Raw genomic sequence first — 56493 nt, forward strand, 5'->3', positions numbered from 1 at the left:
TCCACGTGCGGCCCCTGGGCTACGTGGTGCTCGCCCTCAGCCTGGTGGCCGCCTTCCTGGTGGACCGCGGCCTGGGTCGTGACCTGCTGCTCATCGGGGTCGGCATCAGCATCGTCAGCACCACCTCGATGGAGGCCGACGTCTCCTGGCCGCGGTTCATCGCGATCGGCACGGCGCTGACCCTCGCGGTGCTCGTCCCGTTCCTCATCGACCGCTTCGTGTACCGGCGCAAGGCCATCCGCTTCCCGTGGCGCACCGGCCAGCGGTGGCCCACGATCGAGAAGGCGTACATCCTCGCGGTTCCGCTGCTGGGCTGGGCGATCCTGCCGTTCTACTTCATCCGGTCGGGCGCCTACCAGAACTGGCCGCAGATCACCGAGACCGACGAGCTGGCCCGCTTCTTCGTCGGGGTGAACGGCGTCGGCACCTGGGACGAGCTGTTCTTCATCTGCACCTGCTTCGCCCTCCTCCTGCGCCACTTCCCGGCCTGGCAGGCGAACCTCCTGCAGGCGGCGATCTTCGTCTCGTTCCTGTGGGAGCTGGGGTACCGGTCGTGGGGCCCGCTGCTGACGATCCCGTTCGCGCTGCTGCAGGGCCTGATCTTCACCCGTACGGGTTCGCTGACCCTGGTGCTGATCGTGCACCTGCTGTTCGACGCGATCGTGTTCATGGCGATCGTGCACGCCAACGTGCCGTCGCTCTTCGCGATCTTCTTCTACTGATGCAGCGCACACCCCGGCTCAGCGCTGCGAGGCGGCCTCGGCCATCAGCCGACGTGCGGCCACGCCGATCACCGCGCTGTACGTCGGGTAGGCGAACTCGACCTTCGCCAGGGTCGCGACGTCGACCCCCGCCGCCATCGACGTGGTGACCGCCTGGATGACCTCGACCGCGTTCTCGCCCACCGCGTGCGCCCCGAGCAGGAGCTCACGCCGCCGGTCGGCGATCAGCTTGAGGAAGCCACGGGGGCGGTCGTCGATGATCGGACGCTCCATGGTGTCGTAGGGCACGAGGGCCACGATGCAGTGCCGGTCCCGGTCACGGGCCTCGTCCTCGGTGAGCCCCACGCCGGCGTAGTCGGGGTCGGTGAAGCCACCCGAGGGCAGCAGGCTGTGCGGGGTGCGCAGGGTTGCTCCCAGCACCGCGTTGCGGGCCGCCGCCTCGGCCTCGAAGTGCGCGGCCTGCACCAGCATCGCCTGCCCGTTGGCGTCGCCCGCGGCGAAGATGTGGGGGACGTCGGTGCGCAGGTACTCGTCGACCGGGATCGCGTTGCGCTCGGCGCTCACCCCGGCCGCCTCGAGCCCGAGGCCCTCGAGCGCCGCGGGCCAGCCGGTCGCCATGACCACGGCGTCCACCACCTCGTGGTGCTGGCGTCCACCCACCTGCCAGGTCAGGCGGATGCCGTCTTCCTGGCCCTCGAGGGAGACGACCGTCTCGACCCCGGTCACCACACGCACCCCCTGCTCGGCGAAGGCCCTCCCGACGTGCTCGGACACCGACGCGTCGGCCTGGGCCAGGATCCGCGGTGCGACCTCGAGCAGGGTCACCTCGCTGCCGAAGGCGTTGAACACCGTGACCAGCTGGGCACCGGTGTTCCCCGCGCCGATGATCGCGACCCGGCGCGGGATCGTCGGGAGGTCCAGCACCTCCTCGGGCACGGTCGCGAGCTCGGCCCCCGGCACCGGGAGCCTGCGCGACCTGCCGCCGACGCACAGGATCACCGACGCCGCGTGCACCCTCGTCCCGGTGCCCTCGATCTCCACCTCGTGCGGACCGACGAACCGCGCCCTGCCCTCGATCAGGGTCACCCCGGCCGCGGCGAGCCGGTCGGGCTCGTCCTTGACCTCGAGCACCCGCTCGACGGTCGAGCGCACACGGGCCACGGTGGTGGGCCAGTCGATGGTCTGCTCACCGACGGTGATGCCGTACACGTCGGCGGTGCGCACCTCGCGCATCAGCCGGGCCGTCTTGGCCAGCACCCGGGTGGGGACGCAGCCGGTGTTGACGCACGTGCCGCCCGTGCGTCGGGCCTCGACGACGGCCACGCTCGCCCCGAGCTCGGCGGCACGCAGGGCGGCCGAGGTACCCGCAGGTCCCGCGCCGATGACCAGGACGTCGTAGGTGTCGCTCACGCACCCACTCTCGCCGCTGCGGACGACGTCCGCGACCGCCCGGCACCTCTGGACCCTGTGCGTCTAGGTCCGAGGTCCGATGCGCCCACCCTCGACGCGATCCTACGGTGGAAGAGAGGTTCCAGCGTCGGCGCGGACGCTCGGCGAGGCAACGGGCGTCCCGTGCATCCTTCGCTGCGCTTGTGATCAAACCAACGGAGGTTTGACGTGCGCGACATGTCCGCGAGCGACCGGGTGACCATCACGGTCGACAACCGCGAGATCCAGGTGAACGACGGCCTGACGATCCTTCAGGCCCTCTCGATGGAGGGCATCGAGGTGCCCTCCCTGTGCCACGACATCCGCCTCAAGCGGTCCAACGGCAGCTGCGGGCTGTGCGTCGTCGAGGTCGGCGAGGACTCCCCGCGTGACGTCAAGGCGTGCCTGACCCCCGTCCAGGCCGGCATGGTCGTCGCGACCCGCACCCCCCGGCTCGAGGCCTACCGCAAGGTGCGGCTCGAGCAGCTGCTGTGCGACCACAACGCCGACTGCGTGGCGCCGTGCGTCCAGACCTGCCCGGCCACCATCGACATCCAGACCTACCTGGCCCACGTGGCCGACGGCAACTACGAGGCCGCGGTGCGTGTGATCAAGGACCGCAACCCCTTCCCGTCGGTGTGCGGCCGGGTGTGCCCCCACCCCTGCGAGGCCGAGTGCCGCCGCAACCTGGTCGACGAGCCCGTCGCGATCAACCACGTCAAGCGGTTCGCCGCCGACTGGGACATGGCACGTGAGCACCCGTGGGTCCCCCGGGTGGGTGAGCCGACGGGCAAGCGGATCGCGATCGTCGGCGCAGGGCCGTCCGGCCTGTCCGCGGCGTACTACAGCGCCATCGCGGGCCACGCGGTCACGGTCTTCGACAAGCAGAACCACGCGGGCGGGATGATGCGCTACGGCATCCCCGAGTACCGGCTGCCCAAGGCGACGCTCGAGCAGGAGATCGGGATCATCGAGGCCCTGGGCGTCACGATCGTCACCGGCAAGGCCCTCGGCACCCACCTGCACCTCGAGGACCTGCAGCGGGACTTCGACTCGGTCTACCTGGCGATCGGCTCGTGGCGCGCGACCCCGATGCAGATCGACGGCGAGAACCTCGAAGGGGTCTCTCTGGGCATCCAGTACCTCGAGCAGGCCACCAAGGACCTCGTGCCGACCGGAGACCGCGTCGTCGTCGTCGGGGGCGGGAACACCGCGATCGACTGCGCCCGCACGGCGCTGCGCAAGGGCGCCTCGCAGGTGACCCTGGTCTACCGGCGCACCCGCGAGGAGATGCCCGCCCAGTCCGTCGAGGTCGACGAGGCCCTGATCGAGGGGGTCGAGATGCTGTTCCTCGCCTCCCCCACCCGGATCACCGCGACCGGCGACCTCAAGCAGCTGCACTGCACCCGGATGGAGCTCGGCGAGCCGGACCGCTCGGGCCGCCGCCGCCCGGTCGTGGTCGAGGGCAGCGACTTCGTCATCGAGGCCCACACGATCATCGGCGCGATCGGCCAGAGCACCGACACGAGCTTCCTCTACAACGACCTGCCGGTGCGCCTGAACACCTGGGGCGACGTCGACATCGACGGCTTCACCATGCAGACCTCCGAGCCGACCGTCTTCGCCGGGGGCGACTGCGTGACCGGCCCGGCCACCGTGATCCAGGCCGTGGCTGCCGGACGGCGCGCCGCCATGGCCATGGACGAGCTGCTCACCCGGGGGTACGTGCGCGCCGGCACCGAGGACTACGCGTGCAGCCGCGGGAGCCTCGAGGACCTGCCGCGCCACGAGTTCGAGAGCCTGCCCCACCTGTCCCGGGCGAGCATGCCGACGCTGGCCCCGGCCGACCGGACGCACAGCTTCGTCGAGGTCGAGACCGGCCTCACCGAGGCGCAGGCCCGGGCCGAGGCGGCCCGCTGCCTCACCTGCGGGTGCTCCAAGCAGGACACCTGCGCGCTGCGCCAGGAGGCCACCGCGCACAGCGTCGAGTTCGCCCTCCCGCTGCACGTGCGGCCCTACTCCCCGGTGGTCGCCGACCACCCGTTCATCATCCGCGACAACAACAAGTGCATCTCGTGCGGACGGTGCGTGGCCGCCTGCGCCGAGATCGAGGGCCCCGGCGTGCTGGCCTTCCAGTTCCACGAGGGGCGCCTGACCGTCGGGACGCACAACGACCTCCCGCTCGGGCTGACCGACTGCGTCTCGTGCGGGCAGTGCGTGCGGGCCTGCCCGTGCGGCGCGCTCGACTACGTCCGCGAGCGCGGGGACGTGTTCACCGCGATCAACGACCCGGCCAAGACCGTGGTCGGGTTCGTCGCCCCCGCGGTGCGCAGCGTGATCGCCGCCGAGTACGGGATCCCGTTCGACGAGGCCTCGGCGTTCATCGCCGGGATGATGCGCAAGATCGGCTTCGACAAGGTCTTCGACTTCGCGTTCGCCGCCGACCTCACGATCATGGAGGAGACCACCGAGTTCCTCGGCCGGGTCACCTCGGGCGGCGTCATGCCGCACTTCACGTCGTGCTGCCCGGGCTGGGTGAACCTCGTCGAACGCCGCTGGCCCGCGATGATCCCCCACCTGTCGAGCTGCCGTTCGCCCCAGCAGATGATGGGCGCCACGGTCAAGAACCACTTCGCCCAGCAGGCGGGCATCGGCCTCGACGAGCTGTACGTGGTGTCGATCGTGCCGTGCCTGGCCAAGAAGTACGAGGCCGCGCGCCCCGAGTTCGCCCCCGAGGGGGTGCGGGACGTCGACGCTGTGCTGACCACCACCGAGTTCCTGGAGATGATCGCGATGCTGCGGCTCGAGCCGCAGGACATCACCCCCTCGGAGTTCGACGCCCCCTACGCGCGGGTCAGCGGCGCCGGGGTGCTGTTCGGCGCCTCGGGCGGCGTCGCCGAGGCCTCGCTGCGCATGGCGGTCGAGAAGCTGACCGGTGAGCCGCTCGTCGACCGGCTCGAGTTCGAGGACGTCCGCGGCTTCGAGGGCATCAAGGAGGCCAGCGTCACCGCGGGTGGCACCACCGTGCGGGTCGCGGTGATCTCCGGGCTGAACAACGTCGAGCCGCTCGTGAAGCGGATCATCGCCGGTGAGGACATCGGCTACGACCTGGTCGAGGTCATGGCCTGCCCGGGCGGGTGCATCAACGGCGCCGGGCACCCCGTGCCCGAGCGGGTCGGGGAGATGGCCGACCGGCAGAAGGTGCTGGTCCAGATCGACCGGTCCTCGCGCTACCGCAAGTCCCAGGAGAACCCCGACATCCTGCGCCTGTACGACGAGTTCTACGGCGAGCCCGGCTCCGAGGTCGCCCACGACCTGCTCCACACGGGGTACGCGCCGTTCCGCACCTGATCACCGCGACGAGGGAGGCCCACCATGAAGCACGTCGCGACCCTGGCCACGGGCCTCCTCCTGGTCGGTGGCCTGCTGGGCGGGTGCAGCCAGGCGGTGCCCGCCGAGCCGTCCCCCGCCGCGCCCGCGGTGACCGCCACCCCCGACGCGCAGGCCGAGGCGGCCGCCGAGCGGACCACCGTGCGGATCGCCTCGCTCAAGGGGCCCACCACGATGGGCCTGGTCAAGCTCATGGACGACGCCGAGCAGGGTCGGGGCGCCCAGGACTACCAGGTGTCGATGTTCGGCACCCCCGACGAGGTCGTGGTGCGGGTCGTGCAGGGCGAGGTCGACGTCGCCCTGGTGCCGGCGAACCTGGCCGCGGTGCTCCACGCGCGCACCCGGGACTCCGACGGCGCGCAGGTGGCCGTGGCCGCGATCAACACCTTGGGGATGCTCGAGGTGCTCGAGAACGGCAACACCGTGCGCAGCATCGCCGACCTCGCCGGGCGGACGGTGTACAGCACCGGCAAGGGCGCCTCACCCGAGCACGTCCTGAACTACCTGCTGGTCGCCAACGGCCTCGACCCGGCCTCCGACCTGACGATCGAGTACCGCAGCGAGTCCACCGAGGTCGCGGCACTGCTCGCCGGCCAGCCCGGGGCCGTGGGCGTGCTGCCCCAGCCCTACGCCACGGTGCTCACCACCCAGCAGACGTCCGTCCGGACCGCCCTGCGCCTGGCCGAGGAGTGGGCCGCGGTCTCGACCGACTCCCAGATGGTCACCGGCGTGGTGGTGGTCCGCACCACGTTCGCCGAGGAGCACCCCGAGGCCTTCGAGGACTTCCTGGACGACTACCGCGCCTCGACCACCTTCACCAACACCGAGCCCGCCCTCGCCGCGCCGCTGATCGTCGAGGCCGGGATCGCCCCCTCGGCCGAGGTCGCCGAGGCGGCGATCCCCGCGTGCAACATCACCTACATCGAGGGTGAGGAGATGCGGGCCGTGCTGGGCGGCTACCTCGAGGTGCTCTTCGACGCCGACCCGGCCTCGACCGGCGGAAGCCTGCCGGGAGATGACTTCTACCACCGCCGCTGAGGCGGCTCGCCGGGACGCGCGGTGGAGGGCTGCGCGCCCGGTGCTCGCGGTCGTCTTCTGGGTGGGCTGCTGGCAGGTGGCCGCCACCGCGCTGGACCAGCAGATCCTGCTGGTGCCACCGGGCGAGGTGGTCGTCCGCCTCGTCGAGCTGGGCGGCACGGCGGACTTCTGGGCGACCGTGTGGCACTCCTTCGCCCGCATCGTCTCGGGGTTCGGTGCTGCGACGATCGTCGGGGTGCTGCTCGCGGCCCTCGCCGCGACGTCGCGGGTCGTGGACGCCCTGGTCACGCCACTGGCCACGGCGATCCGCACCACACCGGTGGTGTCCTTCATCATCCTGGTGCTGATGTGGTCGGGCAGCGGTCGGCTGGCGTTCCTGATCAGCTTCATGATGGTCGCGCCGATCATCTACACGAACGTCCTGGAGGGGATCCACCGTCGCGACCGCGCGCTGCTCGAGGTCGCCGAGGTTTTCGGCATCCCGCTGGTGCGGCGCATCCCCGCGATCGACGTCCCGGCCGTCCTGCCCTACCTGGTCGCCGGGTGCCGGGTGGGTGTCGGCCTGGCCTGGAAGAGCGGGATCGCCGCGGAGGTGATCGGCCTGCCGCAGGGCAGCATCGGCGAGCGTCTGTACCAGGCGAAGATCTTCCTGAGCACCGCGGACGTGTTCGCCTGGACCCTGGTGGTGATCGCGCTCAGCTTCGCGGTCGAGAAGGCGGTGCTGGTGCTGCTCGGACGCTCCCAGCGGAGCCCGTCACGGGTGGGCTCACGATGATCAGCCTGCGCGGGGTGACGCTGCGGCTCGGCGGGCGGGTCGTGCTCGACGGTCTGGACCTCGACCTGGCCGAGGGGCAGGTCACCGCGCTGATGGGCCCCAACGGCTCGGGGAAGACGACGCTGGCCCGGGTGCTGCTGGGGTTGACCGTCCCGGACAGCGGCCAGGTGCTGGGCCTGGACGGTGTGCGGCGTGCCGCCGTCTTCCAGGAGGACCGGCTGTGCGAGCAGCTGAGCGCCGTCGGCAACGTGCGGCTCGTCCTGCCCCGGGGCACCCGCGTCGCGGACGTGCGGGGCGAGCTGCGCCGCGCGGGCCTGGACGAGGACTCCCTCGCCAAGCCGGTCCGTGACCTCTCGGGCGGGCAGCGTCGCAAGGTCGCCGTCGTGCGGGCGCTGGCCCCCGAGGCCGACCTGGTCGTGCTCGACGAGCCCTTCACCGGCCTCGACGTCGACGGCGGGCCCGTGGTGATGACCTACGCACGGGCTCGGTGCACCGGGCGGACGACCCTCTTGATCACCCACGACCGGGCCGAGGCCGACCTGTTCGGGGCCCGGGTGGTCGAGCTCGCCCCGCACCCGACCGGCTGAGCCGGACGATCAAGGAACCCCCGCTCAGATCCTGCCCGGCTGCCCCCACGACGTACTGTTGCGCTTCAGCGTTGCCGCCCGGATGCCGATGAGTGCACCAGGCGGCGCGCGATCGAGGCCGCTCGGACACCTCGCCCCGAGCGGCGAGCACCGACGGGACGCCCATGCGTCGACGGCGCACCGAAGCGCCCCCATCCTGGTACGGAGAACCCGATGCACCTGCTCGCCAGAGCCGCCCGACCCCTGCGCGTCGCCGCGCTCGTCCTCTCGCTGGTGCTGATGGGCTCCGTGGCCTCCCCCGTGCAGGCCGTGCCGTCCGGGCCCAGCGCACCGGCTCCAGCACCCGACCCGATCGACGCCTACGCGACCTATCGGGCCCAGAGCACGTGCGACCCGACCGTCAAGCCCGGTGCGCAGTACCTGCTGGACCTGGTACGGAGCCACTACGGGGTGGGCCGGGCCTCTCCCATCACCCGCGCGTGCTCGGTCGGCGGTGCGAGCGAGCACAAGGAGGGCCGGGCGATCGACTGGGGGGTCAACGTCAACAACCCCACCGAGAAGGCAGCAGGCGACCATTTCGTCGGCTGGCTGACGGCCGTCGGCCCGGACGGGAAGGTCGGCTACAACGCCCGCCGACTGGGGGTGATGTACGTCATCTGGAACGGGCGCATCTGGAGCAACTCGAGCTCCAACGCCGCCTGGCGTGCCTACACCGGGTCGAGCCCGCACACCGACCACGTCCACGTGTCGCTGAGCTGGAACGGCGCCTACCAGCGCACCTCGTGGTGGACCGGGGTGGCCGTACCCAGCGAGTTCGCGATCACCCAGTACGTCACGGCGGTCTACCGCGACCTGTTCCAGCGCTCCCCCGACGCCGAGGGCCTGCGCACCTGGACACGGGCGCTGAACACCGGCACGCCACGTGTGGCCGTCGCCAACGCGATCACCGCATCGACCGAGTACCGCTCCGGGCTCATCCGCGGCGCCTACCGCGACTTCTTGGGGCGCACCCCCGACCCGAAGGGCATGACCGACTGGCTCTCGGCGATGGCAGGAGGGTTGACCATCCAGCGGATGGAAGCCGGGTTCCTGGCCTCACCGGAGTATTTCGCGCAGGCAGGCAACGACGACGCCCGGTGGGTGAGCCGCCTGTACAACCACGTCTTGAACCGGCAGCCGGGGCCGGCTGAGGTCGACCACTGGGTCGCGGCGCTCGCCCAGGGGCAGACCCGCGACGGTGTCGCGATCGGTTTCGTGCTCTCCACGGAACGGCTCACCACGGTGGTCGACGGCTACTACCGCCATCTGCTGGGTCGCGGCCTCGACCCGACCGGGCGACAGACCTGGGTGGGTGCGATCCAGGCCGGCGGGCGGACCGAAGCGATCATCGGCGGGATCATCTCGAGCGACGAGTACTTCGCGAGGGCCGAGCGCTCGAAGCGTTAGGTGTCCGCTCGAACGATCCCCGCCGTCAGGGAGTGGCGACCGGCCACGGCCCGCCGACGGCGTGCCACGTCCCCTGGTCGACGGTGTGGACGGCCTGCACCCCGTGCAGCGCGTAGTCCGACCATCGCAGGGGCGGCGACCCGTCGGTGAGGTCGGGGTCGGTCCCGCAGCCGCGCAGCGCGGTCTGCCACGCGATGCCGAACTCGACCACACCGCGCGGCACGGCCTGTGACCGCGGTGAGCGCCCCCCGGTCCAGGGATCGCTGCGCTGGAGCCCGACGACCCGACCCGTGCTGGTGTCCACGGCGACGAAGCGGGGCAGGTCGGCGCCCCGCAGGTCGGGCAGCGCGTCGGGTGACCTGAGACGCGTGGTGACCGTGACCGCACCATCGGGCGCGACGACGACGGCCTCGAGCAGGTCCAGGCTCAGGGGCCGGTCGCTCACCCAGCCGAGCTCCTCGAGGGTCCGCCCGCACGTCGCCTGGCCCAGCACCGGGACCGGGCCGTCGTCGTCGGCGGGCTGCGGTCCCGCGCCGCGCAGCACCGAGACGCCCGTCACGCCGACGGCGAGGACGACCGCCGCCGCGGCGAGCAGTCGGGTGGCGGTGCGCAGCGCCCGACGGCGACGCCCCGCCCTCGCCAGGTGGGCGGTCTCGTCGGGCAGCCACGACTCCGCGGCGTCGTCGGGGATGCGGCGGGCCAGGGCACGCAGCGCGGCGCCGAGGTCCGCGGTCACCGCTCGCCGGCCTCTGGCAGCACCTGCTGGTACTCGACGGTGCTCAAACCGCCCGACCGGTCGTCCGCCCCGTCCTCGACCAGGCTGGTCGCCTCACCGAGGGCGTTCTCGACGTCTCCCCGGTCCAGGCCGAGCAGGTCGGCGATCTGCGGCACGGGCAGGCCCTCGCCGAACCGCAGCACCGTGCAGACCCGCTGGGTCGGGGACATCCGCGCCAGCGCGGCCTCGACGCCACCCGGGACCGGCGAGACCGGCGCACCTCGTCCGGCCGACGCCCGGTCCGGCCGACGCCGTCGGGTGCCCGCCAGGACGGCCGTGACCATCACCCGACGGACCTCGGCCTCGGCGGTCCGGACCGCGAGGTCGCGGCGTGGCGCCGCGACGACGGCCACCAGGGCCCGCCGCACGAGGTCCTCCGCGGCGTCCCGGTCGCCGCACAGCAGGTAGCCCAGGCGGATCAGCGCCGTCCCGTGCTCACGGATCAGCCGGTCGAGCACGATCTCCTCGGCAGCCACGACGTCCCACCTCCTCGCCGGCCCCTGCACCTCGGTGCCGCGACGCCCGCGAGGGCGTGCGCCGTCCTGCTGACAGCCTGACGCCTGACCCGCCGTCGAGGAACCCCACCCGACGGGCGGGCCGGTGGGTAGCCTCAGCGCCATGGTGCTCGAGCGGCGTGCGCGCGCGGTGGTCGTGGGTCTCCTCGCCGTCGCCGTCGGCGGGGGCGCCGCGATCCTCTTCGCACGGGGCCCGGCGACCTGTCCCGCGATCGGGTACGGGAACCTCGCGGCCATCGAGCTCGAGGTGCCCGAGGGGACCGACGCCGTCGCCGCGTGCCTCGGCCCGGGCTGCACCCCACGACCGGTGCCGACCGCCGCGGACGGCACCTGGTCGGTCCCCCAGGAGGACCCCTACCTCCAGTCCCCTGACGCGGCGGGGAGCGTCACCCACGTGACCGTGCAGGCGCAGGCGCGCGGCACGGTCGTGGTCGACGGCGTCCTCGAGGTCGAGCGGCAGGCGGTGAACCGGTGGGCGCGGTGCCCGGGACCGTTCAGGTACCTGCCGGTGCAGGTCGGCTGACGCGGTCGGTCGCGCGACCTCGCGCGGGCACGTCCACGGTGAGGCGCAGCACCTCACCCGTGCGCCGGAACACCCGGTCGCTGAGGTCGGCGTCGAGCCGGTCGCCGCACAGCACGCGGGTGCCGTCGGCCAGGTCCACCACCATGCCGAGCGCCGCGCCCTCGACACCGGTGCCGACCGACGCTCCGTCCGGGGACGGGACGCGACGGTAGACGACCGGCACCTGGCAGAAGGTGTAGGCCAGTGAGCCTGCGGGCAGGTCCAGGGTGTGCTCGTCGCCGTGGACGTCGAGGTGGTGGAAGGTCCGCGGACGGTCGGTCCACTCCTGCTCGCGCAGCAGCACCGGACGGATCACCACGGTGCCGTCCTCGACCCGCAGCCCGAGCTCGCCCAGCCGGGTCAGCACCTCCTCCTTGACCTGGCCGGTCATCCCGGGCTGACGCGCGCCCCGACCACCGGGGGTGTGCGAGTACGGGTCGACCGGGAAGGCCCCGTACACCTGCGGCGGCTTGCAGTACCCGAGACCTCGACGCACGTCCTCGTAGGCGTCCGCGAGCCGGCAGACCAGCGAGGGGTCGGCGCCCTCGGCCACGGCCCGCTCGTGGGTCTCCTGCACGGCCAGCAGCAGCTTCGAGACCATGTGCCAGTAGATGCTGCCGAGCCCCTCGAAGGCGAAGAACGAGCCCGACCTGCCGGTGAACTCCGCGTGCCGGAAGGTCTCCTCGAAGATCGCCAGGAGCTCGTCACGGTCCTGCTCGACCGCCTCGGGGTCCACGTCCCCCGCGACCACGTCGGCCGGCAGCGCGTCCAGTGCGGCCACGACGTCCCGCGCGTTGCGGATGCCCGGCGCGAAGCGGTAGTCGCCGTTCAGGTCCCGCTGGACCACCGACCTGTCCCCGGCGCGCACGAGCTCGGCCAGCAGCGGGCAGGCCTCGGCCCTCGCCGCGGGCACCCGGTTGTGGTCCAGGAACCGGGGCAGCACCTTGTCGGGGTAGAGCAGGTAGCTGTGCTGGTCAGCGCGGTACAGCGCGCTGCGGCGCAGGGCCGCGAGCAGGTCGAGCGACTCCTGCGGACCCAGCAGCCCGCTGGAGAGCACCGCGACCTGACCCTCGAGCATCTCCTGCAGGCGCCCGATGCCGGCCGTCGCGTCCCCCAGGTCGAGCAGGTTGTAGGAGTGGAACAGGGAGTCCTCGCGGCGGTTGAGCCGCAGGGCCTGGTCGACGTAGCGCTGTGCCAGGTCGAGCAGGTCGCCGACGTCCCGCGCACCGACCGTCACGCGGTGGCCGGCGAACCCGGCGTAGACCCGTGAGCGGTAGGCCGTCCCGGCCGCACCGAGCTCGTCCATCACGGTGCGGCGCAGGGGGTCGGAGAAGCCCGAGGTCGTCCCGTCGACGTGCCGCGCCAGGATGCGCCGCACGTCGTGCAGCAGGTCTCCCAGCTCGGTGGTGAGGGTGAGGTCGGTGCCCAGCAGGTCACGCAGGGTGTCGAGGTAGCGCCGCACGTAGGCGAGGGTGACCACCGACAGGCCGCGGCCGACGAGCGCGTTGTTCGCGTCGTTCCACTCGGGGCGCTGGGTGTTCATCCAGATCCCCCCCTCGGGGACCAGGTTGACCAGCTTGGCCAGCAGGAGGAGCAGGAGCTTCTCGCCCAGCGTGACCCGCACCAGGTCGCCGTCGGGGCCGTGCACGAGCCGTCCGTCCGCACCTTCGTCCAGCACCCGTCGGGCGATCGCCGCGTCGGCCTCACGGTCGAACACGATGGTCGAGGCCGGGTCGGCGACGGTCCGCGCGTACGACGCGATCCGGTAGGGCACGTCGGCGTGGGTGAACATCGCGGTGTCGACCAGGTCCTGCAGCCGTCCCGGGTGGAACCGTCGCGAGGCCTCGAGGAGCTTGAGCAGGTACACGACCTGGTGGTCGCTCCAGTACCCGATGTTCGCCCAGGGGTTCTCGGGCTCGGGGACCTCCCAGTCGACGCCCTCGCGGGAGATCCGGTACGGGTTGTAGCCGTCGGCGGTGGTCGCGTCGACGAAGACGGCGGTCATCTGCTCGAGGTACTCGGGGAAGGACCAGGCCAGCGCCTCCCAGTTCTGGAAGATGTCCCGCCAGTTGCCCTGGTAGCCGACGATCGTGCGCCCGTCGGCGTCGTGCAGGGCGATGCGGAACCTGTTCCAGGGCCTGCTCGGGTCGCCGTGGCGGCGGCTGAAGGTCAGCGGCAGGTACTCGGTCGCCAGGCGCCACAGGTCCACGTCCCCGTGCTCGCGGGCGCGGGCGACCAGGGCGCCGACGCTCAGCCGGGCCGGCAGGGCGCGCAGCAGGTCGGCGCAGCGGGCCGCGGTCGCGGGGCTGCGCTGCTCGACGAAACGGCGCACGTCGGCGGCCTCGGCCGTGTAGCCGTCGACCGGGACTCCCCCGCGCATCGCGTTGAAGAGGACGTTCGCCCCGTGGTGGGCGGCCGCGAGCTCGTCACCGGTGAGCTGCGTGGCGTCGGCGGTCGCGACCAGACGCTCGAGCTCGGTGCGGGTGCGCTCGACGTCGACGGCGAGCCGGCCCGCGAGCGCCGTAGGGTCGGTGAGCTCGTGACGCAGCGCGACGACGTCCGCCGCGCTCTGGTCGACGTCGGCCACGGCGTGCCAGTCCCGGCTCTGACCAGGGGCGAGGGCGAACGTCGCGCGGACCAGGTATGCGCCGCGCTCGCCACGGACCTCGTCCTCGGGCTCGACCGGGCGTCCGGCCACGAACGCGGGCAGCTGGCGGCTCGACAGCAGGTGCTGGACCTGGCCCAGGCCCACGTGCCACGCGACGTTGGCGTGCAGCGACTCGCTCGGCTCGGCGAGGTCGGTGAGGCGTGAGCTCAGCGACAGGATCCCCAGGCCTGTCCCGGGGTCGAGCTCGGTCCGCTTGTAGGCGTCGAGCAGGGTGCTCAGCTCGTTCTGGACCTGCACGGTCGCGCCGGCGGGCAGCAGGTTCTGGAAGCCGTCCAGGACCTCGACCTCGATCGGGTGGTCGGCGGTCGAGGTGAGCACCCCGCTGCGGACCACGCCGTACCGCGCGCTGGTCCGCCAGGTCACCCGCAGCCGCAGCCCGAGGTCGGGACGGGTCTCCTCGAAGACGAGCGTGGTGCCGAGGTGGTCCTTGGCGAGGGAGCGCTCGACGGCGGGGTCCCCGTGCCGGGTCTCGGCGAACGGGTGCCAGCACACGATGCCGCCGTCGGCCGTCCGCACGCGCACCACGGTGAGCCCACCGGTGTGCCCGGCGCTCTCGGTGACCTTGTCCTCGGTGTAGTAGGGGAAGAGCGCCCGTTCGGCCTCCTGCCGCCCTGCGGTCACCCCGCCGGTGCTCGAGATGAACACCCACAGGTCGCTGGCCCCGACCAGGGTCATGAAGAAGGGCGGCATCTGGTCGTAGGCGCTGATCCGGTAGAACCGGCGACCGTCCAGCTCGACCGGCTCACCGGTGACGGGCCGGGTGGCGCCGTCCGGAGGGACGGTGCGGCGTTCGGTGGCGACTGCCTGCGCGGACATGGCGTGCTCCTTCGCGGACCGGCGAGGCAGGCCGGCGACTGGAGCGCCGGTCCGTGGGTCCGCCGTCGGTGCCGGTCGAGAGAGCGCTCTCTCACAGAGTGCCACGTCCGGCTCGAGGCAGCAACGACCCGGCGAGCCAGACTCGCGGGTCGGACCGGACCGGTCGGCAGGTACCGCTCTGCCGGTACCGCTCAGCCGAGGACCGTCACAGCCGACCCGCAGCCGGCCCGGTGGCGACCGGCCGGGCCGCGTCTCGCACCCAGTGCGACCACGACCCGGGGTAGAGGCCGACGTCGACCCCTGCCTCGTGGCCCGCGAGCACCAGCTGCGCGGCGGTCACCCCTGACCCGCAGTACGCGGTGACCGGTCCCTGACGACCACCGACCAACGGCGCCAGGACCTCACGCAGGGCGGACGGCGCGAGGTAGCGGCCGTCGGCCTCCTGCAGCGCGGTCGTGGGGCACGACTGCGCACCAGGGATGTGACCCGCGACGGGGTCGACCGGCTCGACCTCCCCGCGGAACCGCTCGGCCGACCGGGCGTCGAGCAACGTCCCGCCCCGACCGGCCAGCACGTCGTCGACCTCGACCACGGGCATCGACCCCACGTGGGCCCGGGCCTGCGGGGCCGGCTGCGGGGCCACCTCTCCGACCTCGAGCGCGCCACCGGACCGCTGCCACGCGGCCAGCCCGCCGTCGAGCACCCGGACCTGCTCGTGACCGGCCCAGCGCAGGCACCACCACGCGCGGGCCGCCGCAGCCCCCGGTCCGGCGTCGTACACCACGACCTCCCGGCCGGGACCGATCCCGCGGCGACGCATCGTCGCCGTGAGCGAGTCCTGCGTCGGCAGCGGGTGCCGCCCACCCTCACCGGGCGGCGCGGCGAGCTCGGTGTCCAGGTCGCAGAAGACCGCGCCCGGGAGGTGACCCGCCAGGTAGCCCGGCCGGTCGGAACCGGCGAGGGACCACCGGACGTCGACCAGCAGCGGCGGGGTGGGGTCGGTCAGGGACGCGGCGAGCTCGTCGGGGGAGATCAGGGCGCGGTCGGTCATCGGCCCACTCTCGCACCTGGCCGCCCGGTAGCGTCGCCCCATGCCCGCAGCGATCGGACCGGCGCGCGTCCCTGGCGTGGAGATCCCCCACGGGTCCACCGCGCAGCGCACCACCTGGCCCTCGCTGCCCGCCACGATCCGGGCGCTCGTCGAGCGGCGGCTGGGGCGGTCGGTGGTCGACGCGGACTCGCAGCAGGGTGGCTTCACCGACGGGTTCGCGAGCAGGCTGCTGCTCGCCGACGGCACCCGGGTGTTCGTCAAGGCGATCTCGGCTGAGCAGAACCCGCAGGTGCACCCCTCCTACCTCCAGGAGATCGCGGTGGCGAGCGCGCTGCCCCCGCACGCCCCGGCGCCCCACCTGCTCTGGGCCGTCGAGCAGGGCGACTGGGCCGTGCTCGCCTTCGAGGACGTCGCGGGTCGCCTCCCGACGCGACCGTGGGACACCGACGAGCTGGGCCGGGTGCTCGACCTGCTCCCGGTGCTCGCGTCGGCGATGACCCCGGCCCCCGCAGGGCTCCCCGACCTCCCGACGACGGCCGACCTCGACGCCCACTTCACGGTGTGGCGGCGCCATGCGGCCGCGGGGACCGTCCCGGACGGGCTCGATCCGAGGTGGCATCCACGGGTCACCGAGCTGGCGGCCCTGGAGGCGGACTGGGCGACGCTCTCGGACGGCACCACCGCCGTGCACTTCGACCTGCGGGACGACAACATCCTGCTCGGCGACGACGGCCGGGTCCTGGTCTGCGACTGGAACTGGCTCTCGCTGGCGGCCCCGTGGGTCGACCTGGTCGGGCTGCTGGTCAGCGTCCACGGCGACGGCCTCGACGCCCAGCACCTCATCGCGTCCCACCCGTTGAGCCGCGACGTGCCGGCCCGCTCGGTCGACGCGTTCCTCTGCGCACTGGCCGGCTACTTCGTCGAGGCCTCCGCCCGGCCACCGGTCCCGAGCTCGCCGTGGCTGCGCCCCCACCAGGCCTGGTGGCGCGACGCGGCCCTGGACTGGCTGGGGCTGCGCCTGGACCACCTGGCTCGGGTGACGCCCGGGCCACCCGGGGCGGGTCGCGGATGAGTCCGACCTGGACCGTCCGGGTGCTCGCCGCGGCCGCGGTGGCCGTCGTCGGCTGGTGCGCCGTGACGGCGTGGCCCGCGGTGGTGCACGGTCACCCGTCGTACGCCGCACTGCTCGGCGCGACCCTGGTCGTGGCCGTCACGGCCGGGGCACTCACCCTGCGCGGCCCGGCACCGGACCGTCGTCGCCGCGCACCGCGCGACCCGGGCCGGGCGGTGATCGCCCGACGGCTCGGCGGGGTCGCGCTGGCCCTGGTCGTGGTGGGCTGGCTGGGGCTGCTCGGGTGGCTCCGCCCGTTCTCCGCGGTCGAGCCCGCACCCTCGGCGATGGTCTCCGACGCCGCCGTGACCGTGACCGACAGCGCGACCCGGATCATCCTGCGGCCGGTCACCGGCGCCACCGGAACCGGGATCGTCTTCCAGCCGGGGGCGAGGGTCGAGGCCCGCGCCTACGCCGCGGCGCTGCGCCCGCTCGCCGAGGCGGGAACGCTCGTGGTGGTGCCCAAGCAGCCGCTGGGCATCGGCTTCCTGGCCGCGGGCGCCTTCGAGAGCGCCCGCGCCGACCACCCCGAGGTCGAGCGCTGGGTGGTCGGGGGGCACTCGTTGGGCGGGACTGTCGCCTCACTGGACGCCGCCGCGCACGGCAGCGGAGACGACGGCGACGCGCCACTGGTGGGACTCGTGCTGTGGGCCTCCTACCCGGCCTCCGACCTGAGCCGGACCCTGACCGGGGAGGTGCTCTCGGTCTCGGCCGACGGCGACGGCCTGGCGACCCCCGCGGACATCGAGGCCTCGCGCGCCGACCTGCCCCAGGACACGACGTTCGTCGTGGTGCCGGGTGCGGTGCACGCCTCGTTCGGCGACTACGGCCCCCAGCCCGGTGACGGCACACCGACCCTGGACCCCGACGAGGCGCGCCGGCAGATCACCGGGGCGACGCTGACCTTCCTCGACGACCTGCCGCGCTGACCTCCGACGCCCGGGCGCCCGGGGCGCCGGAGGTGCCCGCGTCAGGCCGGGTCGTCGTGCGGGGTCGCGACACGCACGCCGTCCTGCGCGGAGCGGACGATCGCACCGGCCAGGGCGAGCGCCCGACGACCTGCGCGGGCATGCACCGGGGGTTCGTGACCGGCACGCAGGGCGGCGAGCACCGCGTCGACGTGCCGGTCGAACGTGGTGTGGAAGCTGCGCGCCTCGTCGTTGAAGTAGCCGGCCTCCCAGACCCGCGCGGTCTCCTCCCCGGCGCGGGACAGCACGAGCCGTCGCACCGTGTCCTCGACGACACCCCGGCCGAGCGTCCCGTTGACCTCGAGGTGGTGGCTCTGCGGGTAGGCGTAGGAGGAGTCGTAGCTGCCCAGCAGGGTCCCGACCGCCCCGCTGGCGAACTCCAGGGCCACCGCCAGGGTCGTGAAGGTCCCCGGCAGCGTCCGGTCGTACATCTGGGCCATCACCGAGGCCACCGGCCCGCACAGGTGCTCGAGGGTGTCCAGGCCGTGCACCTGGGTCTCGATGAGGTTGGCGTGCGGCGAGGTCCCGATGTTCGCCTCCCCACCGAAGCGCCAGGTCGCGAACACCAGGTCGCCGAGCTCGCCGGCCTCGATCGCCCGGCGCAGGCGCTGCACGGGCTCGGCGTAGCGGTGGTTGAGGTCGATCGCGAAGAACAGCTCCCGCTCGGCGGCCTCGGCCAGCAGGACGTCGGCCTGCGCGAGGTCGAACACCAGCGGCTTCTCCACCAGCAGCGGGACGCCACGCCGGATCAGGTGCAACGTCGGCTCGAAGTGGGCCTCGTTGGGCAGCGAGACGGTCACCAGGTCGGGGCGCTCGACGTCGAGCATCCGGTCCAGGTCGGTGTACGCCGTGGTCCCGTAGGCCTGCGCACGAGCCTGCGCACGGGCCGGGTCACGCCCGACCACCCCGCACAGCACGGTGTCGGTGCGGTCGGCGAAGACCCGTGCGTGCTGCTCCCCCCACCCTCCGGTGCCGACCACCGCGACCCGCAGCACGGGCTCCTGAGGGGGGCAGCGAGGGGCGGACGGCGGCGAGAACGTCACGGGGCACATGGCCCCACTCTGCACCTGCGTGGCCCCTGCGGACCACGGCGGGCGCGCGAGGGGCCGGACCTGTCGTCGGACAGAGGTCCCGGGTGCGCGTTCGCAGGCACGGAACAGTGGTGCCTACCCTGGCTGCACCCCGGGCAGGTCGTGCTTCGAGCATGCGCCGCGAGTGCCTGCCGGGTCTGCGACCTCCACGAAGGGCCGACCATGGACCAGCCGAAGAGCGCGCACTCCCGCACGGTGGGCGAGGTGCTCGCCGAGCTCGACACCACCCCCGAGGGACTCAGCGGTGAGGAGGCCCAGCGCCGCCTGGGCTCCGCGGGGCCCAACCGGCTGCCCGACGCGCGGCGCGAGAACCTGCTCCGTCGGATCCTCAAGCACTTCGACGACATCCTGATCTACATCCTGCTGGTCGCGGTGGTGGTCACCGCGCTGCTCGGCGAGTGGGTCGACTCGGGCGTCATCCTGGGCGTGGTGGTGATCATCGCCGCGATCGGCTTCATCCAGGAGGGCAAGGCCGAGTCCGCGCTCGAGGGGATCCGCGCGATGCTGACCCCGGAGGCCCAGGCGCGCCGCGACGGGCACTGGGCGACCATCGACGCCCAGGACCTGGTCCCGGGGGACGTGGTGCGGCTGCGCTCGGGCGACCGGGTGCCCGCCGACCTCCGGGTGATCGACGCGACGAACCTGTCCATCGAGGAGTCGGCGCTCACCGGGGAGTCGATGCCGACGGACAAGGGACCGGACCCGGCCGAGGAGGACGCCGGCCTCGGCGACCGCCCGTCGATGGCGTTCTCGAGCTCGCTGGTCACCTCGGGCCGCGGTGTGGGCGTGGTCACCGGGACGGGTGTGCACACCGAGATCGGGCGGATCAGCACCCTGACCAGCGAGGTGCAGACCCTCGCGACCCCGTTGACCCGGTCGATGAACCGCTTCGGCAAGCAGCTGTCGGTGGCGATCGGGGTGCTGGCAGGGGTCGTCTTCCTGATCGGCGTCCTGGTGCACGGCGACCCGGCCCCGGACATGCTGATCGCGGCGATCAGCCTCGCGGTGGCCGCCGTGCCCGAGGGCCTGCCCGCGGTGCTGACCATCACCTTCGCGATCGGCGCGCAGCGGATGGCGCGCCGCAAGGCGATCACCCGCCGGCTCGACGCCGTCGAGACCCTCGGCTCGATCACCGTGATCTGCTCGGACAAGACCGGGACGCTGACCCGCAACGAGATGACCGTGCGGTCGGTCCAGACCACCCGCGGACGCTACGACGTGACCGGTACGGGCTACGCGCCCGAGGGCGAGGTGCAGCACGAGGGCCAGCCGGTGCCCGACGACCGCCACGACCTGGTCGCGGTGCTCGAGGCCATGGCGGTGGCCAACGACTCCGAGGTGTTCCTGGACGGTGACCGCTGGGTGCTCAACGGTGCGCCGACCGAGGGCGCGCTGCAGACGCTCGCGCTCAAGTCCGGCTTCGACGCCTCGGGCTACTCCCGGCGCGCGGAGGTCCCGTTCGAGTCCGAGCACAAGCTCATGGCCACCCTGGCGTCGGGCCCCGGCAGCGGGTCCGTGGTGCTGGTCAAGGGGGCACCCGACCATCTGCTCGACCGGTGCGACACCGAGCTGTCCGAGGACGGACAGGAACACCCGCTGGACCGCGCCTGGTGGGAGGAGCGGATCGCCGAGATGACCTCGGGCGGGTCACGCGTGCTGGCCGCGGCGCGTCGTGACGCGGCCGACGACGACGACTCCCTCGCGCTCGAGGACCTCGACGGCGGGCTGGTCCTGCTGGGCGTCGTGGGCATCGTCGACCCGCCCCGCCCTGAGGCCGTCGAGGCCATCGCGGCGTGCCACCGGGCAGGCATCACGGTCAAGATGATCACCGGTGACCACCCGAGCACCGCGCTGGCGATCGCCCGGGAGATGGGCATCGTCGACGACTCCGTGGGGCAGGACGCCGCGGTCACGGGCAGGCAGCTCGAGGCCGCCTCGGACGAGGAGCTCGCGACACTCGCCCGCGATCACCACGTGTTCGCACGGACCAGCCCTGAGCACAAGCTCCGCCTGGTCACCGCCCTGCAGGCCGCGGGCCAGGTGGTGGCCATGACGGGGGACGGGGTGAACGACGCCCCGGCCCTCAAGCGGGCCGACGTCGGGGTGGCGATGGGGGTCAAGGGCACCGAGGCCACCAAGGAGGCCGCCGAGATCGTCCTGGCCGACGACAACTTCGTGACCATCGAGCGGGCCGTGGAGGAGGGGCGGACGATCTACGACAACCTCCGCAAGTCGATCCTGTTCATCCTGCCCACCAACGCGGCGCAGGCCCTGGTGATCGTCGCGGCGGTGCTCCTCGCCTTCACCCTCCCGCTCACCCCCACCCAGATCCTGTGGATCAACATGGTCACCGCGGTCACCCTGGCCCTGACCCTCGCCTTCGAGAAGGCCGAGCCGGGGATCATGGAGCGGCCCCCGCGGGACCCGGACACCCCGATCCTCGACGCCTACTCGGTGGGGCGGATCGCCTTCGTGGCGCTGCTGATCGCAGGGGCCACGATCACCGCGTTCCGGTTCGTGCATGCCGGGACGGGCGACCTCGAGGTCGCCCGGACCGTGGCGGTCAGCACCTTGGCCCTGACCCAGGTCTGCTACCTCTTCAACAGCCGGTACCTCGTGGCGGCGAGCTACCTCCCGAGCCGGCTGGTCGGCAACCCGGTCGTGTGGTGGGGCGTCGGGGCGATGATCGCCCTGCAGCTCGGGCTGGTGTACCTGCCGTTCATGAACACGCTGTTCCGCACCGCCCCGCTGACCCCGCAGCAGTGGGTGCTCCCCGTCCTGGCAGGCCTGGCCGTGTTCGTGCTGGTCGAGGTCGAGAAGGCCGTGTTCCGGCAGGTGCAGCGCACCCGGGAGCGGAGGGCAGGACCATGACCCGGCGTACCGTCGTCATCACCGGCGCGAGCGACGGGATCGGCGCCGCCGCGGCCCGCCGGCTCGTCGAGGCGGGCGACCGGGTGGTGGTCGTGGGCCGGTCGCAGGGCAAGACCCTCGCCGTGGCCCGGGAGCTGGGCAGCCCGGCGCACCTGGCCGACTTCACCCGGCTCGACGACGTCCGTCGCCTGGCCGGGGAGCTGCGCACCGCGTACCCGCGCATCGACGTGCTGGTCAACAACGCGGGCGGCCTGATGGGTGACCGCGAGCTCACCGGGGACGGCTTCGAGAAGACCCTGCAGGTCAACCACCTGGCGCCGTTCCTGCTCACGCACCTGCTGATGGACCGGCTCGTCGAAGGCCGTGCGACCGTGGTCAGCACCTCGAGCGCGGCCGCCCGGCTCTTCGGCAGGCTGGACCTGGACGACCTGGACAACAGCCGGCGGTACTCCCCGAACAAGGCGTACGGCGACGGCAAGCTCGCCAACATCCTGTTCACCCGCGAGCTGCACCGACGGTTCCACGACCAGGGCATCGCGGCCGCAGCGTTCCACCCGGGGGTGGTGGCCACGAACTTCGCCGAGGGGTCGACCAGCATGATGCGGTTCCTCTACCGCACCCCGCTGCGGCACCTCGGGCTGCTCAGCCCCGATGCGGGGGCCGACACCCTGGTCTGGCTCGCGCAGGGCACACCCGGGCAGGACTGGGTCTCGGGTGCCTTCTACGAGAAGCGGAAGGTCTCCCGGACCCACCCGCAGGCCGACGACGCCGCCCTCGCCGCGGGGCTGTGGGAGCGGAGCCTGGAGATGGTGGGGCTCGTCGCGCCCTGACCCCGACGGGCGGCGGCGACGGGCGGTGCGCCGAGCTCAGGCGGCCCAGGCCAGCACGAGGTACGCGGCGCACAGCACCAGGCACACCGGCGTCATCGTGAACCGCTCGGGCAGGCTCCGGGAGATCCCGTTCATCACGATGCCGACCAGGAAGTACGCCGCGAGCACCCAGGCCCCGACCGTGGAGACGCCGTCGGGCAGGAGGTCGACCAGACCCGCGCGGTCCAGGGCGACGACCGCGAAGGCCGCGTAGAGCACGATCGAGACCGCGCTGCCCACGCGCAGCCGTCGCGGCAGCACGTCGTGGGCGCCGCCCCACGCGAACCTCCCGATCGGTGCGCCGAGCACCAGCGCGAGCTGGAAGACTGCCAGCAGGCCGAGCAGGACGGTGGCCACGAGCGCGGCGACGGTGGTCATGGGCCGGATGCTAGCGGGGCGAGGCGTCGTCCTGGTGCCGGGCACGTGCCGCGAGGGTGTTGAGCAGGGCTGCACCGGTCGGGGCGTCGTCGACGGTCACCACGAAGACGCGCCCGCCGGTGCGCCGCACCTGCAGACCCGGGCCCCGGCGCAGCACGACACCGCTGCGCCCCCCGTTCCCGGTGCGCAGGCCCCACCCGCCGAACTCGTGCACCGGACGGACCTCGACCACCTCGGCCTCGAGCACCTCCTCGAGCGGGACCAGCACCCGCGGCCGTCGCAGCAGCGACCGCACCGCCAGCCCGTCGCGGTCGACGGTCACCGTCCACGGACCGAGCATCACCACGAGCAGGGCGAGCACGAGCGCGAGGACCGCCACGACCCCCCACTGCCGGCTGAGCACGGCGATCCCTGCCATCAGGACGGCGACACCGATGCCGAACCAGCGGGCGCCGTCGGGCGCGGCCTCACGGACCCAGGTCGCCTGCTCGGTGGCGGCCAGCGGCACGGTGGGGGCACCCGGCGGCACGGGTGCGGTGGTGGGCTGGGGCCGGTCGGCCGGGACGAGCCGCGCGGCGAGTGCACCCAGCAGGCTCGCTGCGACGAGCCCGGCGAGCAGGACACCGCTGGTCGAGCCGGTCTCGGCCGCGTCGGTCAGGCCCCGTTGCGGGGCGAGCGTCCCGACGAAGGTCACGGCGAAGAAGACCGCGGACCAGACCGAGATCCCGGCCGCGAGCCGCCGGGTCAGGGAGTCCCTCCCGCCGAGGAAGCCGACCAGCCACAGGAAGCCGCACAGCACGACGGTCAGCGCGGTCAGCCCGACCAGGTGCCCGGTGAGGCTGCCGTACCCGTCCACGCCGTCGGACCCCCAGTGGACGGCGACCGGGTCGGGCAGGTCGTCGCGCCACGAGAGGGCGACGGCAACGGCCACGAGCACCACGACGGCGGGGACGCCGAGGGTCAGCACCGTGGTCGTGCCGCGGTGCGGGACCGTCCCGCGCGACGTGCGCGGCGGGGTCGGGTGGGTGCGGGTGCTCATCGCAGCGCCTCCTTGAGCAGGGCGGTGGTGGTCCCCGGGGCGAGCCCGAGGTGTCGGGACTCGCGCACGACGAGGTCGAGCGCCTCGCGCAGGGGCAGGTAGTCCTGCTCGGCGCGGGTGCTGATGACGGCGCCGCGGCCCCGGTGCAGCTCGATCAGGCCCTCGTCGCGCAGCTCCTGGTAGGCGCGCAGCACGGTGTGCAGGTTGACGGCGAGCGACGCGGCGAGGTCCCGGGCGGCGGGCAGCCGGGTGCCGGCGGTCAGGTCACCCCGGGCGACGGCCGACCTGACCTGGACGGCGAGCTGCTCGAAGAGCGGCTCGGCGGCGGTGGGATCGATGCGGAAGAGCACAGAATGATCCTAGTTGTATGCAGAGAACTAGAACAAGTCTCCCGCTGTGCCCGAGCACGTCGTGTGACATGCTCGAAGCCCGCAGATGATCCCGCCCACGACCGAGGCAGCGAGTTCCCATGAGCGACACCAGCACCCCCGGGCAGCAGCCGCACAGCCAGGCCGCGCAGCCCCCCGCCCCGTCCGTCGACGGTCCGACGACCAGCGCCTACCCCGCCGCACCCCCCGCAGGTGACCCGACGGCCCGCACCAACGTCATGGCGATCCTCTCGATGATCTCCTCGATCCTGGGGCTCACCGTCCTCCCGGTGGTCGGCAGCATCGTCGCCGTGGTGACCGGCCACATCGCCCGACGGCAGATCGCCGAGACCGGCGAGCAGGGCTCCGGGGCTGCCACCGCCGGACTGGTCATCGGCTACGTCGGGGTCGCGCTCCTGGCCCTGCTGATCGTCGGCGCGATCCTGTTCGTGACCCTCGTCGCCGCTGCCTGACCCACCCTCCGCCCGACCCAGCCCCGCGCCCTGTCCCCGTCGGGCTACGGGCACGACGTCGCCCGACGGCTGACCTCCACCAGGGCGTCGAGCAGCGCAGGCCCCTGGCTGAGCTCGAGGTCGTTGTGGTCGGCCCCCTCGACCTCGACCTCCAGCACGTCGAGCCCACCCGCCCGCGCGGTCTGCGCCACCTCCCGGCTCAGCGCCGCGGGGACGATCGTGTCCCCGCTCCCGAGGACGACGGCCAGCGGCCCAGGGGTCGCCGCGATGTCCCGCGCGACCGGGAAGTGGTCGCGCAGCACCCACCCGAGGGGCACGCCGTAGGCCGCCCGGCCGGCGTCGGCCAGGGAGGTGAACGGTGACCGCAGCACCATGGCAGCCGGTGGGTGGTCGACGGCCAGGGCCGTGACCACGCCGGTCCCGATGCTCTCGCCCAGGTAGACCAGGGCCTCCTCGGGCACCCCGGCCTCACCGGTGAGGAAGGCGTGCGCGGCACGCGCGTCGTGAGCCAGTCCCTGCTCGGAGGGCCGGCCCGGGTTGCCCCCGTACCCGCGGTAGTCCAGGAGCAGCACGCCCAGACCACGGTCGCCGATCGCCCGGGCCAGCCCGGCACGCCCGGCACGGTTGCCACCGTTGCCCGGCGCGACCAGCACCGTCGTCGGGCAGGCGGCGGGCGCCGGGAGGTACCAGGCCCCGAGCTCGAGCCCGTCCTGCGTGGTCAGCAGCACGTCCTGCCCGCCCGGGAGCATGTCGGCAGCCGAGCCGGGGCGGCTGGTGTCCGGGAAGTAGATGAGGGTGCGCTGGCCGAGCCACAGGACGACCACCAGGAGTACGACGACCACCACGACGGCCACCAGGACACCCACCGGCCCCCGCCTCCCCGCGTTCGCTCCGCCGTCCACCCGTGCCATGGTCCCAGCGTCACAGAGGGTCGGCGGCCCCGCCCGCCCTGAGACCCGCTGGCCTGCCGGGTACGGGCCCTGACAGGCTGTGCGGCACCACAGGACGACGAGAGGGTGGACGTGCTGCCGAGCACCGAGTGGCCGGACCTGCGCAGCCGGGTCCGTGGGTTCGTCGTCGGGTACTGCCTGGGCGACGCGCTCGGCCGGTCCCCCAACCCGCACGCCGGGATCCTGCCCGTGGGGACCCCCAGCCTGCTCTTCCTGTCCAGCACCGAGGGCGTGATCCGCGCCCTCGTGCGCGCCTCGCTGTCCGGCGCCCCGGCAGGGGTCCCCGAGGCGTGCTGGCACGCGACCGCCCGCTGGGCGTACCGGGCTCGACGGCAGACCCTTCCGGGTGTCCTCGCCTGGCAGGAGTCCGCGCCCTCGGCCACCTGGCCCGACGGGTGGCTCTCCCAGCTGTCCCTGCTGCAGGGCGGGCGAGGGTCAGCCCCCGCCGTCGAGGAGGCCCTGCAGCTCGGCTCGAACCTGGACCCCCGGCCGGGGGAGAGCGCCTCGGACAGCGCCGGAGACCTCGTGCTCGCCCGGACGCTCCCGGTCGCCCTGCTCGCCGCCGCGCACCGCGGGGGCGCGCCCCAGGTCGCCGACGACGCGGACCTCGGGCTGCACGTCAGCAAGGTCGCACGGGACGTCGCCGCGTACAGCCACGGCCTGCCCGCGCAGGTCGTGGCCGTCGCCCTGACCCGTACCGCGGTCAAGGTGCTCACCACGGGCGAGGTCCAGCCGCTGGCCGACCTGCCCGACCTCTCATCGGTCTACGAGGGGGTGCCGGGCGCCTCCGAGGTCGTCCGGGCACGGGTCGCGCTGCGAGCCCTGGCCGACGTGCTGCCGCCCCATCCCCGCGCGACCACCTTCGTCAGCCACGGCGTCCCCGCCGGCCCGCGCACCGCGCTGCGAGCCCTCAGCGAGGGGGCCTTCTGCGCGCTCACCCACGCGGGACGCGCCGAGGTCGCCGGCGCCGTCGAGGACCTCCTGCAGACACCCGAGCCGGCCGCCGGCGCGGTCGCGCTCTCGCTGCTCGGCGCAGCCCACGGCATCGAGGCCCTGCCGCCCGACGCCGTGGCCCGGCTCGACGTGGGTCACGTCGCCGACCAGCTCGCCAACGACCTGCTCACCCAGACCCACGCGGGGCCGTTGGCCGGGGGCGACACCCCCGCTGCGCACGCCTGGCTCGAGCGCTACCCGGCCTGGTGAGTCGCGCCGGGCGGTTCACGGCGCCGCCGTCTCGGCCAGCACCCGGGCCATGACCTCGGCGAAGCGGGCCGGCTCGTCACGGTGCGGGGTGTGGCCGGACCGGTCCAGGACCACCCGTTCCTTGTGCGGAGCTACGAGGAGCGCGAACCACTCGTCGGCGAGGACGGCACGGCCGCGCACCTCGTGGGCCCCCTGCACCAGGTACACCGGGACCTCGAGCCGCGGGGCGTCGCGGCGCAGGTCGACGTCCTGGAGCTGGGGGTAGACCACGGCGAAGGTGTCCACGAGTCCGGCCACCGAGCGGAACTGCTCGGTCAGCGTGTACTCGGCCGTGAACAGGCTCATCGGGTACTCCACGCGCCAGTCGTAGTCGTGGCCGTGCGGGAAGTCCATCCACTCCGGGTTCGAGGCCAGCGCCGCGGAGTAGGCCATCGTGTCCTGGTACGGGGGTGGGCCCTGCGTGGCCAGGCGCTCGGCGAGGGCGGCGTCCCCCACGCGGGCGGCGTAGTCGACCACCTCGTCGTACATGAGCAGGTCGGTGGCCTGCTGGTCGACCATCTGACCGGTGCCGACATAGGCCGTGAAGAGGTCGGGGCGCTGCTGCACGGCCAGGACATCCAGGGTGGTGCCCCAGGAGCTGCCCACCAGGTACACGCCGTCCTCGCCGAAGCGGTCGCACAGGTGCTCGGCGACCTCGATGGTGTCCTGGACCAGTCGGTCCACCGTCAGCGTGCCCGGGTCGAGGGAGCGCACAGAACGACCGGTGCCGCGCTGGTCCCAGGTCGCCACGACGAAGTGCTCCTCGAGCCCCTCCCCCGCGTAGCGCATCGCGCCGACGGCCGTGCCACCCGGTCCGCCCTCGAGGAACAGCAGCACCGGTGCGTCGACGTCCCTCCCCCGCAGCATGATGCCCTGGTCGTACCCGCCGACCCGCACGGTGGTGAGCTCGGCGATGCTGCCGACCACCGGCGCACCGTCGGCGCCGAGGATCGGCTCGGTGCCCGCGGGGCGCACGAGGCCGGCCACCAGGCCCAGCAGGGCGAGGGCTGCGAGCCCCAGACCAGCCCGCCGCACCGCGCCGGAGAAGCCGCCCGGGCGCGGGATGCCGGCCGCACGGCGGGCGGCCGCAGCTCCCAGCAGCGCCCCCACGGCCGCCGGCATGCCGATGACGAGCGCATCGAAGCCCCGCCCGGCGATCAGCACACCCCACTCGGCCAGGCCACCGAGCCGGACCCCCCCGAGGGTGGGCAGGTCCGAGCCGAGCCGGAAGGCCTCGACCACCAGGGCGGTGACCATCACCGTGAGCAGCGCCGCCCAGCGTGAGCGGAGCAGCCAGCCGGTCAGCCCTCCCACCGCCAGGGCGCAGGTCAGCACCCCGAGGGACTCGACGGTCGTCAGCGGACCACGCGGCATCCAGGTCCCGATGGCGAGACCGAGCAGCCCCGCGGCGGTCGTGGCGCCGACGATCGCGGTACGAGGTCCGGGCCGGCACCGCACCACCCGCACGGCACGGGGCCGCCACGAGGCACCCGTGGCCAGGACGCCCCCCGCGACGACGCTCAGCAGGGCGGCGGCACCGGGCAGCAGCACCGCTCGGACGGCACCGGGGGCGAGGTCGGCGCCCCCCCCCGGGGGGGGGCCGGCGGGGGGGGGGGGGGGGGGGGGCCCCCCCCCGGGGGGGGCGGCCCGCCGCGGCCGGGCGGGCGCGAGCGGGGGCCCCGGGGGGTTCGGGGCGTCGTAGCGAAGGTCGCGCTCGTATCCCTCGACCTCGACGCGTGCGCCGGTCGGGTCGACGACCTCGATGGCCTCCAGGGGGAGGCCCTGCGGAGAACGGCCTTCGTAGTGCACGACGTGCAGACCGGGCCGGGTGATCTCGACCGTCACGGCGCCGGGGATCGGGGTGCGCACGAGCTCGGCCGGGCGCTGGGTCTGGTCGATCACCCCGGTGACCGCCCAGACACCCGCGACGCAGGTGCCGATCAGGGCCACGAGGACGCCGAGCAGGATGCCGGTCCGCGGCCGTCGGGTGTCTGTCTCGATCGCGGTCGTCATGGTGGGCTCCTGGGAGAGAGAGGTTCGGTCGTCTTCCACGGTGGCCCGGGTGCACGGGCCACGTCGTCGGGCGCAGGGACGGAACGGCTGGCGCACCGGGGCCGGAGGCCGGTCGGCGTCGTCGGTCCCGGGAGGTACGTGTCGATGGGTCCTGCGGCCGATGCCCACCCTCGCAACGGTGACTACCGTCAGGAGGGTGGACGACATGCGGGCGGGGCTGCGGGCGATCGACTCCCGGCGACCCTGGCTGCTCGACTCGGCGCTCGCGCTGCTGCTCCTGCTCGGGGCGGTGCTGACCACCTCCGCCCCCAGCCACGTCTCACGCCCGGCCGACGCGACGATGTACCTGCTGGCCACCGCTGCATCGGCGCCCTTCGTGCTGCGCCGACGGGCCCCCCTGCCGGTGCTGCTCGTCACCTCGGTCCCCGTGATGGCCTTGATCGTGCTGGGCTACTCCACGGCCCTGGTCGGCGCAGGCCTCTTCCTCGCGGCGTACACGGTCGCGGCCTGGAGCAGCAGGCGCGCGACCCTCGTGGCGGCCGGCTACGTGCTGACGATCCTGGTCTCGTTGACCGTCCTGGTCCCGTGGGAGATGGGCCCGGCCGAGCTGGTCACCAACGGCGCGGTGTTCGCGGGGACCTTCGCCCTGGGTCGCGGCGCGGCGAGCCGTCGGCAGAACCTGGTGCTGCTGCGCGAGCGCGCCGAGCTCGCCGAGCGGGCGCGTGTCGAGGAGGCCCGACGTGCGGTGAGCGACGAGCGCCTGCGCATCGCCCAGGAGCTGCACGACGTGCTCGGCCACACGCTGGGCGTCATCGCGTTGCAGGCGGGTGTCGGCGCGCACGTGATCGACGTGGACCGCGAGGAGGCGCGGGCGGCGCTGGTCGCGGTCTCGGAGTCGAGCCGGTCGGCGTTGGGGGAGGTGCGCCGCATCATCGGGACGGTGCGTCACGAGACAGGAGACGGCACGTACACCTCGCCTCCCGGACTCGCCTCGGTGAAGACGCTCGCGGACGAGCTGACCGTGGCCGGCCTCCCGGTCGAGGTGCACGTCGAGGGTGAGCAGGTCGACCTGCCGCCGGCGCTCGACCTCACGGCCTACCGGATCGTGCAGGAGTCGTTGACGAACGTGGTGCGGCACGCGCGGGCGGGCCACGCGTGGGTGACCATCCGCTACCGGTCGGAGGCCGTCGAGGTCGAGGTCGAGGACGACGGCATCGGGCCTGCCGACGACGGGGCACCGCACGGGCACGGGCAGCTGGGGATGCGTGAGCGGGTCGCGGTGTGGGGCGGTTCGCTGCACGTGGGGGCACGCAAGAACGGGGGGTACCGGGTGACCGCCCGGCTCCCGTACGGGGAGGGGTCGTGGCGATGACGCAGGACGACGAGCCGACGCCCGTGCCGCTGCGGGTCGTGGTGGTCGACGACGAGGCGCTGGTGCGGCGTGGGCTCACCGTGCTGCTGCGCCTCGAGCCCGGCCTGGACGTGGTCGGCGAGGCGAGCGACGGAGCAGGCGCGCTGAGCGTGGTCCGACGAGAACGGCCCGACGTGGTGCTGATGGACATCCGGATGCCCGGGACCGACGGCCTGGCCGCGACCCGGGCGATCATGGCAGACCCTGCGACGGCGGACACCCGGGTGATCATCCTGACCACGTTCGACCTGGACGAGCACGTCTTCGCTGCGGTGCGTGCGGGGGCGAGCGGCTTCCTGCCCAAGGACACCGCCCCGGTCGAGCTGCTCACGGCGATCCGGGTGGTTGCCCGCGGTGACGCCCTGCTGGCCCCTGCGGTGACGCGTCGGCTGATCGAGGAGTTCGTCCGTCGCTCTCCGGTGGCCCCCGCGAGCGGCGCCCCCGGGCTGGAGCTGCTCACCGAGCGCGAGGTCGAGGTGCTGCGGGCGGTGGCCGAGGGCCTGTCGAACGTGGAGATCGCCGAGCGCCTGTTCGTCACGTACGCGACCGTCAAGACCCACGTGAGCCGGCTGCTGACCAAGCTGCACGCGCGGGACCGCGCCCAGCTCGTGATGCTGGCCTACGAGGGCGGTGTGGTGCGGCCGGGCGTCTGAGCCCGCGAGGAATACCCGGAAGGTCGGTACGTTATACCCCCTAGGGTATCCGTGAGGGTGTCCCCACCCGCACCGAGACGAGGAGAGCACGTGACCACCACCGACCTGACCGCCACCACCTTCGAGGCCACCCTGCGGGCCAGCGACATCCTGCTGGTCGACTTCTGGGCCTCGTGGTGCGGACCCTGCCGGATGTTCGCCCCCGTCTACGAGCAGGCGTCCGCGAACCACCCCGACATCGTCTTCGGCAAGGTCGACACCGAGGCCGAGCAGCAGCTCGCCGCGCAGGCCGGGATCACCTCGATCCCGACCCTGATGGCCTTCCGTGAGGGTGTCCTGGTGTTCGCCCAGGCGGGCGCGCTGCCCGCCCCCGCCCTCGAGCAGCTCATCGGTCAGGTCCGGGCGCTCGACATGGACGAGGTGCGCGCCCACGCCGCGACCCACGAGACGGCCTCGTGAGCACGGCCATGGGCTACGCGATCAGCACCACCGTCACCGCACCCTTCGCCACGACCCTGGACGCCGTCCGGGCCGCGTTGGCGACCGAGGGGTTCGGGATCCTCACCGAGATCGACATGGCCGCGACCCTGCGCGCCAAGCTCGACGTCGACATCCCGCCCCAGGTGATCCTCGGGGCGTGCAACCCGCCGCTGGCCCATCGGGCCCTGCAGGCCGAGGAGTCCGTCGGGCTCCTGCTGCCGTGCAACGTGGTGGTGCGCGCCGACGGTCCCGACCGCACCGTGGTCGAGGCGATCGACCCGCAGGTGATGGTGGGCGTCACCGGGAACGAGGCGCTGAGCAGCGTCTCCGACGAGGCCGGTGCACGGCTGCGTCGCGCCCTCGCCGTCCTGACGGCCGGCTGATCCGGACGGACGAACGCCCCCACCCGTGGGGCAGGGGCGTTCGTCGTGCGCGGGTCTCGGGGCCCGTGCGGGTCAGTAGGTGAAGGCGCCGACCCGGGTACGCAGGTCGGCCGAGAGCTGGGCCAGCTCGGTGATCGAGGACCCCATCTGGGACAGCACCTCACTGGAGGAGGACGCCGCCGTGGCCACCCCGGTGATGTTGACCGCGATCTCCCCCGACCCGGTCGCCGCCTCACCCACACCGCGGGACATCTCGTTGGTCGTGGCCGTCTGCTCCTCCACCGCACTGGCGATCGTCAGCTGGTAGTCGTTGATGCTCGCGATGATCTCGCTGATCTGACCGATCGCCGCCACCGCCCCGGTCGTATCAGCCTGGATCGCCTCCACCCGACGCGCGATGTCCTCGGTCGCCCGCGCGGTCTCCTGCGCCAGCTCCTTGACCTCACCAGCCACCACCGCGAACCCCTTGCCCGCCTCACCCGCACGAGCCGCCTCGATCGTGGCATTCAGAGCCAGCAGGTTCGTCTGCTCGGCGATGCTCGTGATCACCTTGACCACGTTCCCGATCTCCTGCGACGACACCCCCAGCTTCGAGACCGTCTCATTGGTCGACGCGGCCACCCCCGTGGCCTGCGCCGCCACCCGAGCCGCCTCATTGGCATTCTGAGCGATCTCCCGGATCGACGCACCCATCTGCTCCGCCCCCGCAGCCACCGCCTGCACATTGCGCGACACCTGCTCCGCAGCAGCCGCCACCACCCCCGCCTGCACACTGGTCTCCTCAGAACCCGCCGAGACCTGCGACCCCGCAGCCGACAGCTCCTCCGAAGCCGCAGCGATCGTCACCGACGCCTCACCCACACCCCGCAACGTCGAACGCAACGACCCGCGAGCGGTCCGCAGCGCCGCGGCCATCTGCCCGATCTCATCGGTGCCGAGCACATCGGCGTCGACCGTGAGGTCTCCCGCTGCCATCGCCTCGGCCGAGCGCTGCACCGCGGCCAGCGAGCGCCGCGCACGACCCGCCGTGACCAGGGCCATCCCCGCGACGACCAGACCCGCGACCAGCACGATCCCGACGTTGCCCAGCTGCGCCACGCGCTGCGCGCTCGCGGTCGACGCGACCAGGGCGTCGTCCCGCGCGTCGAGGGAGGTGAGGAGACCGGCCGTCAGGGTGCCGATCTCCTCGTACACCGGGTACACGACGTCGATGATCTGCTTGTCCGCCTGGTTGATGCTCGCCTCGCTGTCCAGGGAGTACATCGCCACGACGGCGTCGTCCGCGACGAAGAACTCGTCCCAGAGGTCCACGATCTGCTGCATGGTCTGCGCCTCGGCGGGGTCCAGCGCAGCGACGTCGACCGCGTCGAGCGCGGCCCGCAGGCCGTCCGCGGAGACCAGGTAGCCGGCACGGTTGGGGTTGGCGGGATCCACAGCCGCCTTGCCACCCACCTTGCGGGCGTCGGCGGCGTAGGCGACCTGCCAACCGGTGACGTCGGAGTTGTAGACCCGGATCTCCTGCACAGCCGTGTTCAGACCGTGCAGCTCCTGCATCTGAGTGATGTTGTCGCTGACCGCCTGGGAGGTGACGGCCGCGCCGACACCGACGAGCGCCGCCGCGGCGAACCCGACGGCGCCCACGGCGAGGATCCTCCCCCGCAGGCCGAGGGACGTGCGGGTGCGGTGCTGCGTCGGCGTGCCCATGGTGCTGCCTCTCGATGAGGGGGCGGCGGTCGGCCGTGCCCCGTCGGACTCCTGACGACCTGATCGGCAAGGGAGCGAGCGCGATGAGCAGTCAGCGAGGTCCGGACTGGCCCGCACGACGACCACGGGCGTGCGCGGGTGCGGAGCGTCCGGTCAGGACGAGGTCGCCTGGGTGGGCGTGCGTGGAGGGTGCACCGGGGGTCGGATCAGCCGCACCGTCTCGGGGCTGGGTGGCACCCCGACCTCGCGGGCGAGCACGGCGCAGCACTCCTGGTAGGCGTGCAGCGCCTCGGCGCGGTTCCCCTCGGCGAGGTGGATGCGGATCACGGCGCGGTGCGCGCTCTCGCGCAGCACGTCGGCGCGCAGCGCGGCCAGAGCAGCCTCCAGCGCGAGCCCGTACAACCCCTGGACCGCCAGCTGCGAGGCGAGGATCTCCAGCACGTGCAGCCGGAGCTGCCGGAGCCTCTCGCGGTCCACGACGAGCCAGTCGTCGGCCCAGTCGGGCAGCAGGTCACCCTCGACGTACTGCACCGTGGCGGTGTCAGCACCCAGACCCGCCCGCCCTTCCATCACGTCGTGCGCGGTCCGCACCAGTCGCGTGACGTCGATGTCGACGTCACCCGACAGCCCGATCGAGTCGTGCGCCGGCGCGACCAGACCCGGAGCGACCTGGTTGGCCCGCCAGATCGCGGTGCGCAGGCTCGCCAGCGCACGGAGCTCGGTGGTCTCGGGCCACAGCGTCCCTGCCAGCCGGCTGCGCCCGTACCGCCCCCGCAGCGCCAGCAGCGCGATGATCCGCTGCGTGCTGGCCGGCACACTCACCGGGCCGCCGTCGACCGTCAGCCGGAAGCCGCCCAGCAGCGTCACGCAGCGACCGACCGGGAGCGTCCCCTCACCGGGCCGGGCGGCCGGCGTCGCCATCCGTGGTGCGACCACCCGCGGGAGATGCCCGGGCGGTGCGGGCACGACGGGACCTGCCGCAGCTCGTGGAGACGGGCCGACACCTTGGGCGACCTCTGCAGCGTTCATGGTGGGGCACCCCCTGGGGCCGGTGCACGTTCGGCCTCTCCAGGTTCCCGAAACGGGATCTTCCTGGCAAGTGCCCACAATCACGACATCACCCCGTCGGCCGGCTCGCAGGGTCACCCTGCGAGGTCCGCGGGTCCGTCCCTCAGCCCAGGGCGACACGCAGGTTCCGGCACGCCTCCTCGCAGCGGCGGCACACCTCGGCGCACAGCGCGCAGTGCTCGTGCATCGACGCGTGGCTCTCGCACTCCTCACCGCACGCCCGGCACGCGACCACGCACGCCTCGAGCATCGCCCGCACCAGTTCACCGTCGACCACGTTGCGACGGGTCAGCACCCGTGCGGTCGCCGCGCACACGTCCGCGCAGTCCAGGTCGAGCCGGATGCACCGGGCGAGGTCGGCGACCGACTCCTCGCCCAGGCAGGCGTCCGCGCAGGTGCTGCAGGCCTGCGCGCACTCCAGGCACGCCTCGATGCACGCGACGACCTCCTGGACGTGGGCACCCTCACCCTGCGGGTGCGAGCGGAGCATCTTCTCGACGGTGGTCATCGTCCGTACCTCCCGGCGTCAGGCGATCGCGAACACGACCGCGGCGATCCCGAACCCCATCAGACCGATGGCGGTCTCCATCACCGTCCACGTCTTGAGGGTCGTCTTGACGTCCATGCCGAAGAACCGGCCGACCAGCCAGAAGCCCGAGTCGTTGACGTGCGAGACCATCACCGATCCCGCGGCGACGGCCAGCACGATCGCGGCCAGCTCGACCATGTTGAAGCCGCCCGCGCTCACGGCCGGCTCGATCAGTCCCGCCGCGGTGATCAGGGCCACGGTGGCCGAGCCCTGCGCGATCCGCAGGATCGTGGCGATGAGGAAGCCCGCCGCGATGACCGGCATGCCCAGGTCACCCAGCACGTCCGCGAGCGCGTCGCCGATGCCCGAGGCGCGCAGCACGGCGCCGAACATGCCACCGGCCCCGGTGATCAGGATGACCGAGGCCACCGGTCCCAGCGCCGAGTCGAGGAGCTTCTCGACCACGGTCTTGTCCCGGCCGCGCAGCCGCCCCAGCACCAGCGCGGCCACCAGGACCGCGATGAGCAGGGCCACGGGGGTCGAGCCGATCGCCCGCGCCAGGTGGAAGGCCGTGCTCTCGCCGTCCACGACACCCGCCGCGCGCAGGGTGTCCAGGCCCGTGTTCATGAAGATCAGCATCAGGGGGAGCATGAGGATCGCGGTGACCGTGCCGACCCCCGGCGGGTTGGTCGGCGGGTCGTCGTCGACCCGCCCGAGGATCTCCGGGACCGGCAGCACCCAGCGGCCGCCCGCCCACAGGCCGAAGAGGTAGGCGGTCAGGTACCAGGTGGGGATCGCCACGACCAGACCCAGGATGATGACCATGCCCGGGTCCGCGCCGAGCAGCTCGGAGGCGGCCACCGGCCCGGGGTGCGGAGGCACGAAGATGTGCATGACCGAGAAGGCACCTGCGGCCGGCAGCCCGTAGGTCAGGACCGACCCGCCGAGCCGTCGCGCGACCGCGAAGACGATCGGCAGCATGACCACCAGACCGGCGTCGAAGAAGATCGGGAACCCGAAGGCCAACGACGCCACACCCAGCGCGAAGGGCGCGCGCTTCTCGCCGAACCTCGAGACCAGGGTGTCGGCCATGACCTTGGCCCCTCCCGAGGTCTCGATCATGCGCCCGAGCATCGCCCCGAGCCCGACCAGCAGCGCCACCGAGCCGAGGGTCTGGCCGAACCCACCGACCAGCACGTTCACCACGTCCTGCGGGCGGATGCCCGTGGCGAAGGCGGTGAGCAGGCTGACCAGGATCAGCGACAGGAAGGCGTGCAGCCTCAGCTGGATGATCAGGAAGAGCAGCAGCAGGATCGCCGCCCCTGCGATGGCGAGCAGCGGTCCCGCGGTGAGCGTCTGGGTCCAGTCCTCGGGTGGCATGCGATCCCCCTTGATCGATGGCGTCGGCCGGGACCGGCCGGCGTGCGGAGCTCCGGACGGTCAGGTCTCCCGGTCCTCGGCGACGTGGAGTCCCAGGGCCGCGATCGTGCGGTCGGCGACCTCCTCGGGCGGGACGTCCACGGTGATCGTCACGCCGCGCTCGTGGGCCTCGAGCGGCTGGAGGGTCTGGAGCTGGGACGGGAGCAGGGTCGGCGGCATGAAGTGTCCGGCGCGCTGCTGCATCCGTCCGCCGATGACCTCCGGTGCGGCGGTCAGGTGGACGAAGAGCACCTCTCCGTCGGCCTCACGCAGCACGTCGCGGTAGACGGTCTTGAGAGCCGAGCAGGTCACGATCGAGCTCGTGCCCTCGCGGGTCTGCTCGCTGAGCCAGTCACAGATCGCCCGCAGCCAGGGCCACCGGTCCTCGTCGTCCAGCGGGGTGCCCGCCGTCATCTTGTCGATGTTGGCCTGCGGGTGGAACTCGTCGGCCTCGGCGTACCGCCAGCCGAGGCGCTCGGCCAGGAGCGTCGCCAGGGTCGTCTTGCCCGAGCCGGCCACCCCCATGACCACCAGGTGCCGGACCGTCGTCGCCTCGTCGCGCTCGCCCCCCATCCCCTCACTGTGGAGGAGGATCCCCGTCCCCGCTACCCCTGCGGTGAGCGCCCGGGCATCCACCGGTGCGGTGACGCGCAGGGTGAGCCCGGTCCCGACTACACTCCTGCCGTGATCTTCAAGGCTGTCGGCGACGGGCGCCCCTACCCCGACCACGGCTTGACCACGCCCAAGCAGTGGTCGGAGGTCCCCCCGCGGCAGGTCCGGCTCGACGAGCTGGTGACGACCAAGCGCACGCTCAACCTGGACAACCTGCTCTCCGAGGACTCGACCTTCTACGGCGACCTGTTCGCCCACGTCGTGCAGTACAAGGGGACGATGTACCTCGAGGACGGTCTGCACCGCGCAGTCCGCGCGGCCCTGCAGCAGCGCGGGATCCTGCACGCACGCGTGCTGGTCCTGGAAGACTGATGACCGCCGACCGCGAGCAGGCGCTACGTCGGCGCCACCGTCACGAGCGCCAGGCCGTCGTCTTCGGCTCGCTGGTCGCAGCCCTCGCCGTGGCGGGCCTCGGTGCGGCCGCGAGCTACACGGGCGTGATGAGCTTCCCGTTCCTCGAGCGCGAGTTCACCTCCCCCGAGCCCGAGGCCACCGCGCTGATCCCGGACCCGCCCTGCCCGGCCGAGGGCGCCCTCCCGGTGGCCTACGCCGAGGTCCAGGTGACCGTCCTGAACGCCTCGGGCCGTGCGGGCCTGGCCGGGTCGACCGCGGAGGACCTGCGCAGCCGGGGCTTCGGGGTGCTCGACACGGGCAACTACGCCCTCCCCCTCGCGGCCTCCAACCAGGTGAGCTTCGGTCCGGGTGGGGTCGCCGCGGCCTACACCCTGGCGGCGCACCTGACCGACCCGATCCTGATGCTCGACACCCGCGAGGACGCCCGTGTCGACCTGATCCTGGGCTCGGTGTTCCCCGGCCTGCTGGACCCCTCGACCATCGTGCTGGACCCGGCCGCACCGCTCGAGCACCCCGAGGGGTGCGTGCCGCTCGAGGAGGCTCTCGAGAAGGCCAACCCACCGATCGGGCTCGAGCCCGACCAGGACGAGGCCACCCTGGAGGAGCAGCCGGTCGAGCCGCTCCCCGACGAGACCGAGCCTCCTGCGGACGGCTGAGCACGGTGCCCGCCGACCAGCCGCGGGTCTGGACGATCCGTTCCGCACGGCCCGACGACGCCGACGCGTTGTACGACATCTGCCTGCGGACCGGCGACGCCGGGAAGGACGCGACAGGTCTCTACCGTGACCCCCGTCTGCTCGGCGAGGTCTGGGTGGGTCCCTACCTGGCGCTCGCACCCGAGCTCGCGTTCGTCCTGACCGCCCCCGGGCCCGACGGCGAGGCCCTCGCGCGCCACACGGGTCAGGAAGGGGGCGCCGTGGCACCCCCCGACCGGGTCGTCGGGTACGTGCTGGGCGTCGCCCGGACCGACGTCTTCGAGGACCGGTGCGAGGCGGACTGGTGGCCCGCGCTGCGTCAGCGGTACCCGCGCGGGAGCGCGGCACCCGGGACACCGGAGGCGGAGCTGCTCGAGCGGGTCCACCACCCACCGCGGGCGCCTCGGGGCGTGGTCGTGGACCACCCGGCGCACCTGCACGTCGACCTGCTGCCCGAGGTGCAGGGTGGCGGCAACGGCCGACGCCTGCTCGAGCGCCTGTTCGCAGCCCTGCGCGCGGCCGGCGCCCCCGGGGTCCACCTGGGCGTCGACCCCGCGAACGGCAACGCCGTGGCCTTCTACCGGCACCTGGGCTTCCGTGCGTCGGCCACGCCCGGGCTGCTCGTCCGCGACCTGCCCTGACCGACCCCCCTGCCCGCGGTGGCCCCTGCCCGCCGACGCCCCCTGCCCGACGACGCCCGGACGCAGCTGCCGCTCGACGAGCTCAGTGCCGGGGGGCGACGTCCTCGAGCTCGGTGCCACCGGGCACCGAGGCAGGGCTGGCCGACTCCTGGGAGGTCCCGCGCCAGCGGGACAGGGTGCGCATCAGGTGGTAGATGCCGATCGCGGCAGCCGTCCCCAGGGCGATCCCCTCGAAGGCCACCTCGCCCACCGCCCAGGTGTAGTTGGCCACACCGATGATGATCGCGACCGCGGCGGTGTTGAGGTTGACCGGGTCGGAGAAGTCCACCCGGTTCTGGATCCAGATGCGGGCCCCGAGGATGCCGATCATCCCGTAGAGGACGGTGGTGACGCCCCCGAGGACGCCGTCGGGCACGGTCGCGATCAGGGCGCCGAACTTGGGCGACATGCTCAGCAGCAGGGCCGTCGCGGCGGCCACCCAGTAGGCGGCGGTCGAGTAGACCCGCGTCGCGGCCATCACCCCGATGTTCTCGGCGTAGGTCGTCGTGCCCGACCCGCCGCCCGAGCCCGCCAGGGTCGTGGCGATGCCGTCGGCGATGAGCGCGCGTCCCATCAGGGGGTCGAGGTCCTTGCCGGTCATCGCCGCGACCGACTTCACGTGGCCGACGTTCTCGGCCACCAGGACGAACACCACCGGGGCGAAGACCCCCAGCACAGCCAGGTCGAAGGAGGGCGCCGTGAACACCGGGAGCCCGAACCACCCCGCCGCCTGGACCCCGGACAGGTCGACCTCGCCGCGCAGCGCCGCGAAGGCATATCCGACGACCAGCCCGAGCAGGATGGCGAGCCGTCCCACGATGCCCCGGAACAGCACGGTGATCAGCACGATCGCCAGCAGCGTCACCAGGGCCGTGAGCGGAGCGACCTGCACGTTGTTCCAGGCCACGGGCGCGAGGTTGAGGCCGATCAGCGCGACGATCGACCCGGTCACCACGGGGGGCATCACGACGTCGATCCACCGCGACCCCGCCAGGTGCACCACGAGGCCGACCACGGCCAGGAGCACACCCGCCATGACCACGCCGCCCAGCGCGACAGCCATCCCACCGCGGGTCTCGGCGGCCGCGATCGGCGCGAGGAAGGCGAAGCTCGAGCCCAGGTAGCTGGGCAGCCTGTTCCGGGTGATCAGCAGGAAGAGCGCCGTGCCGACGGCCGAGAAGAACAGCGTGGTGGCCGGCGGCAGACCGGTGATGATCGGGACGAGGAACGTGGCTCCGAACATCGCGACGACGTGCTGCATGCCGATGCCGACGGTGCGTGGCCAGCTCAGCCGCTCGTCGGGGCTCACCACCTCGCCGGGGGTGACCCGTCGACCGTCGCCGTGCACACGCCAGCCCGGCCCGGGGAGCGTGCGCACCCGTCTGCCGATGGTCCGCCAGTCAAGACTGCTCATGATCGCTCCTCGCCGGTGGGGCCGTCCCTGCCGTCCGCCGGCAGCCCTCACGCGAGGAGGCCCAGCGGCACCCTAGCGATCCCTGACCCGCGCCACGCCGTTGTGGGATGCTCAGGAGCGTGAGCCAGAACACGCCCGACCCGTCCGACCCGTACGCACCGCAGCCGCCGCCGGCGCAGGGCTACTCCACGCCGGGCTACCCGCCTGCGCAGGGCTACGCGCCCTCGCAGGACCACCCGCAGGCGCAGGGCTACCCCGCGCAGGCGTACCCGCCCGCCCCGGGGTACCCCGCGTACCAGGGCTACCAGGGCGTTCCTCCCCAGCCGTCGAGCACGATGGCGATGGTCTCGCTGATCTCCTCGATCGCCGGGCTGACGCTGCTGCCGTTCATCGGGTCGATCGTCGGTGTCATCACCGGCCACCTCGCCCGTCGCGAGATCGCCCGCACCGGCATGGAGGGGGCGGGGCTGGCCACGGCCGGGCTGGTCGTCGGCTACGTCGGGATCGGGCTGGTCGTGGCCGTCGGCCTGTTCTTCGTGCTCGTCTTCGGTGCCGTCTTCGGGACGATCGCGACCGTGGGGACCACGACCGGCGGCTTCTGACCGGGTCGAGGCCGGCAGCGGTCCCGTGCGCATCTCGCACCGGCTCGCCCTGGTGGCGGGCTTCCTCGCCGTGCACGGCTGGCTGACGTGGCTCGGCACCGTGGCGGTACCGGGCGAGGCGTTCCACGACGTCGACCTCTACCGCTCGTGGGCACGTCAGGGCCTCGATCACGGGTGGTGGCCCGTGCTGGACACCCCGTGGGTGTACCCGGCGGGCGCCGTGGTCGTGGTGCTGCTCCCTGGCCTGGTCGCGAGCACGCCCCTGGGGTACGCCCTGGTCTGGTGCGCGCTGGTCACCGCGGTCGACGCGGCGGTCGTGGTCCTGCTGGTGCGCACGGGTCGCCCCGCGGCAGCCTGGTGGTGGCTGGGGTTCCTCGTCCTGCTCGGACCGGTCGCCGTCGGGCGGCTCGACGCGGTGGTCGTCCCGCTGATGATCGTCGCCCTGCTGCACGCGCGCACCCGACCCCGGTGGGCCGCCGCCCTGCTGACCGCGGGCGCGTGGGTCAAGGTCGCGCCGGGCGCGCTGATGCTGCCCCTGGTCGTCGCTGCCCGCCGGCCGGTCCGTGACGTGGTGCTCCCCGCGGCCGTGGTGTGCGCCGTGGTGGTCGCAGCGGTGACGGCGGGTGGCGGGCTGAGCCGCATCGCGACCTTCCTGACCACGCAGCAGGGACGTGGCCTGCAGATCGAGGCGGTCGGCGCGACCCCGTGGATGGTCGCGGCAGGCGCCGGCGACCCGCACGTCACCGTGGCCCTCGACCCCGCCCTGGTGACGTACCAGGTGACGGGGCCGGGGACCGCGCTCACGGCACTGGTGCTCGACGTCGTGCTGGTCGGCTCGGTGCTCACGGTGGCTCTCACCCTGGCCGTGGCACGACGGCGCGGCCGGGCCCTGGACGTCCTGCTCCCCGGCGCGCTGACCCTGCTGGCCGTGCTGGTCGTGGCGAACAAGGTCGGTTCACCACAGCTGGTCGGCTGGCTCGCCGCACCCGTGGTGGTGATGCTCCACCGGACGCACGACGACCCGCCGGTCGCTGCGGACCGGCGGGTCGTGGCCGTGCTCGTGCTGGGCGCGGCGGGCCTGACCCAGGTGCTGTTCCCCTGGGGCTACCCGTCGCTCCTCGCGGGCGACCCGTGGGCCACCGGCGTGCTGGTGGTGCGCAACCTCATGCTCGTCGTGGTGCTGGGCTGCGCGGTGCGCCTGCTGCGCACGGCCTCGGCCCCGCTCCCCGGGCCCCGCTCACCCGACCCCACCGTGGGACGCGATCCACGCGAGCAGGTAGGCCCGTGAGTTCCCGTCGTCGATCGACTCGTCCGAGAGCTGCTGCGCACCCTCCCACGCGTCGCGTGCGTCCTGCTCGCCCGCGAGGGCCTGGTACATCAGCAGGTAGTCGCCGAACTGCACCTCGAACCCGTCGGGCGCAGCCTCGGCGACCGAGGCACGGATGCGCTCGGGCTCGATGGCCAGGTAGTCCGCGAACGGACCCATCGGGATCAGCAGGATCCCGAGCATCGCGCTGGGCTCACCGCTGAACCAGGTGGCCCAGTCCCGCTTGGCCCCCCAGTTGAGGGCGACGATGGTCGGCCCGAAGCCCTCGTACACCGGGTCCTCGAGGTCGAGATCGGTCCAGTACACGATGGCCGCGGCCTCGGTGGACATCAACCAGGACGCCTGGTCGACCAGGGCGTCCTGGCCGGTGGCCTGCGCCCACAGGCCCAGACCGTTCCAGGCGTTGACCGCCTCCGAGCTCGACTCCTGGTTGTTGCCGTCGGCGAAGGGCGAGGTGCCCGAGGCCCACGAGTGCCCGGCGTAGACGTCGAAGTTCCGCAGCCGCGGCAACCACTCGGTCGCGGTGACGGCCGCGATGTCCTGGGCCAGCAGGTCCATCACCGGCGCCAGGTCGGCCGCCAGCGCGGGGTCGTCGGCCGCCATCATGCCCGCGGCGGCCAGGTGGTAGCCGTAGTGGAAGTGGTGGTCGTTGAACTCCTCGGACCCGAAGGACGGGGTCAGTCCCACCACCCCGCGGGCGTCCGGGTCGTAGGTGAAGCACCGGTGGTCGCGCTCGGCGCAGCCCTGCGGCTCGGTCCACTCCCGCAGCACGTCGGTGAGCTCGGTGCGGAGCCCTGCGACCACCTCGTCGGCCCCGAGCTGCTCGCCCAGGGTGACCAGGGTCGCGGCCCGGTAGAGCCACTTCCCGCCGAAGTAGGTGTCGGAGGGGAAGTCGACCGTCGCGGCGACGTCCGCCCGGACCTGCTCGACGAGCACCTCACGCTGGGCGTCGGGCACCGCGTCGAGGTCCAGGGTCCGCACGGGTTCCAGGAGCGGCGCCCACGAGACCAGCTCGGAGCCGGCGCACACCTGCAGCGTGCCGTACACGCTCGCGTAGGTGCCCAGGTCGCACGCCGAGCGGTCGGGCTGCTCGCCGTTGCGGTGGTGCGGCATGGCCACGTGCACGGTGGGCTCACCCTGGGCCGTGCGGTAGCCGATCGTGGTGCGGGCGACACCGTCGCCGACCCCGTAGCTCGTCTCGGTCCCGGTGACCGGGTCGGCCGCGGCACGGGCGAGGGCCTCCTGTGCGGCCGACGACGCGTCGTCGGGCAGCGGGTACCAGGTGGCGTGCTCCCCGGCGGCCAGGCTCAGACCGCCGTCGTCCTCGAAGGCCCCCTCGGGGGCCACCACGGACCAGGTGCGCCCGGCGACCTCGGCGGTCCCGGTGGCGGTGCCTGCCACGACGCCCGCGCCGGGCTCGAAGGTGACGTCGACGGCGACCACCAGGGCGGTGTCCGCGGTGAGGCTCACGAAGGGCGAGCCCTGCGCGAGCACCGCCCGCCCGAGCAGGCTGTCGTCGGCGTCGAGCAGGTGCAGGGTCACGCTCGCGTCGTCGTAGGCACCGACCAGCACCCTGTCGGCCCCGGCGTCGACCGTGACCGCCGGGAGGTGCGGGCCGACGATGGCCCGCTCGCTCGTGTCGGGAACGGGCAGCCCGAGCGAGAAGCCGGACCCGGTCATCGCGACCGACAGCGGGCGGGGGAACACCGGCTGCGGCTCCTCGCCGAACACCAGCCCGCTGAACCAGCGGTTGGTGGGTGGCACGAGGCCCTCGGCCAGCCGTACCGGCTCGATGGTCCCCGCCGCGCTGTGGTGCACGCCGTCGACCAGCGCCTCGACGTCCACCTCGGGAAGGGTCGCGTCGGGCGGGCCCGAACCGGTCGCGGTGACGGCTACCGACCCGGTCGAGGTCCCCGCGACGGTGGTGTCGTCAGCAGCCGGCCCGCGGCCCATGATCACCGCCACGACGACGGCGACCACGACGAGGGCTGCGAGCGCCCCGATCAGCAGGGGCCCGCGCCTCAAGGCATCACCTCGGCCAGGTACTGGCCCACCGAGTCGTTGGCGACGCTCAGGTAGCCCTGCACCGCCTGGGCGACGTCGTTGACGAAACCGTCGTTCTCGAGCTGCAGCCGGACCGTCACCGGGGTGCCGTCGGCCACCAGGCGGTCGGCCGTGCCGTCGGTGAGCTCGTCGGAGCGCACGGTCGCCACGATCCACACGTGCCCGTTGGAGTCGGTCACGGCCACGCCGGTGACCGTGCCCTGGATCTCCCGCTGGTCGGGAAGGACGATCGTCGCCTCGGCGTCCTCACCCAGCCGCGCGTACTGCTGGGGCGTGAGCTCGTACTCGGCCTCGACGAAGAAGGTCCCCGACCGCTGCACGGTCGCGACCTGCGTGGACTCGGCGACGAAGCCGCCGGCCGACCCGCCCAGCCCCGTCACGGTGCCGGGGCCGGTGGCCCGCACCACGAGGAAGCCGTTCTCGTCGATCGAGGACTCCACGGTGCGTGCGGGCACCGCGTTCTGGGAGATGTCGCGCTGCAGGTTCGCCGAGTCGATCAGGAACATCGGGTCACCGTCGGCAACCGTGTCGCCGACCTCGACGAGCTGGTCGACGACCATCCCGGCGTAGGCGTTGCCCACGGTGTAGGACTCCGCGGAGATCTGGGCCGAGGTGCTCTCGACCCGTCCGCGGGACTCGCTCAGGTGGACGGTGGCCAGCGTGGCGGCGGCGACGACCGCCACCAGGCCGGTGAGGAGTCGGAATCGGTTGCCCCAGGTCATGACGTACCTCCGGTCGGGAGAAGCTCAGGGATGTCGTCGCTCTGGTCCTGCAGGTGGCGCGCTGCTGAGCGCTCCCGGTTCGAGCGACGCGAGGCCGCATGCTCACGGAGGGCCGTGACCATGAAGGCTCCGAGGATCAGGGTGTTGGTGATGTTCCAGGCCAGGGCGAGGGTGATCGCCCCGGCGTCGAGGTCGCGCCAGGCGCCGACCAGCGACGTCAGCAGCAGGAACACGAAGACGAGGACCTGCGGGAGGATGAAGTTGAACGGCGAGGCCGTCCCGGTGCGGCTCCCGGTGACGTGCCACCGCTGCTCACGGCGCAGCAGCGCGTTGACCAGGGCCCGGACGTAGATCGGGAAGGACACCGCCGCGAGCATCAGGACCTCCCAGCGGAAGGACCCGAGCGTGTAGAACGCGACGGCGATCTGCAGCACGTAGAAGCCCGCGTAGTAGAGCACCCAGGTGACCGGCGAGATCTGCAGGTCGATGGGTGTCAGCCCGAAGTAGATGTTCAGCGGCGGCACCGCGAGCAGCAGCAGCGGGGCGATCCCGGTCAGGTAGTGGGTGGCGGTCACCGAGTACTGGAGTCGCTGGTCGACCGTCAGGGTGCGCTTCCGTGACAGCGGGTGGTGGGTGAACATGATCTCGAACCCACCGGTCGCCCACCGCTGCTGCTGCTTGGTGTACGCCTCGATGGTCTCGGGGGTGTCGCCCACGGCCAGCGTCTTGGGGATGTACACCGACCGCCAGCCCTTCTCGTGGAGCAGCAGCGAGGTCCAGACGTCCTCCGACTTGGAGTCGGTGTACATCCCCCCGATGTCGGCGATCGCGCTGCGGCGGAAGATCACGTTCGTGCCGACGCTGAAGGCCGCGTTGAAGCGGTTCCTGCCCGGCTGGATGTAGCGGTAGAAGACCGCCTGCATGTACCCCGCACCGCGGGAGATGAGGTTGTGGGTGTTGCCGTAGGTCTGCGGCGTCTGCACGAAGGCGACGTCCTGCGAGGCGAAGAACGGCAGGGTCTCGAACAGGAAGTCGGGCTCGGGCACGAAGTCCGCGTCGAGGATGACGAAGTACTCGCCGGTGGCGATGCTCAGCGCGTGGTTGATGTTCCCGGCCTTGGCGCCGTTGCTGGACAGCCGGCGCAGGTAGCGGGCACCGAGCTCGTCGGCGAGGTCGCGGACCTCGTCGGAGCGTCCGTCGTCGAGCACCCAGGTCAGGTGCTCGCCCTCCATCGCGACGGCGGCTGCCACGGTGCGGCGGATGGTGCCGAGGTCCTCGCCGTAGGTCGTGATGAAGACGTCGACGCTCACCGGCAGGTCGTCCAGGTGCACGGGCCAGGTCTCGGGTGGGCCCTGGGGCTCCTGACGCAGACCGGTGGGGTCGTAGAGCCGGTCCTGCGCGTGGTGGAAGGTGAAGCCGCGGGGGTCGTGCCCGCTCGACAGCACGGTCCACATGGCCAGCAGCGCGTGGACCACGAGGATCGTCTCGGCCACGATCACCAGGGCGTAGGGCAGCCAGTCGCCGCGGTTGGTGGGGTTGAGCAGGAAGATTCCGTAGACGATGACGCCGGCGCTCGCGAGGAGCACCAGCAGCATGAGCGACGGGCTCTGGGCCGCCTCGTTCTCGCTGCGGGGCGCCTCACGCGGACCGTCGCGCCCTGGCCGGACGGGCGGCGTCTGTCCGCTGGAGCGGGTCGGGACCCCTCTGCGGGGTCGGGCGGTCCTGGATTCGGGCAGGGGGCGTTCATGGGTCGACGTGACCACGCGGATCTCCCTGTGTGGGGGGCTCAGGGTGCTCGGACGCGACCACCGGGGGGAGTGGTACGTCGCGAGGATCGACAGCGTCATCGGCGCCGGGAGAACGGGTGACGCACCGGGGGGATCAAGCGGGGGAAAAGGGTGCGAACCCGTGCAGACACCACGACGCTAACAGCCCTCGGCGCATCTCGCGTGTCCGGTTTGTGAACGTTCGGAGTGTTCGCCCTGCCCGCGCGGGACCCTCAGGGGTGCGCGCCGGCACCCCTGAGGGTCCCGCGGGACGCGGTCGCGACCGGGTTGCTGCGGTGGTCGATCAGGGGAGGTGGGGGGCCACCTCGGCGGCGATGAGCTCGAGCTGGTCGATGTCCGTCAGGTCGAGCAGCTGGAGGTAGACACGGGTCGTCCCGTGCTCGGCGAGCTCGCCCAGCCGGTCCACGAGCTGGGCCGGGCTGCCCGCCAGGCCGTCCGCGCGCAGCTGCTCGGGGTCCCGTCCGATCGCCGCAGCCCGACGCTCGACCTCGGCGTCGTCGCGGCCGCAGCCGATGACCATCGCGACCGAGTAGACGAGGTCGTCGGCAGGGCGCCCGGCCTCCTCGCAGGCCGTCCGGACCCGCGCGAACTGGGCCGGAACTTCACCCGCTGCCGGGAAGCCGAGGTTGAACTCGGTGGCGTAGCGCGCGGCCAGGGCCGGCGTCCGGCGCGGTCCGTGGCCTCCGACGATCACCGGGACACGGGCCTGGGTGGGCTTGGGCAGGGCGGGCGAGTCGGTGATCGTGTAGTGCTCACCCTGGTGGCTGAAGGTCTGGCCGACCGGCGTCTGCCACAGGCCGGTGATCACCTCGAGCTGTTCGGCGAGCAAGCCGAACCGGCGGTCGGGGAAGGGGATGCCGTACGCCGCGTGCTCGGCGGCGAACCACCCGGCACCCAGGCCCAGCTCGACCCGGCCGCCGGACATCTGGTCGACCTGGGCGACCTGGATGGCCAGCACCCCGGGCGGGCGGAAGGTCACCGAGGACACCAGCGTGCCGAGCCGAATCCGGCTGGTCTCGCGGGCGAGCCCGGCGAGGGTGGTCCAGGCGTCGGTCGGGCCCGGCAGGCCGTCGCCGTCACCCATCACCAGGTAGTGGTCGGAGCGGAAGAAGGCGTCGTAGCCGAGGTCCTCGGTGGCTCGGGCCACCCGGAGGAGGTCGTCGTAGCTCGCGCCCTGCTGGGGTTCGGTGAAGACTCGAAGATCCATGTCCCCACCCTGCCACGAGGACTCAGGGGACGGCGGGCACGCCGAGCTCGTCGAGGAGGGCCAGCACGCGGGTGCGGATCTCGTCACGGATGGGCCGCACGGCCTCGATGCCCTGGCCGGCCGGGTCGGCCAGGGCCCAGTCCTCGTAGCGCTTGCCTGGGAAGATCGGGCAGACGTCCCCGCAGCCCATGGTGATGACCACGTCGGAGTCCTGGACGGCCTGCGTGGTCAGCACCTTGGGGCTCTGGTCGCGCAGGTCGACGCCCAGCTCGAGCATCGCCTGCACGGCGGTGGGGTTGATCTGGTCGGCGGGCATCGAGCCGGCCGAGCGGACCTCGACCGCACCACCGGACAGGTGGGTCAGGAAGCCCGCGGCCATCTGCGAGCGCCCCGCGTTGTGCACGCACACGAACAGCACGCTCGGGCGAGGGTCCGGAGACCCGGAGGTGGTGGGGTTCTGCGTGTCGGTCATGGTGCACTCCTCAGGGTGGGGGCGGGGGCGGGCAGGGGCTGCCCGCCGGGGGCGGTCGGGTCATCCGCGTACCAGCGGCGCGCGGCCCACAGGCTCACGTAGACCATCCCGACCAGGACGGGGACCTCGATGAGAGGGCCGACGACACCCGCGAGCGCCTGACCCGAGGCCACTCCGAAGGTGCCGATGGCCACGGCGATCGCGAGCTCGAAGTTGTTGCCCGCGGCCGTGAAGGCCAGCGTGGTCGACCGGGCGTAGCCCAGGTGCAACGCACGGCCCAGGGCCATGCCGCCGACCCACATCGTGACGAAGTAGACGAGCAGCGGCAGGGCGATCCGGGCCACGTCCCACGGGTTGGCGGCGATCGCGTCGCCCTGGAGGGCGAAGAGCAGGACGATCGTGAACAGCAGGCCGTAGAGCGCCCAGGGGGAGACGGCGGGAAGGAAGCGCCCCTCGTACCAGGCCCTGCCGCGGATCCGCTCGCCCCACCACCGTGAGGCGAAGCCGGCGAGCAGCGGCACCCCGAGGAAGACCAGCACGTTGAGCGCGATCTGCCCCACGCCGACCTCGAGCCCCGCGGTGTCCAGCCCCAACCATCCGGGCAGGACGGTCAGGTAGAACCAGCCGAGCCCGGCGAAGGCGACGACTTGGAAGACCGAGTTGATGGCCACCAGCACGGCTGCGGCCTCGCGGTCACCGCAGGCGAGGTCGTTCCAGATGATCACCATCGCGATGCAGCGGGCGAGGCCCACGATGATCAGCCCGGTCCGGTACTCGGGGAGGTCGGGCAGGAAGGTCCAGGCCAGGACGAACATCAGGGCTGGTCCGACCACCCAGTTGAGCAGCAGGGAGGAGACCAGCAGCGTCCGGTCCCCGGCGACCGCGCCGATCTTGTCGTAGCGGACCTTGGCCAGGACGGGGTACATCATGACCAGCAGCCCCAGGGCGATCGGCAACGAGATGCCACCCACCTCGAGGGCCTCGAGCACGCCGCCCAGCGCGGGGACGAAGCGCCCCAGTCCCAGCCCGGCGACCATCGCCAGCCCGATCCACAGCGGCAGGGCACGGTCGAGGGCAGAGAGGCGGGGTGGGTTGCTCACCCGTATATATTGATGACTTTCGATGTACGAGGCAAACCGGACCCGGTGAACACTGGGTGAACAGGCTCAGGCCTGGCAGGTCGGGCACCAGTAGAGGGTGCGCCCGGCCAGGTCAGCCACTGCGACGGGGGTGCCGCACACCAGGCAGGGCTGCCCGCCCCGGCCGTAGACCGCGTGCCGCACCGCACGGTCGCCCAGGGCCTCGCGCCGGCCCTCCTCGTCCAGGTCCGTCCGGGTGATCATGACCCCGGTCCGCACACCGTCCTCGAGCAGCACGACCCAGTCCTCCCAGAGCCGCCGCGCGATCTCGGGCGGGACGGCCGTCCCCGGCGTGCGAGGTGAGAGCCGCGCCCGGAAGAGCATCTCGGCCCGGTAGATGTTGCCGATCCCGCTGACCACCCCTTGGTCCATCAGCAGCTGACCCACCGCGGTGCGTCGCGTGGTGAGCCGACGGACGAACTCCTCCCGCGCCTGAGGTCCGTGGTCGACCCGCGGGTCGGGTCCGGCTCTGCCGACCACGGTCGCGACCTCCTGCGGGGTGAGCACCTCGCACGCCGTCGGGCCCCGCAGGTCTGCGACGCTGGCCGCGGTCAGCAGCCGGACCCGCACCTGACCCACCGGCGGCGGCGGGAACTCGGGGCCCGTCGCACCGTCGGGCAGGACCCGTTCGCCCTCGCCCATCCGCACGGCCCGCTGCACGCGCGGCGCCCCCATCGAGGAGATGGCGGCACCCCCGGGCGTGAGCGGCGAGACCTGCCCGGCGAAGTCCCATGCCCCGTACAGCCCCAGGTGCACCCGCAGGGTCAGCACCTGGTGGGTCTCGCGCTCGAAGTCGACGAAGAGCTGCTTGCCCACCGCGCTCGCACGGGTCATCAGCGCGCCGTCGAGCAGGGCGGCCCCTGCGGCGAAGCGGCCCTGCGGAGAGCTCACCGAGACGCGCTCACCGACCATGTCGGCACTCAGCTGCAGGGCGATGCGGTGGACGGTATGACCCTCGGGCACGCGCCGAGGGTACGCGAGGACGACGCGCCGCGATCGGGGACGGCCCGCGGCCCGACCTGAGTCCACAGAGTGGACACTCTTGACACACCATCTGAGACGACCTAGTTTCCTCACCAGGTCATGAGTGCCAGTGACAAGCCCCGGCTCGCTGGTCGGCAACCCTCCTCGTCGTGGGGTGCTCCGGGTGAGGACCAGACCCGTGCGATCGCCCGGGTAAGGACGACCAAGGGGAACCACCGTGCGAATGTGCAGCTGTCTCGACCACACCGCGTGACCCCTGGCGCCCTGAGCGCCCGTCCCGGATCCCCGCTGCACCCTCGCTGACCTGCTGCCCCGACGCAGGCGCCCCGCCGGGAGATCCGCTCCGCCCGCACCACCCGACGTCCGCCGTGGCCCGTGCGCCACCGGATCTCGCCCGCCTCCGGAGCACCCCCATGATCCAGCTGCGCCAGCTCACCAAGACCTACGGCGAGGGCCCGCACCGCACCACGGTGCTCGACCACCTCGACCTGACCGTCGACGACCGCGAGATCGCCGCGGTCGTCGGCCCCAGCGGTGCCGGCAAGTCGACCCTCGCCGCCTGCGTGACCCTGCTCGAGCCCCCGACGTCGGGCAGCGTCGTCGTCGGGGGACGCGAGCTCTCGAGCCTCGGCGAGCGCGACCTGCGCGACGCCCGCCGCCAGATCGGGACCGTCTTCCAGTCCGACGGCCTCCTGTCGCGGCGCACCGCGGCCCAGAACGTCGAGCTGCCCCTGCGCTACCTCGGTGTGACCCCCGCGGACCGCCGGCGCCGCGTCGCCGAGCTCCTCGACCGCGTCGGCCTGAGCACCAGGGCCGACCACTACCCGCACCAGCTCTCGGGCGGGCAGCGCCAGCGTGTCGGCATCGCCCGCGCCCTGGCCCTGCGACCCCGGGTGCTGCTGGCCGACGAGGCGACCTCGGGCCTGGACCCCGAGGCGACCGCCTCGGTCGTGCGGCTGCTGCGCGACCTGCGCGACGACCTGGGCCTGTCGATCCTCTTCATCACCCACGAGATGGAGACGGTGCTCGACCTCGCCGACTCGGCCGCACGCCTCGACCACGGGCGGATCGTCGAGCAGGGCCGGGTGGTCGACCTCCTGCGCGACCCGTCCTCGAGCCTGGGCCGCGCGCTGCTGCCGCGCCGGGCGCACGCCGCGAGCGCACCCGGCACCACCTGGAGCGTCAGCTACGCGGGCGCCGACGTCCCACCGGACTGGCTCGCCCGGGTCGGCACGGTCCTGGGGGTCGACCTCGCCCTGCTCGGCGCCTCGATCGGCGCGGTCGACGGGCACACGGTGGGGCACGCGACCGTCGCCGTCCCCGCCTCGACCGACCCGGACGCGCTGGTCCGGGCGCTCGCCGGGCTCGGGCTGCACGCCCGGCGCACCGATGCGGCGCACCCGCCCGTCCGACGCGTCGACGCCGTGCTGGAGCCCGTCGCATGAGCGTCCTGGCAGGCGCGGCCCTCACGGGCGGCACCCCACTCGGGCACATCCCGGCGCTCGTCATCCCGGCCCTGGGGCAGACGCTCCTCATGGTCGGCATCGTCATGGTCGTCGTGGTGCTGGTCGGCACGCCCCTGGGGGTCCTGCTGCACAACCTGGCGCCCGGCGGGCTCGTCGAGCGCCCTGGGTTGCACCAGGTGCTCGGGTGGACCGTCAGCGTGGGCCGGTCGCTGCCCTTCCTCATCCTCATGGCCGCCCTGGTCCCGGTCACCCGCGTCCTCACCGGGACCAACATCGGGATCGCCGCGGCCGTGGTCCCCATGTCGCTCGCGGGCATCGCGTTCTTCGCACGGATCGTGGAGAACTCGCTCCGGTCGGTGCCGCCCTCGCACGTGCGGGTGGCCAAGGCCTCCGGGGCGTCACCGCTGCAGATCGTCACCAGCGTCCAGCTCTCCGAGGCGCTGCCCTCGATCCTGGGCGGCCTGACCATCAACGTGATCGCGATGATCGAGTACTCGGCCATCGCGGGCACCATCGGCGCCGGTGGCATCGGCTACGTCGCCGTGACCTACGGCTACCAGCGGTTCGACCACGCCGTGATGCTCGCGACCATCCTCGTGCTGATCACCCTGGTGGCCCTCGTGCAGCTCACCGGTGACACAGCCGTGCGCACCGCGACCCCGCACGCGCGTCGCAGCCGTCGAATGCGCCGCCCGTCCGCGGAGAGCACCACCCTCCCCGCCTGACGGCACCCCTCCCCCGCACACCACGGCCGACGCCGGCCGTCCTCCCTTCCTCGACCCTGCCCGCAAGGAGACCTGCCATGAGCACCACCGACACGACCACTCCCGATCTCGACACCGACCCGTCCGGTGACGGCCCGGACCCCACCGGCCACGGCTTCGAGCTGCGCCGCACGCGACGCTGGCCGTGGGTCGTGGGAGGTGCGGTGCTCGTCGTGGCGGTGACCGCCGCGATCGTCGTCCCCCGTCTGGGGGGCGCAGCGACCGCCAACTCGACCCCGGGCGCGACCCTGTACGTCGCGACGGCCGAGGGCAACGCCCGTGAGCAGGCCCTGATCGAGTACGTCGCCGCGGAGATCGCCCCCGACCACGGCATCACCGTCGCGTTCCGGGGACTCTCCGACAGCAACACCATCAACCGCGCCGTCAACGACGGCGAGGTCGCCGGGACCATCTACCAGCACGAGCTGTGGCTCGGGCAGGTGCTCCAGGCCAACCCCGACTTCCGTGAGACCGCCGCGACGCCGGTGTTCCGCTGGGGCTTCGGGCTGTGGTCCTCGCAGTGGGACACCGTCGAGGAGATCCCCGACGGCGCGACCATCTCGCTGTACTCCGACCCGGCCAACGAGGCGCAGGGCCTGTGGGTGCTCGAGCGCGCCGGGCTCATCACCCTGGCCGACGGCGTCGACAGGTGGACCGCGACGCAGGCCGACATCGCCGAGAACCCCAAGAACCTGGAGTTCGTGCTGCTGGACTTCGGTGCGCAGTCCCGGGCCCTGCCCGACCTCGACGGCGCGGTCGGCTACACCGAGTACTACGTCTCGGCCAAGGTGCCGACCGAGTGGCAGATCTTCGCCCCGCCGGCCCCCGACGAGTTCGCGAGCCAGCTGACCGTGGGCACCGAGTGGATCGACGAGCCCAACATCCAGGCGCTGATCGCCGCCTTCCAGGACCCCCGCGTCCAGGAGTACCTGGCCACCGACCCCGCCGTGCAGGGGGTGCTGCTTCCGCTGGACGCCCGCTGACCGAGCACCTCACGACCCCAAGGAGCACCCATGAGCAAGCGCATCGTCCTCAACGCCTTCGACATGACCTGCGTGACCCACCAGGCCGCCGGCACCTGGCGACACCCCGACAGCCAGGCCTGGAGCTACAACACCCTCGAGTACTGGACCGAGCTCGCGCAGCTGCTCGAGCGCGGCAGGTTCGACTCCCTGTTCATCGCGGACGTCGTCGGCGTGTACGACGTGTACCGGGGCACGGTCGCCGGCTCGCTGACCGACGCCGTGCAGGTGCCGGTCAACGACCCGTTCCTCCAGGTGCCCGCGATGGCCGCGGTCACCGAGCACCTCGGGTTCGGGATCACCAGCGCCCTCACGTACGAGCAGCCCTACGCGCTGGCCCGCAAGTTCTCGACCCTCGACCACCTCACCCGGGGGCGCGTGGCGTGGAACGTCGTGACCGGGTACCTCAACAGCGCGGCGATCAACCTCGGCTTCGACCGCCAGATGGGTCACGACGAGCGCTACGACCTGGCCGACGAGTTCCTCGACGTCACCTACAAGCTGTGGGAGGGAAGCTGGGACGACGACGCCGTGGTCCGCGACAAGGAGTCGGGTGTCTTCACCGACCCGACGAAGGTGCACCCCATCGGGCACAAGGGCGAGTTCTACAGCGTGCCGGGCATCCACCTGTCCGAGCCGAGCCCGCAGCGCACCCCGGTCATCTTCCAGGCGGGGGCCTCACCCCGCGGACGGGCGTTCGCGGCCAAGCACGGCGAGGGCGTGTTCATCAGCCCGGGCACGATCGCCCAGGCCCGCGCGACGGCCGACGACATCCGCGACCGTGCCGAGGCGCTCGGCCGGACCCGCGACTCGGTCAAGATCTTCGCGCTCATCACCGTGATCACAGCTGCGACCGACGAGGAGGCCCAGGCCAAGTTCGAGGACTACCTGCGGTACGCGAACCCCGAGGGCGCGCTCTCGCTCTACGGCGGGTGGACCGGTGTCGACTTCTCGCAGTACGACCCCGACCAGCCCCTGGTCGAGGTCGAGAACGACTCCCTGCGCTCGGCCCTGCAGATGCTCACGACGATCGACCCGGACCGGGCGTGGACCCCGCTCGACATCGTCAACAAGCGCAGCATCGGCGGCCTGGGCCCGGTGCTCGTCGGCTCCGCGCAGACCGTGGCGGACGAGCTCGAGCGGTGGGTCGACGAGGGCGACATCGACGGCTTCAACTTCGCCTACGCGATCACGCCGGGCACCTTCGAGGACCTCGTCGAGCACGTCGTCCCCGAGCTCCAGAAGCGCGGGCGCGCGCGGACCGAGTACGACGGCGAGACGCTCCGCGAGAACCTGTTCGGCGCGGGCCGGGTCTTCGCCGAGGACACCCACCCGGCACGCCAGTACCACGGGGCGTTCACCGGCGGGGCGAGCGCCGCCGACGGGACGAAGGAGTCGAAGATCTCCGACCACCTCGCGGCGACGCCCGTCACGGTCGAGGTCTGACCGGTACCGGCGCCTCCCCGGTCTGCCCGGCCCACGCCTCGACCCCTCACACCCTCGCGGGTGTCGCACGCACCTGGAACCGCAGCGTGAAGGGGTCGAGGCTGCCGGGCAGCTCACGAGGGTCGAGCCGGTCGGGCTGCTCGAGGCGCATCTGGGGCCCGGACACCAGGTGCGCCAGGATCGTGCTGGTCACGTGGAGCACGAAGTTCCGGCCCGCGCACTCGGCCGGTCCGGCGCTGAACGGGACGAGCGGCCAGTCCTTCGCCGTCCGCTCGGAGAGCCACAGCTCGGGGGCGAAGTGGTGGGCCTCGGGCAGGTTGAGCTCGTCCCGGTGGAAGTACGGCGCGTAGGTGAGGATCGACGTCGATGCCGGCATCGTGGCGCCGTCCCACACCGTGGGTGCGGTCGACTCGCGCAGCAGCGCGGGCGTCGTGGGCCACAGGCGCAGTGACTCCAGGATGCAGGCCCGCAGGAAGGGCAGGTCCTGCGGGGTGCTCAGGTCACGACCGGCGACCTCCTGCTGAGCGCGGGCCAGACCCTCGGGGTGGGCGTGCAGCAGGGCCAGTGCGCGATAGCTCGCCCACGAGCCGGCGTCGAAGGCGAACATCCACTGCGGCACCTGCTCGACGGGGTGCGTGGCCTGGGTGGTCGGGGCGTGCGCCCAGGACGCCGCCAGGCTGCCGGGGGTCGCGCGTTCGAGGTGAGCCTCGAGCCGGTGCAGGAACTGCGCACGCAGGGCCGTGCGCTGTGGGTGCAGGAAGGCCCAGTTCGCGGTCGCCCGGAGCGTCGTGAGCTGGTCGGTCAGCTCGACGTCGTCCCGCGCGCCGTCACCCAGGACGACGCGGCGCACGACCCGCTGGTAGGTGGTCGCGTACTCGTCCCA

51 protein-coding genes and 1 riboswitch (2 of these 52 only partly in view) are annotated in these 56493 nt (G+C 72.9%); of the genes, 26 read left to right on the forward strand and 25 right to left on the reverse strand.

Annotation, left to right across the window (positions count from 1 at the left end):
* On the forward strand, positions 1-722 hold the 3' portion of the coding sequence (locus M1R94_RS01370) for a CPBP family intramembrane metalloprotease (protein WP_249379867.1). It extends 100 nt beyond the left edge of the window; the window shows 722 of its 822 coding nt (coding positions 101-822); the start codon falls outside the window, past its left edge; the stop codon is at positions 720-722.
* Between the two features lie 18 nt (positions 723-740).
* On the opposite strand, the gene M1R94_RS01375 is transcribed toward M1R94_RS01370, so the two are convergent.
* Positions 741-2132, reverse strand: coding sequence for a dihydrolipoyl dehydrogenase family protein (locus M1R94_RS01375; protein WP_249379868.1), 1392 nt, complete (start codon positions 2130-2132; stop codon positions 741-743).
* 216 nt (positions 2133-2348) lie between these two features.
* On the opposite strand from M1R94_RS01375, the gene M1R94_RS01380 reads away from it, so the two are divergent.
* From M1R94_RS01380 to M1R94_RS01400, 5 genes are all read left to right on the forward strand, one after another.
* On the forward strand, positions 2349-5501 hold the full coding sequence (locus tag M1R94_RS01380) for a [FeFe] hydrogenase, group A (RefSeq protein ID WP_249379869.1): 3153 nt from the start codon (positions 2349-2351) through the stop codon (positions 5499-5501).
* Between the two features lie 24 nt (positions 5502-5525).
* Positions 5526-6578 carry an ABC transporter substrate-binding protein gene (locus M1R94_RS01385; RefSeq protein ID WP_249379870.1) on the forward strand — a complete coding sequence of 351 codons (1053 nt, stop codon included), beginning with the start codon at positions 5526-5528 and terminating at the stop codon, positions 6576-6578.
* A complete protein-coding gene (locus M1R94_RS01390; protein ID WP_249379871.1) occupies positions 6556-7353 on the forward strand; it encodes an ABC transporter permease in 798 nt (265 codons plus the stop codon). Before M1R94_RS01385 ends, M1R94_RS01390 begins: the two co-directional genes overlap by 23 nt.
* Positions 7350-7940, forward strand: coding sequence for an ATP-binding cassette domain-containing protein (locus M1R94_RS01395; protein ID WP_249379872.1), 591 nt, complete (start codon positions 7350-7352; stop codon positions 7938-7940). The genes M1R94_RS01390 and M1R94_RS01395 overlap by 4 nt, the downstream gene beginning before the upstream one ends.
* Positions 7941-8153: 213 nt before the next feature.
* Positions 8154-9386 (forward strand): DUF4214 domain-containing protein, encoded by a 1233-nt coding sequence (locus M1R94_RS01400; protein WP_249379873.1) that lies wholly within the window; start codon positions 8154-8156, stop codon positions 9384-9386.
* A 25-nt stretch (positions 9387-9411) separates the two neighbouring features.
* On the opposite strand, the gene M1R94_RS01405 is transcribed toward M1R94_RS01400, so the two are convergent.
* Both M1R94_RS01405 and M1R94_RS20620 read right to left on the reverse strand, forming a co-directional pair.
* On the reverse strand, positions 9412-10122 hold the full coding sequence (locus tag M1R94_RS01405) for a hypothetical protein (RefSeq protein ID WP_249379874.1): 711 nt from the start codon (positions 10120-10122) through the stop codon (positions 9412-9414).
* On the reverse strand, positions 10119-10637 hold the full coding sequence (locus M1R94_RS20620) for a sigma-70 family RNA polymerase sigma factor (protein ID WP_249379875.1): 519 nt from the start codon (positions 10635-10637) through the stop codon (positions 10119-10121). Before M1R94_RS20620 ends, M1R94_RS01405 begins: the two co-directional genes overlap by 4 nt.
* Positions 10638-10779: 142 nt before the next feature.
* On the opposite strand from M1R94_RS20620, the gene M1R94_RS01415 reads away from it, so the two are divergent.
* On the forward strand, positions 10780-11199 hold the full coding sequence (locus M1R94_RS01415) for a hypothetical protein (protein WP_249379876.1): 420 nt from the start codon (positions 10780-10782) through the stop codon (positions 11197-11199).
* On the opposite strand, the gene M1R94_RS01420 is transcribed toward M1R94_RS01415, so the two are convergent.
* Both M1R94_RS01420 and M1R94_RS01425 read right to left on the reverse strand, forming a co-directional pair.
* Complete coding sequence (locus M1R94_RS01420; RefSeq protein WP_249379877.1) at positions 11171-14722, reverse strand: hypothetical protein; 3552 nt, start codon at positions 14720-14722, stop codon at positions 11171-11173. The genes M1R94_RS01415 and M1R94_RS01420 overlap by 29 nt on opposite strands.
* Positions 14723-14927: 205 nt before the next feature.
* A complete protein-coding gene (locus M1R94_RS01425) occupies positions 14928-15773 on the reverse strand; it encodes a sulfurtransferase (RefSeq protein WP_249379878.1) in 846 nt (281 codons plus the stop codon).
* A 40-nt stretch (positions 15774-15813) separates the two neighbouring features.
* On the opposite strand from M1R94_RS01425, the gene M1R94_RS01430 reads away from it, so the two are divergent.
* Positions 15814-16845: a phosphotransferase family protein gene (locus M1R94_RS01430; protein ID WP_249379879.1), complete on the forward strand. Its 1032-nt coding sequence runs from the start codon at positions 15814-15816 to the stop codon at positions 16843-16845.
* Entirely contained in the window at positions 16842-17813 is a 972-nt protein-coding gene (locus M1R94_RS01435) for an alpha/beta hydrolase (protein WP_249379880.1), read from the forward strand. The genes M1R94_RS01430 and M1R94_RS01435 overlap by 4 nt, the downstream gene beginning before the upstream one ends.
* A 41-nt stretch (positions 17814-17854) precedes the next feature.
* Here the strand turns inward: M1R94_RS01435 and M1R94_RS01440 are convergent, their stop codons facing one another.
* On the reverse strand, positions 17855-18904 hold the full coding sequence (locus tag M1R94_RS01440) for a Gfo/Idh/MocA family protein (RefSeq protein ID WP_249379881.1): 1050 nt from the start codon (positions 18902-18904) through the stop codon (positions 17855-17857).
* 201 nt (positions 18905-19105) lie between these two features.
* Between M1R94_RS01440 and M1R94_RS01445 the strand changes: the two genes are divergently transcribed.
* Both M1R94_RS01445 and M1R94_RS01450 read left to right on the forward strand, forming a co-directional pair.
* Entirely contained in the window at positions 19106-21814 is a 2709-nt protein-coding gene (locus tag M1R94_RS01445; RefSeq protein WP_249379882.1) for a cation-translocating P-type ATPase, read from the forward strand.
* Positions 21811-22644: an SDR family NAD(P)-dependent oxidoreductase gene (locus tag M1R94_RS01450; protein ID WP_249379883.1), complete on the forward strand. Its 834-nt coding sequence runs from the start codon at positions 21811-21813 to the stop codon at positions 22642-22644. Before M1R94_RS01445 ends, M1R94_RS01450 begins: the two co-directional genes overlap by 4 nt.
* A 36-nt stretch (positions 22645-22680) precedes the next feature.
* Here M1R94_RS01450 and M1R94_RS01455 read toward each other — a convergent pair whose 3' ends face one another.
* Genes M1R94_RS01455 through M1R94_RS01465 form a run of 3 tightly spaced genes read right to left on the reverse strand, consistent with a single transcriptional unit; the run spans position 22681 to position 24450 of the window.
* Positions 22681-23061, reverse strand: coding sequence for a hypothetical protein (locus M1R94_RS01455; RefSeq protein ID WP_249379884.1), 381 nt, complete (start codon positions 23059-23061; stop codon positions 22681-22683).
* Between the two features lie 10 nt (positions 23062-23071).
* Positions 23072-24100 carry a DUF1648 domain-containing protein gene (locus M1R94_RS01460; RefSeq protein ID WP_249379885.1) on the reverse strand — a complete coding sequence of 343 codons (1029 nt, stop codon included), beginning with the start codon at positions 24098-24100 and terminating at the stop codon, positions 23072-23074.
* Positions 24097-24450, reverse strand: coding sequence for a GntR family transcriptional regulator (locus tag M1R94_RS01465; protein ID WP_249379886.1), 354 nt, complete (start codon positions 24448-24450; stop codon positions 24097-24099). The genes M1R94_RS01460 and M1R94_RS01465 overlap by 4 nt, the downstream gene beginning before the upstream one ends.
* A 119-nt stretch (positions 24451-24569) precedes the next feature.
* Here M1R94_RS01465 and M1R94_RS01470 point away from each other — a divergent pair, with 119 nt between their 5' ends.
* A complete protein-coding gene (locus M1R94_RS01470; protein ID WP_249379887.1) occupies positions 24570-24941 on the forward strand; it encodes a DUF4190 domain-containing protein in 372 nt (123 codons plus the stop codon).
* Between the two features lie 44 nt (positions 24942-24985).
* Here the strand turns inward: M1R94_RS01470 and M1R94_RS01475 are convergent, their stop codons facing one another.
* Entirely contained in the window at positions 24986-25852 is an 867-nt protein-coding gene (locus M1R94_RS01475; RefSeq protein WP_249379888.1) for an alpha/beta hydrolase, read from the reverse strand.
* Between the two features lie 105 nt (positions 25853-25957).
* On the opposite strand from M1R94_RS01475, the gene M1R94_RS01480 reads away from it, so the two are divergent.
* The gene (locus M1R94_RS01480) at positions 25958-27094 is read left to right on the forward strand and encodes a hypothetical protein (protein WP_249379889.1); all 1137 of its coding nucleotides are present in this window, start codon (positions 25958-25960) and stop codon (positions 27092-27094) included.
* Positions 27095-27109: 15 nt separating this feature from the next.
* Here M1R94_RS01480 and M1R94_RS01485 read toward each other — a convergent pair whose 3' ends face one another.
* Positions 27110-29146 carry an alpha/beta fold hydrolase gene (locus M1R94_RS01485; protein WP_249379890.1) on the reverse strand — a complete coding sequence of 679 codons (2037 nt, stop codon included), beginning with the start codon at positions 29144-29146 and terminating at the stop codon, positions 27110-27112.
* Between the two features lie 205 nt (positions 29147-29351).
* Between M1R94_RS01485 and M1R94_RS01490 the strand changes: the two genes are divergently transcribed.
* The 4 genes from M1R94_RS01490 (at position 29352) to M1R94_RS01505 (ending at position 32073) form a co-directional block, all read left to right on the forward strand.
* A complete protein-coding gene (locus tag M1R94_RS01490; RefSeq protein WP_249379958.1) occupies positions 29352-30518 on the forward strand; it encodes a sensor histidine kinase in 1167 nt (388 codons plus the stop codon).
* Positions 30515-31210: a response regulator gene (locus M1R94_RS01495; RefSeq protein WP_249379959.1), complete on the forward strand. Its 696-nt coding sequence runs from the start codon at positions 30515-30517 to the stop codon at positions 31208-31210. Before M1R94_RS01490 ends, M1R94_RS01495 begins: the two co-directional genes overlap by 4 nt.
* 90 nt (positions 31211-31300) lie before the next feature.
* The gene (trxA, locus tag M1R94_RS01500) at positions 31301-31669 is read left to right on the forward strand and encodes a thioredoxin (RefSeq protein WP_249379891.1); all 369 of its coding nucleotides are present in this window, start codon (positions 31301-31303) and stop codon (positions 31667-31669) included.
* Entirely contained in the window at positions 31666-32073 is a 408-nt protein-coding gene (locus tag M1R94_RS01505; RefSeq protein ID WP_308199856.1) for a DUF302 domain-containing protein, read from the forward strand. The genes trxA and M1R94_RS01505 overlap by 4 nt, the downstream gene beginning before the upstream one ends.
* Positions 32074-32145: 72 nt before the next feature.
* Here M1R94_RS01505 and M1R94_RS01510 read toward each other — a convergent pair whose 3' ends face one another.
* The 5 genes from M1R94_RS01510 to M1R94_RS01530 all read right to left on the reverse strand — a co-directional run bounded on the left by M1R94_RS01510 (position 32146) and on the right by M1R94_RS01530 (position 37366).
* Positions 32146-33777 (reverse strand): methyl-accepting chemotaxis protein, encoded by a 1632-nt coding sequence (locus M1R94_RS01510; RefSeq protein ID WP_249379892.1) that lies wholly within the window; start codon positions 33775-33777, stop codon positions 32146-32148.
* A 153-nt stretch (positions 33778-33930) separates the two neighbouring features.
* The gene (locus tag M1R94_RS20625) at positions 33931-34743 is read right to left on the reverse strand and encodes an AfsR/SARP family transcriptional regulator (protein WP_249379893.1); all 813 of its coding nucleotides are present in this window, start codon (positions 34741-34743) and stop codon (positions 33931-33933) included.
* A gap of 205 nt (positions 34744-34948) precedes the next feature.
* Positions 34949-35353 (reverse strand): four-helix bundle copper-binding protein, encoded by a 405-nt coding sequence (locus M1R94_RS01520; RefSeq protein ID WP_249379894.1) that lies wholly within the window; start codon positions 35351-35353, stop codon positions 34949-34951.
* Between the two features lie 18 nt (positions 35354-35371).
* A complete protein-coding gene (locus M1R94_RS01525) occupies positions 35372-36754 on the reverse strand; it encodes a GntP family permease (protein WP_249379895.1) in 1383 nt (460 codons plus the stop codon).
* Positions 36755-36814: 60 nt separating this feature from the next.
* Complete coding sequence (locus M1R94_RS01530; RefSeq protein ID WP_249379896.1) at positions 36815-37366, reverse strand: gluconokinase; 552 nt, start codon at positions 37364-37366, stop codon at positions 36815-36817.
* A 111-nt stretch (positions 37367-37477) separates the two neighbouring features.
* Between M1R94_RS01530 and M1R94_RS01535 the strand changes: the two genes are divergently transcribed.
* From M1R94_RS01535 to M1R94_RS01545, 3 genes are read left to right on the forward strand one after another with little or no spacing between them, the layout of a single operon-like run.
* Positions 37478-37777: a type II toxin-antitoxin system VapB family antitoxin gene (locus M1R94_RS01535; RefSeq protein WP_249379897.1), complete on the forward strand. Its 300-nt coding sequence runs from the start codon at positions 37478-37480 to the stop codon at positions 37775-37777.
* Positions 37777-38475 (forward strand): LytR C-terminal domain-containing protein, encoded by a 699-nt coding sequence (locus M1R94_RS01540; protein WP_249379898.1) that lies wholly within the window; start codon positions 37777-37779, stop codon positions 38473-38475. Before M1R94_RS01535 ends, M1R94_RS01540 begins: the two co-directional genes overlap by 1 nt.
* A 5-nt stretch (positions 38476-38480) precedes the next feature.
* Positions 38481-39155, forward strand: coding sequence for a GNAT family N-acetyltransferase (locus M1R94_RS01545; RefSeq protein WP_249379899.1), 675 nt, complete (start codon positions 38481-38483; stop codon positions 39153-39155).
* A gap of 82 nt (positions 39156-39237) precedes the next feature.
* Here M1R94_RS01545 and M1R94_RS01550 read toward each other — a convergent pair whose 3' ends face one another.
* Positions 39238-40608, reverse strand: a complete 1371-nt coding sequence (locus M1R94_RS01550; protein WP_249379900.1) for a uracil-xanthine permease family protein — start codon at positions 40606-40608, stop codon at positions 39238-39240.
* 119 nt (positions 40609-40727) lie between these two features.
* Here M1R94_RS01550 and M1R94_RS20630 point away from each other — a divergent pair, with 119 nt between their 5' ends.
* Together M1R94_RS20630 and M1R94_RS01560 are read left to right on the forward strand one after the other, a co-directional pair.
* A complete protein-coding gene (locus M1R94_RS20630; RefSeq protein ID WP_249379901.1) occupies positions 40728-41210 on the forward strand; it encodes a DUF4190 domain-containing protein in 483 nt (160 codons plus the stop codon).
* Positions 41211-41235: 25 nt separating this feature from the next.
* On the forward strand, positions 41236-42498 hold the full coding sequence (locus tag M1R94_RS01560; protein WP_249379902.1) for a hypothetical protein: 1263 nt from the start codon (positions 41236-41238) through the stop codon (positions 42496-42498).
* On the opposite strand, the gene M1R94_RS01565 is transcribed toward M1R94_RS01560, so the two are convergent.
* From M1R94_RS01565 to M1R94_RS01595, 7 genes are all read right to left on the reverse strand, one after another.
* On the reverse strand, positions 42448-44562 hold the full coding sequence (locus M1R94_RS01565) for a glycosyl hydrolase (RefSeq protein ID WP_249379903.1): 2115 nt from the start codon (positions 44560-44562) through the stop codon (positions 42448-42450). The two genes, M1R94_RS01560 and M1R94_RS01565, sit on opposite strands and share 51 nt — an antisense overlap.
* The gene (locus M1R94_RS01570; protein WP_249379904.1) at positions 44559-45323 is read right to left on the reverse strand and encodes an HlyD family secretion protein; all 765 of its coding nucleotides are present in this window, start codon (positions 45321-45323) and stop codon (positions 44559-44561) included. Before M1R94_RS01570 ends, M1R94_RS01565 begins: the two co-directional genes overlap by 4 nt.
* A complete protein-coding gene (locus M1R94_RS01575) occupies positions 45320-46918 on the reverse strand; it encodes a glycosyltransferase family 2 protein (RefSeq protein ID WP_249379905.1) in 1599 nt (532 codons plus the stop codon). The genes M1R94_RS01570 and M1R94_RS01575 overlap by 4 nt, the downstream gene beginning before the upstream one ends.
* Before the next feature lie 475 nt (positions 46919-47393).
* Positions 47394-48317: an LLM class F420-dependent oxidoreductase gene (locus tag M1R94_RS01580; protein WP_249379906.1), complete on the reverse strand. Its 924-nt coding sequence runs from the start codon at positions 48315-48317 to the stop codon at positions 47394-47396.
* A 22-nt stretch (positions 48318-48339) separates the two neighbouring features.
* Positions 48340-48789, reverse strand: a complete 450-nt coding sequence (locus tag M1R94_RS01585; protein WP_249379907.1) for an arsenate reductase ArsC — start codon at positions 48787-48789, stop codon at positions 48340-48342.
* Positions 48786-49889, reverse strand: coding sequence for an ACR3 family arsenite efflux transporter (gene arsB / locus M1R94_RS01590; RefSeq protein ID WP_374109417.1), 1104 nt, complete (start codon positions 49887-49889; stop codon positions 48786-48788). The genes M1R94_RS01585 and arsB overlap by 4 nt, the downstream gene beginning before the upstream one ends.
* Before the next feature lie 66 nt (positions 49890-49955).
* Positions 49956-50891 (reverse strand): Fpg/Nei family DNA glycosylase, encoded by a 936-nt coding sequence (locus M1R94_RS01595; RefSeq protein ID WP_249379908.1) that lies wholly within the window; start codon positions 50889-50891, stop codon positions 49956-49958.
* Positions 50892-51007: 116 nt separating this feature from the next.
* Positions 51008-51117: riboswitch (SAM riboswitch) on the forward strand.
* A gap of 208 nt (positions 51118-51325) precedes the next feature.
* On the opposite strand from M1R94_RS01595, the gene M1R94_RS01600 reads away from it, so the two are divergent.
* The 4 genes from M1R94_RS01600 to M1R94_RS01615 all read left to right on the forward strand — a co-directional run bounded on the left by M1R94_RS01600 (position 51326) and on the right by M1R94_RS01615 (position 55610).
* Positions 51326-52357 (forward strand): methionine ABC transporter ATP-binding protein, encoded by a 1032-nt coding sequence (locus M1R94_RS01600; RefSeq protein WP_249379909.1) that lies wholly within the window; start codon positions 51326-51328, stop codon positions 52355-52357.
* Entirely contained in the window at positions 52354-53103 is a 750-nt protein-coding gene (locus M1R94_RS01605) for a methionine ABC transporter permease (RefSeq protein ID WP_249379910.1), read from the forward strand. The genes M1R94_RS01600 and M1R94_RS01605 overlap by 4 nt, the downstream gene beginning before the upstream one ends.
* 77 nt (positions 53104-53180) lie before the next feature.
* A complete protein-coding gene (locus tag M1R94_RS01610) occupies positions 53181-54125 on the forward strand; it encodes a MetQ/NlpA family ABC transporter substrate-binding protein (protein ID WP_249379911.1) in 945 nt (314 codons plus the stop codon).
* Positions 54126-54155: 30 nt separating this feature from the next.
* A complete protein-coding gene (locus M1R94_RS01615) occupies positions 54156-55610 on the forward strand; it encodes an LLM class flavin-dependent oxidoreductase (RefSeq protein WP_249379912.1) in 1455 nt (484 codons plus the stop codon).
* A 46-nt stretch (positions 55611-55656) separates the two neighbouring features.
* On the opposite strand, the gene M1R94_RS20635 is transcribed toward M1R94_RS01615, so the two are convergent.
* Positions 55657-56493, reverse strand: partial view of a cytochrome P450 gene (locus M1R94_RS20635; RefSeq protein WP_249379913.1) — the 3' portion only. Its footprint extends 549 nt past the window's final position; 837 of the gene's 1386 nt are visible here — the last part of the coding sequence; its start codon lies beyond the right edge, outside the window; it ends in the stop codon at positions 55657-55659.

Source organism: Actinotalea alkalitolerans, from assembly GCF_023369855.1.
In the GTDB taxonomy this organism is placed as follows: domain Bacteria; phylum Actinomycetota; class Actinomycetes; order Actinomycetales; family Cellulomonadaceae; genus Actinotalea.

Excerpts from the sequence above, each read along its gene's own strand:
- M1R94_RS01380 (WP_249379869.1), top strand. The coding sequence starts at position 2,349 with ATGTCCGCGAGCGACCGGGTGACCATCACGGTCGACAACCGCGAGATC.
- M1R94_RS01385 (WP_249379870.1), top strand. The coding sequence starts at position 5,526 with ATGAAGCACGTCGCGACCCTGGCCACGGGCCTCCTCCTGGTCGGTGGC.
- M1R94_RS01390 (WP_249379871.1), top strand. The coding sequence starts at position 6,556 with ATGACTTCTACCACCGCCGCTGAGGCGGCTCGCCGGGACGCGCGGTGG.
- M1R94_RS01395 (WP_249379872.1), top strand. The coding sequence starts at position 7,350 with ATGATCAGCCTGCGCGGGGTGACGCTGCGGCTCGGCGGGCGGGTCGTG.
- M1R94_RS01400 (WP_249379873.1), top strand. The coding sequence starts at position 8,154 with ATGCACCTGCTCGCCAGAGCCGCCCGACCCCTGCGCGTCGCCGCGCTC.
- M1R94_RS01415 (WP_249379876.1), top strand. The coding sequence starts at position 10,780 with ATGGTGCTCGAGCGGCGTGCGCGCGCGGTGGTCGTGGGTCTCCTCGCC.
- M1R94_RS01420 (WP_249379877.1), bottom strand. The coding sequence starts at position 14,722 with ATGTCCGCGCAGGCAGTCGCCACCGAACGCCGCACCGTCCCTCCGGAC.
- M1R94_RS01425 (WP_249379878.1), bottom strand. The coding sequence starts at position 15,773 with ATGACCGACCGCGCCCTGATCTCCCCCGACGAGCTCGCCGCGTCCCTG.
- M1R94_RS01430 (WP_249379879.1), top strand. The coding sequence starts at position 15,814 with ATGCCCGCAGCGATCGGACCGGCGCGCGTCCCTGGCGTGGAGATCCCC.
- M1R94_RS01435 (WP_249379880.1), top strand. The coding sequence starts at position 16,842 with ATGAGTCCGACCTGGACCGTCCGGGTGCTCGCCGCGGCCGCGGTGGCC.
- M1R94_RS01440 (WP_249379881.1), bottom strand. The coding sequence starts at position 18,904 with ATGTGCCCCGTGACGTTCTCGCCGCCGTCCGCCCCTCGCTGCCCCCCT.
- M1R94_RS01445 (WP_249379882.1), top strand. The coding sequence starts at position 19,106 with ATGGACCAGCCGAAGAGCGCGCACTCCCGCACGGTGGGCGAGGTGCTC.
- M1R94_RS01450 (WP_249379883.1), top strand. The coding sequence starts at position 21,811 with ATGACCCGGCGTACCGTCGTCATCACCGGCGCGAGCGACGGGATCGGC.
- M1R94_RS01455 (WP_249379884.1), bottom strand. The coding sequence starts at position 23,061 with ATGACCACCGTCGCCGCGCTCGTGGCCACCGTCCTGCTCGGCCTGCTG.
- M1R94_RS01460 (WP_249379885.1), bottom strand. The coding sequence starts at position 24,100 with ATGAGCACCCGCACCCACCCGACCCCGCCGCGCACGTCGCGCGGGACG.
- M1R94_RS01470 (WP_249379887.1), top strand. The coding sequence starts at position 24,570 with ATGAGCGACACCAGCACCCCCGGGCAGCAGCCGCACAGCCAGGCCGCG.
- M1R94_RS01475 (WP_249379888.1), bottom strand. The coding sequence starts at position 25,852 with ATGGCACGGGTGGACGGCGGAGCGAACGCGGGGAGGCGGGGGCCGGTG.
- M1R94_RS01485 (WP_249379890.1), bottom strand. The coding sequence starts at position 29,146 with ATGACGACCGCGATCGAGACAGACACCCGACGGCCGCGGACCGGCATC.
- M1R94_RS01490 (WP_249379958.1), top strand. The coding sequence starts at position 29,352 with ATGCGGGCGGGGCTGCGGGCGATCGACTCCCGGCGACCCTGGCTGCTC.
- M1R94_RS01495 (WP_249379959.1), top strand. The coding sequence starts at position 30,515 with ATGACGCAGGACGACGAGCCGACGCCCGTGCCGCTGCGGGTCGTGGTG.
- M1R94_RS01510 (WP_249379892.1), bottom strand. The coding sequence starts at position 33,777 with ATGGGCACGCCGACGCAGCACCGCACCCGCACGTCCCTCGGCCTGCGG.
- M1R94_RS01520 (WP_249379894.1), bottom strand. The coding sequence starts at position 35,353 with ATGACCACCGTCGAGAAGATGCTCCGCTCGCACCCGCAGGGTGAGGGT.
- M1R94_RS01525 (WP_249379895.1), bottom strand. The coding sequence starts at position 36,754 with ATGCCACCCGAGGACTGGACCCAGACGCTCACCGCGGGACCGCTGCTC.
- M1R94_RS01530 (WP_249379896.1), bottom strand. The coding sequence starts at position 37,366 with ATGGGGGGCGAGCGCGACGAGGCGACGACGGTCCGGCACCTGGTGGTC.
- M1R94_RS01540 (WP_249379898.1), top strand. The coding sequence starts at position 37,777 with ATGACCGCCGACCGCGAGCAGGCGCTACGTCGGCGCCACCGTCACGAG.
- M1R94_RS01550 (WP_249379900.1), bottom strand. The coding sequence starts at position 40,608 with ATGAGCAGTCTTGACTGGCGGACCATCGGCAGACGGGTGCGCACGCTC.
- M1R94_RS01570 (WP_249379904.1), bottom strand. The coding sequence starts at position 45,323 with ATGACCTGGGGCAACCGATTCCGACTCCTCACCGGCCTGGTGGCGGTC.
- M1R94_RS01575 (WP_249379905.1), bottom strand. The coding sequence starts at position 46,918 with ATGCTGCTGGTGCTCCTCGCGAGCGCCGGCGTCATCGTCTACGGAATC.
- M1R94_RS01580 (WP_249379906.1), bottom strand. The coding sequence starts at position 48,317 with ATGGATCTTCGAGTCTTCACCGAACCCCAGCAGGGCGCGAGCTACGAC.
- M1R94_RS01585 (WP_249379907.1), bottom strand. The coding sequence starts at position 48,789 with ATGACCGACACGCAGAACCCCACCACCTCCGGGTCTCCGGACCCTCGC.
- M1R94_RS01600 (WP_249379909.1), top strand. The coding sequence starts at position 51,326 with ATGATCCAGCTGCGCCAGCTCACCAAGACCTACGGCGAGGGCCCGCAC.
- M1R94_RS01605 (WP_249379910.1), top strand. The coding sequence starts at position 52,354 with ATGAGCGTCCTGGCAGGCGCGGCCCTCACGGGCGGCACCCCACTCGGG.
- M1R94_RS01610 (WP_249379911.1), top strand. The coding sequence starts at position 53,181 with ATGAGCACCACCGACACGACCACTCCCGATCTCGACACCGACCCGTCC.
- M1R94_RS01615 (WP_249379912.1), top strand. The coding sequence starts at position 54,156 with ATGAGCAAGCGCATCGTCCTCAACGCCTTCGACATGACCTGCGTGACC.